The organism is Streptomyces sp. Je 1-79 (assembly GCF_025195125.1).
Lineage (GTDB): Bacteria > Actinomycetota > Actinomycetes > Streptomycetales > Streptomycetaceae > Streptomyces.
In genome coordinates this window covers 113,228-170,699 of record NZ_JAMGSL010000001.1, presented here as the reverse complement: position 1 = coordinate 170,699, position 57,472 = coordinate 113,228, and the positions used below count along the sequence as shown (strand labels likewise).

Genomic DNA, 57,472 nt, shown 5'->3' with positions numbered 1-57,472 from the left:
GTCGATAATGCGGGGCATGACGAACGCGAGACTCGGCGAGGCCCTCCGGCTCCTGGGCATCGACGATGCCGCGGGCCGGGTCTATCTGGCACTCCTCGAACGGGCACCCGCCCCGCTGAGCGAGATCGGGGCCGCGGCGGGCCTGAGCGGTGCGGAGCTCGCCGCGGCGTACGGCGCACTGGCCGACGCGGGTCTGGCCCGTGCGGCGGAGGAGGGTGCGGAGGTGGTGGCTCCGGTGCCGCCCGCCGCGGGGCTGGAGATCCTCGCCCGGCACCGCGCGGCCGAGCTCGACGCGTCGCGTATCGCCGTCGGGGGCGCCTTCGAGTCGTTCCGGCGGCAGCGGCTCGCCGCGTACGACGACCATCTCGTCGAGGTCGTCACCGGGGACGCCGTCGGCCCGAGGATGCGGCACGCGTGGGCGAGCGCCCGCGAACAGATCCGTCAGTTCGAGTCGCCGCCGTACTTCCCGCTCTCCACCGCCACCCAGGACGCGCTGGCCACGCTCGCCCGCGGGGTGACGCAGCGGGTCGTCTACTCGCGGGAGTCGCTGGAGCATCCCGGTCATCTGAGGGACGTCATCGAGCCGTGCGTCGAGGCCGGCGAGCAGGCCAGGGTCCTGCCGTCGGTGCCGGTCAAGCTCCTGATCATCGACGACGCCTACGCGCTGGTGTCGTTGTCGATCAAGGAGGCGGACGTCGTCAACACGCTGCTGGTGGTGCAGCCGAGCGGGCTGCTCTCCGCGCTCGTGGCCCTCTTCGAGCAGTCCTGGCAGAACGCCCTGCCCTTCCACGGCCGTACCACACGCCCGGGCGGCCTGCCTCCGGCCGACCGTCGTCTGCTGTGGCTCCTGGCGGGCGGCGCGACCGACGAGGTCGTCGCCCGGGAGCTGGGGATCAGCCGCCGCACGCTCTTCCGCCGGCTCCAGATCCTGATGGCCCGTCTGGGAGCCGCCAACCGCTTCCAGTTGGCCTTGCAGGCGCAGCGTTCCGGTTGGCTGTGACCGAGGGTCCCTGGAGCGGAATCGCACGAACGGCCGGGCTCCCGGGGGAACCGGGCGGCGGATTGGTGCCAATGGCCCGCAGTCGTCCGCATATTGACGATCGGTCACCTGTTCGCGCCCGGTGATAAGATCACGACGCTTGCGGAGCGGTGGATGGGTGCAAAACGACATCTCCGACCACGGCGACCATCCGGGCAAGTACCCCGGTACGGACGGTCCGCCGGTCCACCCGCATTGACGGAATTCAGCAACTGACCGTCAGTCGCCTGAAGAGAGCCTTATGACGTCTTACGCACAGAACCCAGCACTCTGGGTCCTCCTGGTCGCCGTCCTCGGCGCTGTGGCCGTAATCGTTCGCCAGCGCAAAGCGATACGGACTTTACGGCAGGAGACCGCAGAGCTCAAGGCCCACTACTCCGAGTTGGAGAACAGCTACTCGAAATCCGTCGAGGACGAGAAGGAGCGGGCCCAGGACTCGACCAAATCGGTCCTGAAGTCCGCCATGCGGACCCTCCAGGGCCTCGCCGCCGAGCAGCAGTTGGTCATCTCCGGGCTGCAGAGCAAGTACGGCGATTCCGTCATTCTCCACGACCTTCTGGAGATCGACCACACCAACTCCCAGTTCGGCCGGCGCGCACAGTCCATCGCCGTGCTGTGCGACGGCTGGCTGGGGCGCCAGCGTGAAGTCGCCTCGGTGTACGACGTGGTCCGCAGCGCCCAGGGAAGAATCCGTCACTACCGGCGGGTCGAAATCCTTTCGCAGGTCGACTTCGGCATCACGAGCCGGGCCGTCGAACCGGTGGCGCTGGCTCTCGCGGAGCTGCTCGACAATGCCACGAGCTATTCCAGCCCGGACACCGTGGTCGAAATCAATATCCGTACCGTGCCCAAGGGTATTTGTATCGTCGTCGACGACGCCGGTGTCGGCATGAACGACGAGGAGCGGGCCCGGGCCGCGAAACTCCTGACGACTGAGCGCGTCTCCGGCGTGTCCGGACTCGGCAGCCCGCCGCAGTTCGGTTTCGCCGTCATCGGCGTGCTCTGTGAACGCTTCGGATTCGAGGTGTCCGTGGACTCCAGTTCGCCGTACGGCGGCGTCCGCTCGGTCCTTCTCCTGCCGCACGACATGCTCACCGGCATGCCGGAGAAGAAGGCCCCCGCGCCCGCCGTTCCCGCCGTCGCCGCGCCGGACCCGAGCGGTCCCACGTCCGCGGTGACCACGTCCACGACGGACGACGGTCTGCCGCGACGGCGTCGCAAGCGGCCGATGGCCATCGTGACCGGCTCCACCGCGGCCGCGCCCGCACCGGCCCGCTCCGGTGCGGAGACCGCGGCGATCATGGGGGCCTTCCAGCGAGGCACGCAGTCCGGCCGGGCCACGCGCCCGGACTCGGCGGACCAGACCAGCAGCACACGTGATGCGAGCAGCGAAGGGCATGAGATCTCGTGAACGACGATCTGTCATGGATGCTTGACAGCGCCTTGGAGATACCCGGGGCGCTGCACGCGGTCCTGGTCTCCGCCGACGGTCTGCTGATGGCCCGGACCAGGGATTTCGAGAAGGACAACGCGGACACGGTAGCGGCGGCGATGAGCGGCATGCAGTCGCTCAGCCGCTCGCTCGGGTTCTTCGTCGAGGCCGGGCGCCTGCAGTGGCGCCAGACGCTGGTCGAGTTCGACGGCGGCTGGGTCTTCCTGATCTCCGCCGGCGAAGGCGCGTACCTCGGTGTCTCGGCCTCGCCGGACGTCGACATGCAGGACATCACGTTCCGGATGCAGCAGCTCGTCGGTCAGCTGGGCAAGGCCCTGACGACACCGCCGCGCGAGAACCTCGGCGTCCGCTCATGAACGGTTTCGACGAACTGGGTCCCGAGGCGGCGGAGTTAGTTCGTCCGTACGTCATCACCAAGGGGCGCGGCCTGCCCGACGAGGCGCAGCTGTCCCTGGTCACGCTGGTGACCGCGGCCGACGACCGGCAGCAGCGGCGCCCCACCCGGCTCTCTCCGGAGGAGCAGAGCCTGCTGGAGCTGTGCACCGCCGGCTATCTCTCGGTCGCCGAGGTCGCGGGCCACACCCGGCTGCCGATCGGTGTGGTGAGGATCCTTCTCTCCGCCCTCAGCGAGGGCGGCTATCTCGTCACCCGTCCACCCGTGCAGCGTGCCGCGCTCGCGGACCGAGACATTCTCGAGGAGGTCCTGAATGGGCTCCGCGCCAAGTTTGGATGAGCAGGCGTACGTGCGCGGCGGGGCGACGCAGACCGCCGTGAAGATCCTCGTCGTCGGTCACTTCGCCGTGGGCAAGACCACCTTCATCGGTGCGATCTCGGAGATTCCTCCGCTGACCACCGAGGAGACGATGACCCGCGCCGGCGAGTCCTTCGACGACCTCAAGGGGGTCCGGAGCAAGACCACCACGACGGTGGCCATGGACTTCGGCCGTCTGACCATCAGCGACCGCGTCGTGCTCTACCTGTTCGGGACGCCCGGCCAGCAGCGCTTCGTCCAGATGTGGGAGGACATGGCACGCGGCGCGCTCGGAGCGCTGGTGCTGGTCGACCCCGAGCGGCTGGCGGACTCCTTCGCCGTGATCGACCTGATCGAGCAGTACGGCCTCGACTACGCGATCGCCGTCAACCACTTCGACGGCACCCAGGACCGCGAGGAACGGGCGCTGCGCGAGGCGCTGGACCTGCTCGACGACACGCCGGTCGTCACCTGCGACGCGCGCGACGAGAAGTCGTCCGCCGACGCGCTGATCACCCTCGTCCGCTACTTGCTGGACCGCGCTCACTAGGAAGAGACATGGACGCTCGACCCACCACCCCCGTACCCCCGCCCGGGTGCCCCGCCCACGAGACCGGCGGCCGGGTACCGCTGCACGGACCGGAGTTCGCGGCAGACCCGCAGGCGTACTACGCCTATCTCCGCAACTACGGCCCGACCGCGCCCGTGGAGCTCGCTCCGGGGGTGGAGGCCACGCTCGTCACGGACTACGCGACGGCGCTGCAACTCCTCCAGGACTCCGGTTCCTTCCGCAAGGACGCGCGCCGCTGGCGCGACCTCAACGAGGGCCGGATCAGCCCGGACAGCCCGATCGTGCCCGTGCTGGCGTACCGCCCCAACTGCATGTTCAGCGACGGCGCCGAGCATCTGCGGCTGCGTCAGGCGGTCACGGACAGCATGGCCCGCGTCGACACGCGCAAGCTGAGCCGGACCACGGAGCAGGTCTCCGAGTACCTGATCGCGCAGTTCGGCACGCGCGGCTCGGCCGACCTGCTGGCTGACTACGCCAAGCAGCTGCCGATGTTCGTGTTCAACGAGCTCTTCGGCTGCCCCGCCGACATCGGCGACCGGGTGCTGTTCGGCATCACCGGCATGTTCGACGGTGTCAACGCCGAGCGGGCGATCGAGGTGCTGTTCGGAGCCGTCGGCGAACTGGTGGCGCTCAAGCGGGCCAGGCCCGGGGACGACGTCACCTCGTGGCTGATGCAGCATCAGGCGAAGCTGACGGACGAGGAGATGGTCCATCAGCTCGCCCTGCTGCTGGTCGCGGGCAACGAACCGCTGCGCAACCTCATCGGCAACACCCTGCACCGGCTGCTCACCCACGACGCGTACGCCCACAAGGGCGGGCTGATCGACGAGGCCATCGACGACACGCTGTGGGAGAACCCGCCCATGCAGAACCTGGCGCCGCACTACCCGGCGTCCGACATGGAGTTCGCCGGGCAGAAGTTCCGGGCGGGCGATCTCGTCCTCGTCAGCTTCGCGGCCGCCAACACCGGGCCGACGCTGACGGCTTCGCGACAGTCCGGCAGCAACCGGGCCCACCTGGCGTGGAGCGCGGGCCCGCACGCCTGCCCGTCGAAGGACCCCGCACGGCAGATCACCGTCACCGCCGTCGAGAACCTGCTCAACCGGCTTCCCGACGTCGAACTCGCGGTGCCGGAGGACAGTCTCGTCTGGCGGCCGGGCCCGTTCAACCGTGGTCTGGCCACACTGCCGGCCCGGTTCACCCCGGCCGAGGGCGGACACCGGACTCCCACGCAGTCACGTCCCGGCGCGGCGGCCCACGCCGAGGCGTCCGAGGCGGGCCGCAAGCGCGAACGGAGCGGTATGTGGAGCCAGTTCCTCAACTGGCTGGCGAAGTGATCAACGCAACCCCACCTGCCTGTCCCGTCACTGCATGAACGTTCTGCCTCAGGGGTAGTGAGCACCGCGTTGTTCGGAGCTGCTTACGAGGCAAAGGAGTGTCGTGGACCACATATCCATCGACGCCGGGATTCTGCACCACCCCACCCCGTTCGACCCCCTCGATACCCGCCCGTCCGGGCGGGTATCTTCTTGGGTGCCCACAGACGCGGGGGGAACGCTGGGGGAACACGCCGCGAGACAGGTGCTGCGGCTGTGCGAGGCCGCGGGGTTGGACGGGGCCGACTCCGCGGCGTATGCGCGGACCATGCTCTCCGCGCTGGGCCCCGTCGCCGAGCGGTCACTCGACCTGCCGGCGCCCGACGACTCCTTCCTCTCCGACGACCACACCCCGGTGGAGTTCTCGCTCTCCTTCACGCCGGACCAACGACCCACGCTGCGCGTGCTCCTGGAGCCGGGGTGCGGCGCCGCCGACCTGGCGGAGAACGGCCGTACCGGACTGCGGGTGGTCCGTGGGATGGCGCGGCGCTGGGGCTTCGACACCAGGCGGCTGGACGAGCTGGAGGACCTGTTCTTCCCGCCGGACCCCCAGGGTCCGCTGGCGCTCTGGTGCGCGCTGGAGCTGGTCCCCGGCGGGGTCCCCCGGGTGAAGGTCTATCTGAACCCCGCGGCGTCCGGGAAGGAACGTTCCGCCGACACCGTACGGGAGGCCCTGCGCCGACTCGGCCACCACCAGGCGTTCGCGTCCCTGCCGACGGGCGACCGCCATCTGTTCTTCGCCCTGGACCTCGGCGACTGGGCCGAGCCCCGGGTGAAGATCTATCTCGCGCACCACGACCTGTCGGCGGCCGAGGCGGCCGGCCTGTCCCGCGTGGACGGCGGTCCGGGAGCGGCGGAGATCACCTCGTTCTTCCGCACGGCGGCCGGTCACGACACCGATGCCCCCGGCCGCGACCCGCGGCTCGACCGCCGCCCGGTGCAGTCCTGCCACGCCTTCACCGAGACGGTGACCGGACGGCCCAGCGGCTTCACGCTGTACATCCCCGTCCGCGACTACGCCCGGCACGACGGCGAGGCCCTCGACCGGGCGGTGGCCGTCCTCGGCCGGCACGGCATGGACGCCACCCCGCTCCGCCGGTCGGTCGCCGCCGTCACCTCGCGCCGGCTGCGGGACGGCGTCGGCCTCATCGCATACGTGGGCCTCGCCCACCAGGAGGGACGGCTGCCGCGCGTGACCGCCTACCTCTCCTCCGAGGCGTACGAGGTGAGGCCGCCGGCCACCGCGGCCGTACCGTCGCGTCGGGCGGAAGCCGTCCACTGACGCGCTACGCGTCCTGCAACTCCCGCAGCTCCCGGAGGTAGGGGCCGACGTCCACCTGGATGGAGGCCCCCTCGGTCCGGCCGTAACGCTCCTCGATGCCCTTGAGGTACGTGCCGATCTCCTCGCGCATGACATCGGCGGGCGGCAGCGTGACGTCACCGTCGACGATCCGCGCCACCCACCGCGCCTGGGCCTCCACGAGGCGGGTGATCGAGCCCACGGGACGGATCAGACCGACGAAGTACAGGCCGGGCCGGTCGGGGGCGACGACCCGTCTGTAGAGCTCGACCACCCCTTGCCGCCTGCCCGCCGGGAGTCCGGCGGGCAGGAAGGGGAAGGCCATGCGGAATCCGGTGCAGTAGACGATCGCGTCCGCCTCCGCCTCGGTGCCGTCGGCGAAGGACACCCGGCCGCCGTCCAGAGAGGCGACGGCGGGCTTGGGGATCACCCCTCCGTGCCGTATGCGGCTGAGGATCTCGTCCGAGATCGTCACGGCGGAGGAGAAGACCGGGTGGTCGGGCTCGGGCAGACCGTAGTCCGACAGCCTGCCCCGCGCCACGAGCAGCGCCTGCTCGACGAAGCTGCGCTGCTCGGGGAAGGACATCTCGCTCCACCACGGCGCGTCGGCGATCAGGTCCACGGACATGCCGAAGAGCTGCTTGGGCACGACGTGCAGTCCCCGGCGGACGGAGAGCATCGTCCGCGCCGCGTGCCGGGAGAGGTCCGCCGCGATGTCGACGCCCGACGCCCCCATCCCCACGACGACGACGTGCTGTCCGGCGAAGTCGGCTCCGTCGCGGTAGTCCATCGAGTGCAGAATCCTTCCGGCGAAGGATTCCGAGCCCCGCGGCAGCGGATCGGGCAGCACCGCCTCGGTGTTGTGGCCGGAGGCGACGACCACCCGCTCGAAGCGCCGTTCCGTCACCTCGCCCCGCGCGTCCCGGCTGACGACGGTCCAGGCACCGTCGTCGCCCTGGCGCACGGAGGTCACCTCGGTGCGCAGTTCGAGGTGCGGCAGCAGTCCGGCCCACTCGGCGAAGGACCGCAGATAGGCGGCGACATCGCTGTGGCCGGGATAGAGGGGCAGCTCCTCCGGCATGGGGAAGTCGCTGTAACCGGTGAGCTGTTTGGCGCTGTTCAGATGGAGCGACATATAGGCCGGGCCACGCTCACCTGCCCCCGGCTGGCGCCAGATCCCACCGACGTCCGGCGCCTTCTCCAGGCAGACGAAGCCGATTCCCCTGACCGAGAGCGCGTGTGCGGTGGCCAGCCCGGACAGGCCCGCACCGATGACACACACGGTCGGGGCGGCGGGGACACCGACCGTACGTGACCTGTCCAAGGATCCCTCCACAGAACACCATCCGTCCTCGCACCGGGGGCGGTTGACACCGCTGACCCCCCGTGCGGGAGCCCGGAAGCCTCACGATACCGATCACGGTTCGAACGTGATCTTCCGAGGGGCCGGGAAACGATCCGGGGTCGCGCCGATGCGAGAACGTCACGGAAAAGCCTTCTCCGGGTTACACGGCGGCTCACCCGGCCGTGCCACGCTCCCGCTTGCAGCAGTGCAACCCGCGTAGACCGCGGTGCCGTTGAGCCGGAAGCCGTGTGTCCCGACGCGTCCCGTCCCCCACGAAAGGTCCCCCATGTCCTCTGTGCCCACCGGCAGATGGAAGGCCCTGGCCGCGACCATATCCGCGGTCCTCATCGGGCTCACCCTCCCGACGGTCGCCGCCACCCCGGCCGGCGCCACCACCACCGCGTACGACAGCACGTACTACAAGAACGCGATCGGCAAGACCGGCACGAGCCTGAAGTCCTCGCTGCACACGATCATCGGCAGCCAGAGCAGGATCTCGTACGACGCGGTCTGGAACGCGCTCAAGGTCACGGACCAGGACCCGAACAACAGCGCCAACGTGGTCCTGCTGTACAGCGGCACCTCGCGCAGCAAGAGCCTCAACGGCGGCGACGTGGGCGACTGGAACCGCGAGCACGTGTGGGCCCAGTCCCACGGCAGCTTCGGCACCTCGGCCGGCCCCGGCACCGACCTCCACCACCTGCGGGCCGCCGACGTCCAGGTCAACAGCATCCGCGGCAACAAGGACTTCGACAACGGCGGCAGCGCGGTCAGCGGCGCGCCCGGCAGCTACACGGACTCCAACTCCTTCGAGCCGCGCGACGCGGACAAGGGCGACGTGGCCCGGATGATCCTCTACATGGCCGTCCGCTACGAGGGCGACGACGCCTGGGCGGACCTGGAGCCCAACGAGTCGGTCTCCAACGGCAGCGTCCCCCTGCACGGCCGCCTCTCGGTCCTGAAGCAGTGGAACGAGCAGGACCCGCCGAGCGCCTTCGAGGAGCGGCGCAACGACGTCATCCACAGCACCTACCAGGGCAACCGCAATCCCTTCATCGACCACCCGGAATGGGTCGAGGCGATCTGGTAGTCCGGCCCTCACGGTCCCCCGAGCTCCGCACCCCGGGTGCGGAGCTCGGCCCGCGAGGCCCGGGGTGACGAACCTGCCCCACTTGGACGCGTCTGCCCGCTTCTACGGAGTGTTCTGACGGTTCCTCCCCTCCTTCCCGACATAGTGCGCTCATGACACGCACCCCCTCCCCCACGCGTCCACGCACTCGCGCGGGTGTCCGCAGGGCGGCCCTGCTCTGTGCCGCCCTCCTCGCCGTCACGGTCCAGACCGGCGCTGTCGCACCCGCGCTCGCCGAGGGCCCGGGCGGCCCCGGCCCGCGCGACTGCGTGCGGACCGAGCGCCCCCTGGACGGTCAGGCCCGGAAGGTCCTGGGCATCACCCGCAAGGCCAAGAACGACCTCAAGCTGAACAGCGTGGAGCTGCGGGTCACCATCGACGGGCGCGAGGTCGTCACCGACGCGCTCGGCGAGTCCATGACCGGAGTCCCGGCCCGCCCTGACATGCACTTCCGCGCCGGCTCCGTGGCCTTCGCCCACATCGGCACGGCCCTCCTCCAGCTGGTGGAGGAGCGGAAGGTCCGGCTCGACGACACCGTGGAGCGCTGGCTGCCCTTCGTACCGAAGGCCGACCGGATCACGCTGCGGATGCTGGCCACCAACACCACCGGCCTCCACGACTACGTCACCGACCCGGCCTTCCTCGCCGAGCTGACGGCACACCCGTTCCGCCACTGGACCCCGCAGCAGCTCCTCGCGTACCCCTTCAGCCACTCGTTCTGGTACGAGCCGGGCACCAACTGGAGCTACTCGCACGCCAACTACCTGCTCCTGAGCATCGCGCTGGAGAAGATCACCGGCACCCGGATCGACCAGCTCCTGAACGAGCGGATCTGGCGTCCCCTGGGGCTGCGCAACACGCAGAACAACTTCACCCCGGAGATCCCGGCGCCGGCCCTGCACGCCTTCACCTCCGACCGCGGCATCTACGAGGAGTCCACCTACTGGAACCCGTCGTGGACCACCGCGCCCGGCGCGGTCATCACGACCGACATCTGTGACCTGGCCCGTTCCGCGCGGGGCATGGGCACCGGCGAACTCCTCTCGCCCCGCTCCTACCGCACCTTCGTCAACCCGGGCACGGTGGGCCTCGGCCACCCGACCGCCACGTGCCCCGCCACGATCTGTCTGCCGCAGACCGAGGCCGCCCACTTCGGACTGGGCATCATCGTGGTCAACGGCTGGCTGGTCCAGAACCCGTCGTTCTCCGGCTATGCGGCGATCCAGGCATACCTGCCCTCGGAGCGTCTCGCGATCGCCGTCTCCACGACCAAGACCGCGGACACGCCCGAGGGCAACACGGCCGAGGACGTCGCCGAGCTCATCGCGGCCGAGCTCGCGCCGGGAACGCCGCTGACGATCAGCTGAGCCACAGGACCTTCACGCGCCGGCTCCTTCGATCAGGAGCCGGCGCGTGACCGCCGTCAGGCAGCATGGTGACCATGAACACGGAGCAGCCGCCGCCCCACGAAGCGAAGGACGTCCACCCGGCCGCCCTCCCGAACTCGGCCGACGTCAGGAACGCGAAGACGACCCTGCTCGGGCTCCTCGCCCGCACCGGCGTACCGCAGGACGAGGCCGGGCAGCTGATCGCGCTGGTCGAGGCCGGCGCCCTCGCGGAGGCGCACGGTGAGATCGCCCCGCTCATCGAGGGCGCCCCGGAGGCGAGGGGCCGTCGGTACGACCTCGGGTGGGCCGACGGCGCCCGGACCGTCGACGACGCACTCCTGCGCATCGCCGAGCGCGCCCTGCGGCGGGCCCTCGGCGCCGACGAGCAGGACGACTCCGCGCAGGGCGGTGCGGCGGACACGGCGCACGTCCACCCCCCGGTCGCGGGGGTGGACGTGGAGCGGGCGAAGGTGGCCGTGACCCCGCTCTATCTGGCCTTCACCCATGTCTCCGACCTCGACCCGGAGGTGTCGGAGGACGTCCTCGTCGCCGTCCTCGGCACGATGAGCACCGCGGAGCGGGCGGGATACGCCGGACATCTGGCCGAGTTCGCGGAGGCCTGGGGCGGACAGCTGGCCCGCGTGTACGCGCAGTACGGACCCGGCAGCGACGTCTCCATCCACGGCCGCTACGCCCTCCTCCACTCCCCCAGCAGCATCGCCGTGCTCGAGCGTCTCGTCTCGGCACCCGTCGCGCTGCGGGAGGAGTGGGACCGGGTGGAGCTCCCTCCCGTGTGGCTGGAAGGGCTGGCGAAGGCCTGGGACGCGCCGCCGGGCGAGTGATCCCCGGCGGCAGGGTCTACCGCGCGTAGGTCTCCAGCTCGGCGACCTTGGGGGCACCCGTCGAGCCGGTGATCTCGAAGGTGATCTTCTTCAGCGAGGTCTGGGGGAAGGTGATGGCCCCCGCCCCGCTGCCGGAGGTCAGGACCGCGCCGGTGTCCGCGTTGACGACCCGCCAGGTCCCGATGCCGCCGGCGGAGCCCGCGGCCTCCCGGACGACGATCCTGGACACGGTGGTGGCGGACCCCCACTTGACGGAGACGGAACCGGTGGCGCCGGCCGGTGACCAGTAGGTGTTCAGGTCACCGTCCCGCACGTTGCCGTAGCTCGTGCCGTCGGCCTTGCTCGAACCGTCGGCCCCCGCCCCGATGCTGAGGTTGGTCCCGCCACCGGGCTGGGTCGGCGTGGGCGTCGGAGCCGGTGTGGTGGGCGCCGGCGTGGTCGGCTGCGGGGTCGTGGGCGCCGGTGTCTGCGGGGTGCAGCTGCCGTCCGACACGCGCAGGCCCTTGTTCGCGCCCGCGGTCTGGCTCACGACGGCCGGCACGCAGCCGGCGTTGTCGAGGCTGTAGGCGTACGGGATGGAGACCGTGGTGTTGGACTGCGGGTTCGGACCCGCGGGGTTGTTGTCGGTGCCGGGGCTCGACCAGGTCACGTTGTCGAAGATGTTGCCGCTGACCTGCCAGTACCCGGCCGCGTCGGTGTAGAAGGTGCCCAGGACGTCCTTGGAGTCCTCGAAGTAGTTGTTGTCCACCTTGGCGCGGGCTCCGGCCCGGGAGTTGATGCCGGACTCGTTGAGGCTCACGTAGTGGTTGTTGTAGATGTGGGCCGTACCCCCGCGCAGGAGGGGCGCGCGGGAGTCGATGTTCTCGTACAGGTTGTGGTGGTACGTGATGAAGCCGTTCGAGAGGTCGCTCTCGCTGGACCCGATGAGGCCGCCGCGGCCGGAGTTGCGCAGGGTGCTGTAGGACAGGGTCACGTACTGGGTGTTGTCTTTCATGTCGAAGAGACCGTCGAATCCCTCCGACTCCCCGCCCGACGCCTCCAGGGTGACGTGATCGACCCACACGTTGCGGACGCCGCTCTCCATGCCGATGGCGTCGCCGCCGTTCGACGTGGGCGAGCCCGACTTCTTGACGTTCCGTACGGTCACGTTCTGGATGATGATGTTGCTGGATTCACGTATATGGATACCCAGTTGGTCGAAGACGGCGCCGCCGCCGACCCCGACGATCGTGACATTGCTGATCTGCTTGAGCTCGATCACACCGTCGGCGGTGTTGCAGCCCGTGCCCGAGACCTTGCTGGTGTTGCCGTGGTTGATGGTGCCCTCGACCTCGATGACGAGCGGCGTGCCGGTACTGGCCCGGCCGCACAGGGCCCCGTGGATCGCGGTCCCCGTGGTGGCCCGCACGGTCTGCCCGCCCGCCCCTCCGGTGGTCCCGCCGTTCTGGGACGCGTAACCGGTGGCGCTGCCGGTCGCCGCCGATGCCTCCGGCATCGACAGGACCACGCCACCCGCGGCCACCAGGGCCGCCGCGGCCAGCGCCGCACTGAGTCGCGGTGCTACTGGTCGTCTCATCGTCGTTCCCCATTCGTCTTCGACATGCGTCGTCGGGTGCCGTCTGATCTGGTGCGTACGTCGTCGTGCCGACGGGCCGATCGCGCCCGCCGACCCACCTGCGGTGGGTCTGCCCATGAGCGGAGAAAGCGCTTTCCGACGGCGACAATAGGGCGCCCCGGTGGGGCTGACAAGGTTCCGTCACGCGGCAAAAATTCAGTGATGTGAACGCCGGAGCTCATCCCGGCCCTCGGTCGGGGGGAACGGTGACCCCGCGTCAACTGCCGTACGAGGTCAGGCTCGTATGTCCTCGGCGGCCTTCCCGGGGCCCGCGGCCCGCACCCCGGACCCGGCCTCGGGGCCCGAGCGGCCCGCGTGGTGGGCGAGCGCGGCGAGGCCGGCGGCGAGGGAGGCGAGGCCGCCGACGACGAAGCAGGCCCTGGCGCCCCACTCCGCGCCGACACGGCTCATGAGCAGCGCGCCGAGGGGGGTCGATCCCTGGAGGATGAGGGTGTAGAGGGCGAGGACCCGGCCGCGGTAGCGCGGGTCGCTGCCGAGCTGGACGCGGTGGTTGGCGGCCTGGGCGAAGTAGATCGAGGCGCCGCCGGTGAGGAAGAGCAGGACCACGGCGGCCGGGTAGCCGGGCGCCCAGCCGGCCGCGGTCTCCAGGACGGCGAAGACCAGGGCCGAACCGGTGACCAGACGCCCCGAGGGCCGTGACCTGCGGGCCGTGGTGAGGAACGCGGCGGTCAGCGAGCCGGCGGCGAAGGCGGTGGTGAGCAGGCCGAAGGAGGTGGCGTCGGCGTGGAACACCGTCTTGGCGAGCAGCGGCAGGGTGAGCTGGAAGTTCAGCCCGAAGAGACTCACTCCGGCGACCAGCGCGAGCGGCACCATGAGGTCGGGGCGGCCGCGCACGTGGCGCAGCCCGTCGATGACCCGGGCCCGGCCCGCGGGGGCGGGGGCGCGCCGGATCTCGTCGGGGCGCATCCGGCGCAGGGCGACGACGGTCGCCGCGTAGCTGAGCGCGTTGACGAGCAGGACCCAGCCGGTGCCGAACGCGGTGATGACCAGTCCGGCGACGGCGGGGCCGGCGACCCGGGCGACGTTGAAGTAGGCGGCGCTCAACGCCGACGCGTTGGGAAGCAGTTCGGGGCCGACCAGCTCGCCGACGAAGGACATCCGGGTGGGTACCTCGACTGCGTTGACCAGGCCCAGCGCGAGCGCGAACGCGTAGATGTGCGCGAGGCCCGCGCTGCCGGTGAGGACGAGGACGGCGAGGATCAGGGCGAGGAGTCCGGAGACGACGTTGGCCGCGGTCAGGAGCGCCCGCTTGTCGTAGCGGTCGGCCAGCCTCCCGCCGTACAGGGTGAGGAGCAGCATCGGGGTGAACTGCAGGGCGGTGACGGTGCCGAGGGCGGTCGCGGAGTCGTGGGTCAGCTCCAGGACGAGCCAGTCCTGCGCCACGACGGACATCCAGGTGCCGGCGACGGAGACGACCTGACCGGTGGCGAAGAGCCGGAAGTTGCGGACGCGCAGGGCCCGGAAGGGGTGCGTGGAGGCGGCCGGGTCTGTCATGCGTACGTGTCCTCGCTCTCGCGCCGCCGCGGGGCGCCGGATTCTCATGATCGGTCGCGGGCCGGGAGGGGTACAAGGGGCCTTGCTTCAGAGCTCTTTCAGGTTTCCGTCAGGGCTTGGTCAGAGCTCCGTATGGCTTGGGGTCCAGGGGCTCAGCCCGCCGACCGCGCCTCGTCGTCGGCGCGGGACAGGACGCAGGAGGTGACGACGACGAAGGGCCACACCGACTGCATGCAGGTCACGAGACGTTCGGCGACACCCGGAGCGCCCTGGCGGTTGGCCTCGAAGAAGAACCACAGCGCGCCGACGACCATCAGCACCGTCGCCCCGACGGCGGGCGCGAGCCGTAGCCCCCACGGCACGGCCTCCCCGCGGCCGACGGCCAGGACCGGCCACAGGGCGAGGAGGGTGAAACCGACCGCCGCGACCGAGCCGTGGCGCAGCGACCCTCCGCTGGTCGGCGCCGGGAGCAGGACCACCGCGAAGGCGGCCACTCCGCCGCCCGCCAGCGCCACGCGTCCGGCGAGGGCGGCCGGGCGCAGCCCCCAGGCGGTGAGGAGGTGGCAGACACCCAGCGCGAGCAGCGCTCCGGTCATCACCCAGAAGCCCTCGGCCCCGTAGGCCCCGAGCACGCTGATCGTCTGAGCGACGGGATCGTACGCGGGCCCCTCCAACCGGGCCGCGATCGCCCAGCCGCCGGCCAGGAGGAGAGGGGCGCACCCGGACGACACCAGGGCCCACCGAGGAACAGATCGCATCGGCCCACCGTAAGCGGATCACCTGCTTCCGCCGCGCGTACGCGGGCGGGTGGAATCCGAATGGGCGTGTGGGGAGCGGGGCGCCGGGCGCGCGCTGATCCTTAACCGGGCCCGGCGAAGGTACCGCCAAGGATCAGGCCGGGCCCGGGGACGAGGAAGCGGTCACCTTTCTGGCGAACCAGCCCGTGAACGCCTGCTCCTCGTCCTCGCCCCGGCGCTGCTCGGCCCGGACCAGAACCCTCTCGGCCTCCGCACGCCACGTCGCCGCGTCCGCGCGCGGCGGGGGCAGGAACACGCCTCGTTCGGCCGATTCGGCGGCGGCTCCGAAGAAGTCGCCGCCCTTGCGCTTGACGTCGTCCGTGCCCCAGGCGCGACCGGACTCGGGCCTGGGCACCTTCTGCAGGTGGGGAATGTGCTTGGCGCAGTGGATGTACGCCTCCTCGACGCTGACCTCCACCCACACCTGGGCGCGGCGGCCCGGCACGCTGTCGTACGGGAGGCCCGCGTGGGCCCGGCGCATGGCGTCGTCGGCCACGACCCGCGCCCGGCCGTTGACGTGGAGCCCTATGCGGTCCCGGAGGAAGTCCACCATGAGGATGCCGACGTGGGCGTTCTCCTCGATGTTGCCGAGGCTGGCCTGGACGCCGTTGCCCCGGTACTCGGGGTAGGCGAGCGTCCGGTCGTCCAGGACGTGGAGGAAGCCGGGCGGCCCGGCCCGGAAGGTGTTGTCGCACTCGCCGTGCCGGTCGGCGGTCGCCAGGAAGAACATCTCCTGGCGCGCCACGAACTCGCGCATCCGGGTGTTGAGCCGGTCGAGGACCTGGTCGGCGTAGAACCGGTCGGCCCGCTCGGTGGTGCCCATGCGCTGCTGGACCAGGTGCTCGCCGTCGCTGCCCGGGCGTGTGGTGCGGACCGGCGTCGGCTGCCGGTACCCGGCCTGTTCGAAAGTGCTCAATTCCTTGCCCCGACCAGTTCCTCGATGGAGTCGTGCCGTATGCGGTGGGTCGGGATGCCGATGCCGACCAGGGTGTCGACGCCGCGTCTGATCATGCCGGGCGGGCCGGAGAGGTAGGCGTCGTAGGTGTGCCACGGGCCGTACTGGCACACCGCGTCGGGCAGTTGGCCGCAGAGCTCGCCCGCCGGGCCGTCGTCGACGACGGGGCGGACCGAGAGCCAGGGGTGCGACTGCTGCATCCGGAGCATGGTGTCGATGTCGTACAGGTCGTGGTCGCGTCGCGCCCCGTAGAAGACCTGGACGGAACGGCGTCTGCCGTGCTGGGCCACGTCCTCGACCAGGGCCTTGATGGGCGCGATGCCGGTGCCTCCGCCGAGGCACAGGAGCCCGTTGTCGCTGCTGTGGTCCACGGTCATGGACCCCAGGGGCGCGCCGAGCCGGATCACGTGACCGGGGCGGGCGCGGTGCACGAGGGCGTTGGAGACCCAGCCCGCCGGCACGGCCTTGACGTGGAAGGAGAGCAGCCCGTCGGACCGGGGCGCGGAGGCGAAGGAGTAGTGCCGCCAGACGCGCGGCCACCAGGGGGTCTCCAGGGCGGTGTACTGACCGGCGAGGAAGGGGTAGGGCTGGTCGGGGCGGACCGTCACGACCGCGATGTCCCGGGTGCGCATCTCGTGGCCGACGACCTCCGCCTGCCACCAGGCGGGGGCACGGAGTTCGTCCTGGGCCGCCGCGTCGATCATGATCTGGGAGATCGCGGTGTAGGCGCCCACCCAGGCCGCTTCGGTCCTCGGCCCCCAGCTCTCCGGGGCGTAGCTCGCGAGGGCGCCGAGCAGCGCCTCGCCGACGGCCGGGTAGTGCTCGGGGAGCGTGCCGTACTTGCGGTGGCCACGCCCGAGCCGGGAGAGGTACGCGGTCAGGGTGTCGGCATCGTCCACGTGGGTCGCGGCGGTGAGCAGCGCCGTGAAGAGGCGGTCCCGCTGGGTGTCCATCGCCGCCGGGAACAGGGCGCGCAGGTCCGGGTGCTTGAGGAAGAGCAGCGCGTAGAAGTGCGAAGTGACCTTGTCCGCGATCGGCTCGATCTCGGCGAGGGTGCGGCGCAGCAGTGCGGCGTCGGACGTGTCCTCGGGTGCAGCGGTACGGGGCGCCGGCGCGGGCCGTGCGGGTGGAGCGGCCTGGGCGGGCCGCTGCCCCTGCGGGGGTCGCGCCTGCGGAGCGGTCCGCTGCTCCGGTACGGACGGGCCGGAAGGCGCGTACGGTCCGGAAGGCGCGCGCGGTGTGGAGGGGGAGGGCGGTGCCTGCGGTGCGGGTGCCGTGCCGCCCGGGGTGGTGCCCCCCGGGCTCCGTCCGAACCAGCCTCCGTCCCGGCTCTCGCCGCCGGAGTTCGCGCCGTCGGCCGACATGGTGGTCGGACCATCCATCGGTGTGCCTCGCCTCGAACGTCTTTCTGTCGGTCTTCGCGCGTGGGGTCCGATTGTGCCCCGATGTACCTCTCCCTATCGGAATTCCACGTAAGCGCACCCGTCACTTCGAAAGTGGCGGTATATGCCGCGTTCGACAGGGGGCACGGGCGTGCGAACGGGCTCGACCCTACCCCGCGTCCGGGTTTCCATGAAGGCTCGATTCGGCCCTCCCTATGTGCCCGGGTTTCCCCTGGTCACAGCGGCAAACACGTGGTGAACCAGGGGTTTCGTGGCGAGTTGGCGGCGAAGTGCGAACATCTGGCGCGAAGACGATCACAGAATGTGCGCGGGGTCTTCACTTCGTGCGAGGTGCTGCCACAGGAAGGTGTGCATGAGGGCGTTGTTGTGGGCGGTCTGTTCGTTGTCACTGGCGCCCGCGTGGCCACCGCCGGTGTTCTCGTGGAACAGGACCCGGTGCCCGAGTGCGCGCAGGCGCGCGGCCGTCTTGCGGGCGTGGCCGGGGTGGACGCGGTCGTCACGGGTGGAGGTCATCAGCAGGACCGGCGGGTAGGCGCGGTCCGCGGTGAGCCGGTGGTAGGGGGAGAGCTCCAGGAGGTGGGGACGGTCGGCGTCCTCGTCGGGGTTGCCGTACTCGGCGATCCAGGACGCGCCCGCGAGGAGCCTGTGGAAGCGGGTCATGTCGAGCAGCGGGACCTGGGCGACGATGGCGCCGAAGAGCTCCGGGTGGCGGGTGAGCATCGCGCCCATGAGCAGTCCGCCGTTGCTTCCGCCCGCCGCGCCGAGGGTGGCGGGGGTGGTGATGCCGCGCGCGACGAGGTCCTGGGCGACGGCGGCGAAGTCCTCGAAGGCCCGCGGCCGGTCGGCCCGGAGAGCCGCCCGGTGCCAGTCCGGCCCGTACTCCCCGCCTCCCCGGATGTTCGCGATGACATAGGTGCCGCCGCGCTCCAGCCAGGCCCGTCCGCGCACGGCGCCGTAGGAGGGGGTGAGGGAGACCTCGAAGCCGCCGTAGCCGTAGAGCAGGGTGGGGCCGGGGCCGGTGACGGCACGGTCCGGGCCGATCACGAAGTACGGCACCCGTGTCCCGTCGCGGGAGGTGGCGAAGAACTGTTCCACCGCGAGGCCCGCCGTCTCGAAGCGCGCGGGCGCCTGCTTGAGGATCTCCGTGTCGGCGCCGATCCGCCCCCGGTAGAGGGTGGAGGGCTGCAGGAACCCGGAGACGTCCAGGAAGTACTCGTCGGAGACGTCCGGGTCGGTGTCCACGACGGAGACGGCGGACAGCGGCGGGACGTCGGTGAGCGGCGCGCGCGCCCAACCGGCCTCTCCCGCCGCCGGGGTGAGGATCTCGATGCGGGTACTGACGTCACGCATCGTCTCCAGGAGCAGATGGTGGCGGGTCCAGGAGTGCCCGGCCAGAGCGGTCCGCTCGTCGGGGGTGAAGAGCACCTCCGCGGTGCGGTCGCCCGCCAGGAAGGCGTCGAAGTCGAAGGCCAGCAGGGAGCCGGCCGGCTGTCCGAGCCAGCCGGACTTCAGGGTGACGATCAGATGGTGACGATGGGCATAGACGCGGGCGTCCTCGGGGACGTCGATCTTCACGAGTTCCCCGCCGGGGGGCACGAGGTACGTCTCGCTGCGGTAGAAGTCCATCGCGCGGCCGACGAAGTCCCGCTCGAAGCCCGGTGTGGTGTCGCGCAGCCCCCAGGCCGCCACGTCCGCGGGCTCGGCCTCGAAGACCACGGCCGCCTCCTCCAGCGGCGTGCCCCGCCGCCAGCGGCGTACCGTGCGCGGATAGCCGGACTCGGTCAGCGAGCCCGGCCCGAAGTCCGTGCCGACGAAGACGGTGTCCTCGTCGATCCACCCGATCCGTGTCTTCGCCTCGGGCAACCGGAACCCGCCGTCGACGAAGGCCCGGGTGGCGAGGTCGAACTCGCGGACCTCCACGGCGTCGCCGCCGTCGCGCGACAGGCACACCAGCGCCAGGTCGTCCTCGGGACGGCGCACCCGCGCGCCCGCCCACACCCACTTCTCCTCTTCCGTCGCGGCGAGCGCGTCGACGTCGAGGAGGACCTCCCACTCGGGCTCGTCCTTGCGGTACCGCTCCAGCGTCGTGCGCCGCCACACGCCCCGCACATGCGTGGCGTCCCGCCAGTAGTTGTAGAGGAACGCGCCGCGGCGCGTGGTGTACGGAACGCGGTCCGATGCGTCCAACGCCTCCCGCAGGCGCTCCTTGAGGGAGGCGAAGCCGTCGTCGGCGGTCAGCGCCGCCGCCGTCTCCGCGTTCCGCTCGGCCACCCACGCCAGCGCGGCCTCGCCCTCGACGTCTTCCAGCCACAGATACGGATCGTCATCGGTCACACACCGCATTGTGCCGGTGGCGGCCCCCCTCGCGCCTGCCGAAAACCTGCACAACGTGAGCGTGTTGAGGGCGGCCTCCTTCACCGTTCCTCGACCGGGACGGGACGGAAGGCGTCCGGGTGACGCTGTTCTGTCCCATACATTCCCCCCGCGCGACAGGGGTCCGGAATCTGTTACTCGTTCCTGCGAAGAAGGTGTCGGCATTCCGTGAATATGGGCTCACGGCCGTTGCCCGAGGTACACAACCGATCACGACGAAGCGTCAACGGAATTGGTCCGCCCACCCGTTCGCGTGCTTTGATCGGCCCGCTGCGGCCGCAGAAACGGATTCCCCCCCAACGAATGAAGGGTGCGCATCATGCGTCACGACCTTGAGACGGTTGAGATCTCCGACGCCGACCTGGACGCCGTCTCCGGCGGTCTCGTCGCCCTCTCCGGTGGCCTCGCCGGTGCCGCGACCAGCGACGTCACGGGCCTGCTCGGCACCGTCGGCTCCCTCCAGACGGTCCAGGGCGTCGAGAGCCTCGCCACCGGCATCCCCGGCCTGGCGCAGGGCATCACCGGCGTCTCGGTGAACACCGCCGGCATCACCGGTCTCGCCGGTCTCTGAGCCGAAATACCGCCCGTGAACCCCGGAACCTTCCCGGTTCCGGGGTTCACGGGCTCCCCCGTACCCGAATGATCCGAATGCAGTCGAGGGAATAGTCCGTGCAGTTCCGCCAGAAGGCGCTTTCCAAGCTGCAATCACCCGAAGAACTCGATGTGCCGGTACGTTTCGCACGCCCGCAGGGGCGTCTCGTCCTGGCCGTCACCGTCGTCGTGATCGCCGTCGCGGGCTACTGGGCCCTGACCGGCACGGTGGCGTCCAAACTGAGCGCGCCCGGCGTCCTCACCCACGCCGAGGGCAGCTACCTGCTGCAGAGCCCGGTCGCCGGACAGGTCACCGAGGTCCTCGTCGAGGAGGGCCGGTCCGTCTCCCCCGGGGCTCCCGTGCTGACCGTCCGTACGGACAAGGGGGACCGGCCCGTGCGCGCGGTGGCCGGCGGCCGGGTGACCACACTCTTCGCCCGGATGGGCTCGGTCGTCTCGACCGGGGCGGACGTGGCGACGGTGGAGCGCGTGACCGATCCGAAGGACCCGTTGGTGGCCATGCTGTACCTCCCGGGCGACGAGGCCTCGACGATCCAGGCGGGCGCCCGGGTCGATCTCGGCGTCCAGTCCGCCCCACGGGACCGTTTCGGGGTCCTGCGCGGCCGCGTCGAGGCCGTGGGCCGGACTCCCCAGACGCGGGCGCAGATCGGCGCCTTCCTCGGCGACAGCGGGCTCGCCGCGCAGTTCTCACGGCAGGGCAACCCCGTCGCGGTGCTCGTGCGTCTCGACCGCTCCTCCGCCACCCCCTCCGGTTACGCCTGGTCCTCGGCGGACGGCCCCCCGCACCCGGTCGACTCCGGTACGCCGGTCACCGGCGCCGTCCACCTGTCCGCGCAGCGCCCCGTCGACTGGCTGCTGCCGTGACCGCGCCGCCGGAGTCCACGCGGGAGGGCAGCCGCTCCCGGTCCCGCGCCTCGGCCCGCCGCCTCCCGCCCGCGCGCCGCCGGCGCGGCCCCGCGCCCAAGGGCCGGCGGCCCCGGACCGTGCGCACCCCCACGGTGCTGCAGATGGAGGCCGTCGAGTGCGGCGCCGCCGCGCTGGCCATGGTGCTCGCCCACTACGGCCGCTTCGTCCCGCTGGAAGAGCTCCGCATCGCCTGCGGTGTCTCCCGCGACGGGTCCCGGGCGAGCAACCTGCTGAAGGCCGCGCGGAGTTACGGCCTCCAGGCCAAGGGCATGCAGATGGACCTGACCGCCCTCGCCGACGTCGCCGCGCCGGCCGTCCTGTTCTGGGAGTTCAACCACTACGTCGTCTACGACGGCATGGGGCGCCGCTTCGGCCGCAGGGGCGTGTACGTCAACGACCCCGGCAAGGGCCGCCGGTTCGTCCCCATGGACGAGTTCGACACGAGCTTCACCGGGATCGTGCTCACCTTCGAGCCCGCCCCGGGCTTCCGCCGCGGTGGCCGCCGGCCGGGCGTCATGAGCGCCCTGCCCTCCCGGCTGCGCGGCACGTCCGGCACCATGGCCGCCGCCGTGGTCTCCAGCCTGCTGCTGGTCGTCGTCGGCGCGTGGGTGCCCGCGCTGAGCCGTACGTACATCGACATGTTCCTCATCGGGAACCAGACGTCGCTGCTTGCCGTGCTCTTCGCGGCGATGGCGACCACCCTGGTCCTCACCGCGACGCTGACCGCGCTGCAGCAGGCGAACCTGCTGCGCGGGCGCATCATCTCCTCCACGCTGGGGAGCGCCCGCTTCCTGCGGCATCTGCTCCGGCTGCCCCTCACCTTCTACGCCCAGCGGAACCCGGCCGACCTGGTCCAGCGCCTGCAGTCCAACGACGCGGTCGCCGAGACACTCGCCCGCGACCTGGCCGCCGCGGGCGTGGACGCCGTGGTGGTGCTCCTGTACGCGGTGCTGCTCTGGACGTACGACCCGCAGCTCACCGTCGTCGGCGTACTGATCGCGCTGCTGAACGTGGTGGCCATGCGGATCGTGATCCAGCTGCGGGCCACCGACACGCAGAAGCTGCGCGCCGAGAGCGCCCGGCTGACCAACACCTCGTACAGCGGTCTCCAGCTCATCGAGACGATGAAGGCGACCGGCGGCGAGAACGGCTTCTTCCGCCGCTGGGCCGGTCAGCACGCGACGACGCTCGACGTCCAGCAGCGGCTGGGCGTGCCCAGCGCCTGGCTGGCGGTCGTCGCGCCCACCCTGGCCGCGCTCAACAGCGCCCTGATCCTCATGATCGGCGGTCTGCGGGCGGTGGAGGGGCATCTCTCCGTGGGCCTGCTCGTCGCCTTCCAGGCGCTGGTGACCAGCTTCACCGCGCCGATCACCCGCCTCAACGGCGTGGCCGGACGGATCCAGGACTTCGCGGCCGACGTCGCCCGGCTCAAGGACGTCGAGAACTTCCCCGTCGACCCCGTCTACACACGCCGCGAGCCGCCGGCCAGGACCCGCCGGCTCAAGGGGCATGTGGAGCTGGACGCCGTCACCTTCGGCTACAGCCCGCTGGACGCCCCGCTCCTGAAAGACTTCTCGCTCTCGGTCGGCCCCGGACAGCAGGTCGCTCTCGTCGGCGGCTCGGGCAGCGGCAAGTCGACCGTGTCCCGGCTGATCTCCGGCCTCTACACCCCGTGGGAGGGCGCCATCCGGATCGACGGGATGCGTCTGGAGGACATCCCGCGCAGCGCCCTGGCCGCCTCCGTCTCCTTCGTCGACCAGGACGTCTTCCTCTTCGAGGGCACGGTCCGCGACAACATCGCGCTGTGGGACCCCTCCGTCCCGGACGAGGCCGTCGTCGCCGCACTGGAGGACGCGGCCGTGTACGACGTGGTCGCCCGCCGCCCCGGCTCCATCCACAGCCGCGTCGAGCAGGACGGCCGCAACTTCTCCGGCGGACAGCGTCAGCGTCTGGAGATCGCCCGGGCGCTGGTGCGCCGTCCCAGCGTCATGGTCCTCGACGAGGTGACCAGTGCCCTGGACGCGTCGACCGAGCAGGTCATCATCGACAACCTGCGTCGCCGCGGCTGCGCCTGCGTGGTCATCGCCCACCGGCTCAGCACGGTGCGCGACAGCGACGAGATCGTCGTGCTCGACCGGGGCACGGTCGTGGAGCGCGGCCGGCACACGTATCTGGTCGCCTCGGGCGGCGCGTACGCCGAACTGGTCAAGGAGCACTGAGGTGACGTTCCCTCACCAGCCGACGCACCAAGCGACACACCAGCCGACGGTCGTCGTCGACGCCGTCGTCGCGGCCCTCGGCGGTCTCGGCACGGCGGTCGACTGCACCGGCATGGGCAGCGTCCCGCTCGAAGGCCCGCACGTGCTGTGGCTCGTCGTCGACGGCGCCATGGACCTGTTCGCCGTCGACGCCGCGCAGCTCGGCCCCTGGCACTTCCTCGGCCGGCTGGAGACGGGCACGCTGCTGCTCGGACCGGTGGAGGGGCCCGAGCACACCCTGATCGGCCGCCCTCTGGAGGGGTGCCTGCTGCGTCGCGTGGAACTGCGCGAGCTGTCGTTCACCGGCGGCCAGTGGTACGACGGGCAGTGGTACGCCGACCAGGACCCGTACACGGCGGCCGCCGAGCCCAGCCTCAGCCCCCTGGAGCACGCCTTCGCGCTCGGCATCGGCCGCGGCCTGCGCGTGCTGTACCAGGCGCCGTCGGACGGCCCCGCCGCCCACGACACCGGCGGGGCGGACGACGACGTCCTGTGGATGCAGATCGCCCCCGGCAGCGTGCGCTACGGAGCGGCGTACGAGGGGTACGGGGAGGACACCGCCGGCACACTCCTGGTCGACCCGGCGATGTGGCAGAGCATGGTCGACCAGCAGTTCCGGCTGCTGTACGCGCTGGACAGCTGGATCGAGCGGCTGGAGCGCGCCCACGAGGACCGTACGGCGGCCGGGATCGAGGCGGGCCGCGCCGCCCGTACCCGGGCGGACGAGGCGCTGCTCGCCTCCATCGGCCGCTCCGGCGGTTCGGGCGCCTCCGGCCGGGGCTCCCGGGGGCGCGCGAGCGACGACGCGACGTACGCCGTGTGCCGGCTGGTCGCCGACGAGGCCCGGATCACGCTGGCCGGGCCGGCCGAGGCGACCGGGCTGCCCGGACGCCTCGACCCCGTCGAACGCGTGGCGCTCGCCTCCCGGATCCGTACCCGCGTCGTCCGCCTCGGCGGCCGCTGGTGGAGGGAGTACACCGGACCCCTGGTAGGCCGTCGCGAGGAGGACGGGAGCCCGGTCGCGCTGCTGTGGCGGCGCGGCCGGTACGAGGCCGTGGACCCCGCGACCGGCGCGCGCGAGCGGATCGGCCGAGCCGACGCGGACCGCTTCGAACCGCGCGCCGTGATGTTCTACCGCCCGCTGCCCGACCGGCCGCTTGGCCTGCTGCCGCTGCTGCGCTTCAGCCTGCGCGGCACCCGCGCGGAGCTGCGGACGCTGCTGCTCGCCGGGCTCGTCGCCGTCGGCCTGGGCGCGCTGGTGCCCATCGCGACCGGCAAGGTGCTGGGCGAGTACGTCCCCCGGGCCGAGAACGGGCTCATCGTGCAGACCGCGCTGGCGATCATCGCGACGAGTGTCGTCTCCGCCTCCTTCATGCTGCTGCAGAACATCTCCATCCTGCGCATGGAGGGCCGGATCGAGGCCACCTTGCAGCCCGCCGTGTGGGACCGGCTGCTGCGGCTGCCGACGAGGTTCTTCGCGGGTCGCTCCACCGGCGAACTGGCCAGTGCGGCCATGGGCATCAGCGCCATCCGCAGGGTGCTGTCCGGCACCGGGCCCGTGGTCGTCCAGGCCGGCACCGTCGGCACGATGAACCTGGTCCTGCTGCTCGTCTACAGCGTGCCGCTCGCCCTGGCCGCCGTCGCCATGCTGCTCGTCATCGCGGCGGTGTTCCTGGGCCTGGGGCTGTGGCAGCTGCGGTACCAGCGGCAGCTGATCCGGATCGGCAACAAGCTCAACAACCAGGCGTTCCAGACCCTGCGCGGGCTGTCCAAGCTGCGGGTGGCCGGGGCGGAGAGCTTCGCGTACGCGGCCTGGGCCGGCGAGTTCGCCCGGACCCGCGAGCTGCAGCAGCGCATCGGCCGGATCAAGAACGTGCTCACGGTGCTCGGCGCGGTCTGTCTGCCGCTGTGCACGCTCGTGATGTTCATGCTGCTGGCCGGCCCGGCACGGGGGTCGATGTCCGCCAGCGAGTTCCTCACGTTCAGCACCGCCGTGACGATGCTGCTGTCGTCGGTCACCCAGCTCACCGGCGCGCTCCTGTCGGCCGCGGCGGTGCAGCCGATGTTCGAGCAGGTCAAGCCGGTGTTCCGGGAGACGCCCGAGGTCCGCGGCTCCAGCGCCCAGCCGGGCGAGCTGAGCGGGGCGATCGAGGCCGAGAACCTGTCCTTCCGCTACTCCGACGACGGCCCCCTGGTTCTCGACGGGGTCGACTTCCAGGTGCGGCCGGGCGAGTTCGTGGCGGTCGTCGGCGCCAGCGGCTGCGGCAAGTCGACGCTGCTGCGGCTGCTCATCGGCTTCGACCGGCCGACGTCCGGCGGTGTCCGCTACGACGGCCAGGACCTGGCGGCGCTGGACCAGGCGGCCGTGCGCCGCCAGTGCGGTGTCGTCCTGCAGAACGCCCAGCCGTTCTCCGGCTCGATCCTCGACTGCATCTGCGGCGCCGAGTCGTTCCCCCTGGAGGACGTGTGGGCGGCCGCCGCGATGGCCGGCCTGGCCGAGGACATCAAGGCCATGCCGATGGGACTGCACACGATGCTGTCCGACGGCGGCGGGACCATCTCGGGCGGGCAGCGCCAGCGGCTGATGATCGCCCAGGCCCTCATCCGCAGGCCTCGGATCCTCTTCTTCGACGAGGCGACGAGCGCGCTCGACAACGAGGCGCAGCGGGTGGTCATCGAGTCGACCCGGGCGTTGAACGCGACCCGTGTCGTGATCGCCCACCGGCTGTCCACGATCATGGACGCCGACCGGGTGATCGCCATGGCGGACGGGCGGATCGTCCAGCAGGGCTCGCCGGCCGAACTCCTCGCCGACACCTCGGGGCTCTTCCACGAACTGGTCCGCCGTCAGCTGCGCTGATCCGACGGTCGCGCGTTGTCACATGGGCCGCGCCGGCTCGCGCGGGCCGCGGGCCAGGTGGAGGCCGGTGGCCGTGGCGAGCACCGTGACACAGGCGGTGAAGATCAGCCCGGCGGAGTCGAGCCCCACCCACATCGTGAGCGCGCCGACGCCCACGACGGGCAGGGAGATGCCCGCGTAGGCGACGACGAAGAACGAGGAGACCGTCGCCGCCCGGTGCGCGGGCGGGGCCGCCTCGCCGACGGCGGTCAGTCCGGCGCGGAAGGCGAGCCCCTGGCCGATCCCTCCGCAGACCGCTCCGGCCACCAGGAGCGGCAGCGTCTCCACCCACAGGGACGCGCCGACGAGCAGGAGACCGACCACCAGGACCAGACAGCCCAGCGGCAGGGCGACGCGTACGGCCAGCCGGGATGTCCACGACTGCCCCACGGTCGAGGAGAGGAACACCGAGAAGACCACGAGGCCCGAGACCGCCAGGTTGGTGATGCCGAGGGTCTGGGAGACGAAGCTCGGCGCCACCGCGGTGAACAGACCGAGCAGCGAGAATCCGGCGAAGGCGGCCAGCGCCGAGGGCGTGAAGACGCCGCGGACCTGGGAGGGGACGTACAGGCCCTGCGGCCTCGGCCGGGTCCGGAGCCGCGGCTCCTTCACCGTCTCCGGCAGGAACAGCACGATGACGCAGCCCACGCAGACCAGCGCGAGGTGGGCCAGGAACGGCAGCGACAGCGGCCTCGGGGCGTACTCCGCCAACAGCCCGGACAGCAGGGGCCCGCAGCCGAGACCTCCCATGTTCGCGGCGGTCGCCGCGAACCCGGCGCGGGACCTGCGTTCCGGCCGCGCCAGCTCCAGCACGGTGACCGTCCCCGCCCCGCTCAGCAGCCCGGCGGAGAAGCCGGACAGCAGCCGGCCGGCGAACAGGAACGGCAGTCCGCCCTCGAAGAGGAAGAACAACGCGCTCGCCGCCGCCAGGCCCAGGGCAGTCCACAGGACGGGGCGGCGCCCCACCGCGTCCGAGTGGTTGCCCACGAGCAGGAGCGTGGCGATGACGCCGACGGCGTAGCTGGCGAAGATCACCGTCACCATCAGCTCGGAGAAGCCCAGCTCCTCGCGGTACAGCCCGTACAGCGGTGTGGGAAGCGTCGTGCCCGCCATGCCGATGGCGAAGACGACGGCCGCCGCCACGTAGCCGAGGTGCCGGTCGTGACGCGAGGCGCGGCGGGCCGGAGCGGCCGCGCGGCTCATCCCGACACCCCGGCACGCGCCAGGGCGAACACGCCGAGGACGATCAGACCGACGCCCACCAGCTCCGGCACCAGCCACCATCCCATGCGTACGTCCTCCTCGTAGATCAGGATGCCCAGCATCAGGCTCACCGTGGCGTCGCCGAGGGTCAGCGCGGGCTGGGAGGCGACCAGCGGCCCGCCCTGCATGGCGTGTTCGAGCAGGAGCAGCGCCGCGACCCCGGCCACACAGAAGGCGTACGTCTGCCAGGCCGTCAGAAACGCGGTCAGACCGTAGTCGTCCAGGATGTGCATGGACGTCTTCATCAGGCCCGCGGTGAGCGCGTAACAGATCGCCGTGGCGGCGCCGAGGCATCCCGCGCGGGCACGGCCCGCGGGTCTGCGCAGGCCGACCGTGGCCAGGGCCACCACCGCGGCGGCGCACACCACGAGGGCCGGGATCCAGCGGTCCAGCGCCACGTGCGTACGGTTGCCGGCGGGGGAGGCCGCCAGGAGCGCCACCCCGAGCCCCGCCACCACGGCGGCCACGGCCAGCCACTGCGCCGCCGGCAACCGCTCCCGTGACATCAGCGAGGCCAGCAGCAGCGCGAGCGGCAGCTCCAGCACGAAGAGCGGTTGTACGAGCGCCAGCGGGCCGGTCGCCAGGGCCGCCGCCTGCCCCACCCCGGCGACGATCACCGCGAGGATGCCGGCGAGCCAGAGCGGGCGCTTCAGCAGATCGAGGATCAGGCCGGGCCGGAACGAGTCGGTCTGACGGACGGTGAGCGCGGCACGGCGCTGCAGCACCGTGGCGAGCGCGTTGCTGAACGCGGCACAGAACGCGAAGAGGACCGGCAGGACGACGCCCATCCGCCGATACTCACCGGCACCGGTGGGTGGCCCGGCGACGACACCGGGCCGGGCCCCGGGTTCACCCTGTACGCGCCCCTCCTGAGCCCGGTCGGCCGAATACCGGGCCTCGGGCGTGGCCCGCGCGGCCCGGGGTGGTACGTCGTTGGCCATGCGACAAGGCACACCGCCGCCGGTGATCCCGTTCCTTCGTACCGCCGCCGCGTACGCGTGGCGTCTGCTCGTCGTCGGCGCGCTGGTCTACAGCCTGTTCGCCCTGCTCGGGCGGTTCCACGAGATCGGTGTGGCCGTGTTCCTCGGTCTGGTGGTCACCGCCCTGCTGCGCCCGGTGGCCGATCTGGTCGCCAAGGGGCTGCCCCGGCCGCTGGCGGTGACCGTCACCGTCCTCGGCAGCATCGCGCTGGTCCTGGGCGTCCTCGCGCTGGTCGGCGAGGCGGTGGACCATGACCGGACCACCCTGGTACGCGAGTTCCGGGAGGGCATCGACCGGATCGAGGACTGGCTGGAGCGGCCGCCGTTCCGGCTGAACCCGGAGGCGCTCTCGGACGTCCAGGGCCGGATCGGGCAGTTCCTGTCCAGCCATCGCTCGACGCTGATCAGCGAGGCGATGAGCGGTGCGCACCGGTTGGTGGCGGTGCTCACCACGCTGGCCCTGGCGCTGTTCTGCTCGGTGTTCTTCATCCACTCCGGCGACCGCCAGTGGGTGTGGCTGCGGGAGCAGCTGCCCGGGTCCGTACGTGGGCACATGGACATCGGGGGCCGTGCGGCCTGGCGTACCTTCACCGGCTACACGCACGGCATCGTGCTGGTCGCCGCGGTGAACGCGGTGCTCGTCGGGCTGGCCCTGTGGCTCCTCGGTGTTCCGCTGGCGGTCCCGCTGGCGCTGCTGGAGTTCATGGCCGCGTTCATCCCGCTGATCGGCTCCCCGATCGCGCTCGCGGTCGCCGCCATCGTGGCGCTCGCCTCGCAGGGCCCGTGGGTGGCGGCGATCGTCATCGCCCTGATCGTGGTCATCGGTCAGATCGAGGGGCATCTGCTGCACCCGCTCGTCATGAGCTGGGCCGTACGGCTGCACCCCCTGGTGGTGGCGATCTCGGTGATCGCCGGGGCGATCGCCGCGGGCGTCGTGGGGGCCGTGGTGGCCGTGCCGCTGGTATCGGTGGTCTGGTCGGTCTACACGGCGCTGCGGGACGCGCGCGAGGAGGCCGAGGGCGAGCCCGGGGCGGCGGCCTCCGTGCGAAGGTGAGGTCATGGACGTCGAGCAGGTCATCGATGAGCTGTACGGGGCGGCGCCGGAGGAGTTCGTCGCGGCCCGTGACGCGCGGTCGGCCGAGGCGCGGAGCTCGAAGGACACGTCCGCGGCGAAGCGGATCGCCGCATTGCGCCGCCCGACGCTGGCCGCCTGGGCCTCGAACCGTTTCGTACGGGAACGGCCGGAGGACGTCCGCCGGCTGCTGACGCTCGGCGAGACGCTCCAGGAGGCCACCCGCCTGCTGGACGCGACGAAGCTGCGCGAGGCCGCCGGGGTGCAGAACAAGGTGATCGCCGCCGAGGTCCGGGAGGCCGCGGCGGTCGCCGACGAGGCGGGCCACCCGCTGAGCGCCTCGGTCCGCCAGGAGGTCGAGCAGCTCTTCCGCGCCGTGCTCGCCGACCCGGAGATCGCGGCGGAGTGGTCGACGGGCCGGCTGGTGAAACCCCCGGAGGCCCCGGTGGGCTTCGGCACTATCACACCCGAGAGCCTCCCGCCCCGCGCCGCTCCGCGACGGAAGCCCGAGCCGGACGACGGCGCCCGCGCCGCCGCGAGGAAAGCCGAGAAGGAAGCCGAAGAGGCCGCTGCCGAGGCGGGCGCCAGAGACGAGGAACTGCATGCGGCGGAGGCACGGGCGAGCGAGGCGGACGCCCTCGTGGCCGACCTCGAAGAGCGGCTGAGCCAGGCGAAGGCGGAACGGCGAACCGCCCGAGCGGCGGCGAAGGAGGCGTCGAAGGCGGCCCGCGAAGCCCACCGGAGAGCCGAGGGCCTTCGCACCGAGGCGGGCGGCGACTAGGGGCTCCGGCAGGCCGAGCGACCCGTCGGTCTGGAGGAGGCGGTGGGCCAGGTCTGGGCATGGCTCGCCGCCGACGAGCACCGCCCGCTGCTGCGGCTGTGGGCCGAGGGGTACGCGCGCTCCCTCGTCGAACCCGACGGCGCCTGGGCGGGCTTCGCCCGCGCCACCGTGAACGACTGGCTCTACGTGCTCGCCGCCTGCCAACCCCAGCCGGAGAGAGACGGAGAGGACGGCACCGCCTGCCGCACCCTGGCACTGGCGGTGCTCCGAGGGGCCCGGGGCGAACGTCTGGAGGGATGCGACTCTATTCAAATTTGACTAGAGTGACGGGCATGGCCGAGAAGACGATTCCGATCCTGCCGTGCCCCAGCCTTCAGCCGGTGCTCGACTTCTACACCGCCCTCGGGTTCGAGGTGACCTTCCAGCAGAAGAGCCCCAACCCCTACGCCGTCGTGGAGCGCGGTGGCATAGAGCTCCAGTTCTTCGGACTGAAGCAGTACGACCCGGCCGCGTCCGTCAGCACGTGTTACGTCGTCACCGACGACGTGGACGGGCTGCACACGGCCTTCCGCGCCGGACTCAAGGCGGCGTACGGGCGGATACCGACCCGGGGGCTGCCGCGCATCGGTGCGCTCACGGACATGTCGTACGGCGTGCGGCAGTTCCTCATGACCGACCCGGGCGGCAACTGCGTCCGGGTGGGACAGCCCACGAGCCGGGATCCCCACCACCGGCCCGCGCCGGAGGAGACCTTCGCCCGTGCCCTGCACCACGCGACCCTCTTCGCGGACTCGAAGGACGACCCGGCGGGGGCGGCGAAGATCATCGACCGGGTGCTGGACCTCGCCGACGAACGCCCCGCCCCCGCGCAGCTTCTCCGCCTCCTCGTGCTGCGCGCGGACGTCGCCGGACGTCTCGGCGACGAGGGGACCGCGGCGACGGCGCGGGCCGATGCCGAGGCCGCCGCCGCCCTGCTCACCCCCGAGGAGCGGGAGTCGGTCGGCGACGAACTCGACCGTCTTCAGGAGCTGCGGGGCTGAGCGAGGACGGCCGCGACTTCAGGGGCTGAGCGCGGACGGCCGCGGGCCCCCGAAGGGCGTGCCCGGCAGCCCCTGCCCCGCGTCGCGCAGCACCAGCAGCGAGCCGGAGAGCGGGTGCGGGCGGGTCAGGCCGGTGCGGGCCGTGGTGATGTACAGGTCGTGGAGGCCGGGGCCGCCGAAGGCGCAGGCTGTGGGACGCCGTACGGGAAGGGTGACGACCCGGTCCAGGTCACCGCGCGGGGTGTAGCGGCGGATCTGCCCGCCGCCCCAGAGGGCGACCCACACACAGCCGTCCGCGTCGACCGCGAGTCCGTCGGGAAAGCCCGCACCGGGTTCGACGGTCGTGAAGGGGCGGCGGTGCGTGGCGAGTTCGGCGTCGGCGGGACAGACGTCGATCCGGCGGGTGGGGCTGTCGATGTGGTACATGAGGGAGCCGTCCGGGCTCCAGCCGATGCCGTTGCTGACCGTCACGGCGGGAAGCGCCTCCCGCGCGGTGCCGTCGGGCGCGAGACGGACGAGGTTTCCTCCGCCGGGGGCCTCGTCGTACCGCATGGCGCCCGCCCACAGCGCGCCGTCCGGGGCGACGGCGGCGTCGTTGCCGCGCCGTCCGGGGACGGGGTCGCGCAGGAGCCATCCGAAGGAGCCGTCCCGGTCGTACCGCCCTATGCCGTCCCGGAGGTTGACCACGAGTCCACCGTCCACGCACGGCTTCGCCGCGCCGACGTGCTGCTCGGTGGCCATGACGGTGCGCCGGCCGTCCGCCGGCGTGTAGGTGTGGACCCGCGAGCCGAGGATGTCGACCCAGATCAGCCGCCCGGCGACCGGGTCCCAGGTGGGGCCCTCGCCGAGCGCGGCCTCCGACCGGACGGCGACCGCGAGGTCCGGACTCATCGGGTGCCTCGGTGACCGAGCCGTACGGAGAGGTCGGCGGCGCCCTTGGCGGCCAGCTCGGCGAGTTCCCGCTCCCGGTCCTCGCTCCAGCGGATCACGGGGACGGAGACGGAGAGCGCCGCGACGACCCGTCCGGCGCTGTCGCGTACGGGTGCGGCGACACAGCTCACGTCCGGATTGGACTCCTGGTGTTCGACGGCGACGCCCCGCTCGCGGATCTCGGCGAGGGCCGCGCGCAGCGCGTCGTGGTCCGTGATGCTGTGGGGCGTCATCGCGACCAGTTCGCGGCCGTCGACACGGCTGTCCAGCTCGGCCGGCGGCAGCGAGGCGAGCAGCATCTTGCCGACGGCGGTGCAGTGCGCGGGCAGCCGGCGGCCCGCCGCGGAGACCATGCGGACCGCGTGGGTGGAGTCCACCTTGGCGACGTAGATGACGTCGGTGTCCTCCAGGAGCGCGACATGGACCGTCTCGTCGCAGATCGCGGCGACCTCGCAGGCCACCTGGCGCCCCTCGGCGGCGAGGTCCAGCTGCTCCGCGTACCGGCTGCCGAGCTGGTACGTGCGGACGCCCAGCCGGTAGCGGCCGGGCTGTTCGGTGACGTGCACGAGGTAGTTGCGGGCGGCCAGCGTGGTGAGCAGTTCGTGCACGGTCGTGCGTGGCAGCCCGAGCCTGCGGACGACCTCCGGTGCGGAGAGTGTCTCGTCGCCCGTCAGGAACAGCTCCAGTATGTCCAGCGCTCTGGCCACCGCGGGAACCTGTCGCCCCATCGCCGCTCACCCACCCCTCATGTTCGGCCTCGTTCGGTATTCCGACCGACAGTCGATATCGCGAACACAGGCTAACCGCACGCCACTTCACCGGGCAATGGTCGCGCGATCCGTTGACACGCCCCGGACCAGCCCCTACGGTCACGCCTACATTTCGAACGTGTGACGAAATTTCGAACGAGACCGAGGGGCAACTGCCGTGCGCATCACGGGAATCAGCACTCATGTCGTCGGAACTCCCTGGCGGAACCTCACGTATGTGCTCGTCCACACCGACGAGGGGCTGACGGGTGTGGGCGAGACACGCATGCTCGGCCACACCGACGCGCTGCTCGGCTACCTCCGCGAGGCGGAGGCCAACCACATCGCGGGCTCCGACCCGTTCGCCATCGAGGATCTCGTCCGCCGGATGAAGTACGGGGACTTCGGACGGGCCGGCGAGATCGTGATGTCCGGCATCGCGGTGGTCGAAATGGCGTGCTGGGACATCAAGGGCAAGGCGCTCGGGGTGCCGGTCTGGCAGCTGCTCGGCGGCAAGGTGACCGATCGGGTCAAGGCGTACGCCAACGGCTGGTACACCACCGAACGGACCCCGGAGGCCTATCACAAGGCCGCCCGCGCGGTGATCGACCGGGGCTACCAGGCGCTGAAGATCGACCCGTTCGGCACCGGGCACCTCGAACTGTCCCACCAGGACACGCTGTACGCGGTCTCACTGATCGAGGCCGTACGGGATGCCATCGGGCCGGACGCCGAGCTGATGCTGGAGATGCACGGCCGGTTCTCGCCGGCCACGGCGATCCGGCTGGCCCGGGAGATGGCGCCGTACCGTCCGGCCTGGCTGGAGGAGCCTGTGCCCCCGGAGAACCTGAAGGCGCTCGAGAAGGTCGCGGCGAAGGTGGACCTCCCGATCGCGACGGGTGAACGGATCCACGACCGCGTCGAGTTCCGCGAGCTCTTCGAGAGCCAGGCCGTCGACATCCTCCAGCCGGACGTCGGCCACCTCGGCGGCATCTGGGAGACCCGGAAGCTGGCCGCGACCGCCGAGACGCACTACATGATGGTCGCCCCCCACAACGTGGGCGGCCCGGTGCTCACCGCCGCCTCCCTTCAGGTCGGCTTCTCCGCACCGAACTTCAAGATCCTGGAGCACTTCAACGACTTCGCGGACGCGGAGATCAAGAAGGTGGTGAAGGGCGCCCCCCAGGTGGTGGACGGCCACTTCCACCTCTCGGACGCGCCCGGTCTCGGCGTCGAGCTCGACATCGACGCGGCGGCCGAGTTCCCGCAGCAGCAGGCCCGCTTCGACCTGTGGGCGGACGGCTGGGAGCGGCGCTCCCCCGCGACGCGGGGCGGCGGGGCGTGAGCCGCGCGGTCGGCGGACCGGGGCACGCGGTGGTCGTCGACGCGCCCGGGCGCCACCGCCTCGTCCCCCACGAGGAGGTCCCGCCGGGCCCCGGAGAGGCCCTGGTGCGGGTGTACGCGAGCGGTGTCTGCGGCAGCGATCGCGAGGTGTACGGGGGCACCCGGCCGAAGGGGTACGTGCGGTATCCGCTCACCCCCGGCCACGAGTGGTCGGGCACGGTCGCCGAGGTCGGCGAGGGTGTCCCGAAGGGGCTCGTCGGCCGGAAGGTGGTCGGCGAGGGGTTCCGCTCGTGCCAGGTCTGCGAACGTTGTCATACGGGCGACACCACGCTCTGCACGGCCGGATACGACGAGACCGGCTTCACCCGGCCGGGCGCGATGGCGCCCACGCTGACGCTGCCGGCCCGGCTGCTGCACGTCCTCCCGGACGACGCCGACCTGACGGCGGCGGCTCTCCTCGAGCCGGCGGCCTGTGTCGCGGCCGCGGCCCTCGCGGCGGCGCCCCGGCCCGGCGAACGGGTCGCCGTGGTCGGCGCCGGGACCCTCGGGCTGATCGCCGTACAGCTGCTGGCCGCCTCGTCGCCCGCCGAACTGTACGTGGTGGAGCCGCGGCGCGAACGGGCCGAACTGGCGCGGGAGTTCGGTGCGACCGCCGTGCTCGACGGGCCGGAGGAGGCGGCGGGCCGGTGCGATCTGGTCCTGGAGGCCGCCGGAGCGCCCGGCTCCGCCCGCGCCGCGGTGGGCCTGGCCCGCAGGGGCGGCCGGGTCGTCCTCACCGGTATCCCCGCGCCCGGAGCGGCCGGCCTCGACCCCGCGGAGCTCGTCATCGGGCGGCTGACCCTGCACACGGTCTTCGGAGCGCCGCCCGCCGCCTGGTCGCACGCCGTACGCGCCTTCGGGGCGGGGCTGCTCGACCTCGGCGCGCTGGTGACGCACGAGCTGCCGCTCGGGGCGTTCCCCCAGGCGATCGAGCTGGTGGGATCCGGGGACCCCAAAGTCGGGAAGGTGCTGCTGCGGCCCTGAGGCTCCCCGACCGGCGCCCGTACCACCGCGCGCGTACCACCGCCCGGAAGACGCGTACCCCTCGATCCGTACATACCGATCTGTACACACCGATCCGGACCCCTCGATCCCGACACACCGATCGTCCCCCTCGATCCGAACCACGTCCGACATACCGAACACGGAGGACCGCTCGTGACCGACGCTCCGCCTTCACCGCCCCGCCGCCCCGGAGAACGCGCGCTCGCCGCCCTCGGGCTCGGCGCCCCCGCCCTCTCCCCCGCGGACACCTCCCCGCACGCCTTCCCCGACGGCGGCAGCTGGCGTACCGAGGTGCCTTCCGTGGAAGGCCCCGAGGCGCTGGCGGCGGTCCTGGAGGAGTCCGCGCGGCTCGACGTGCCGGTCCACCGGGTCAGCCAGGGCAGCGGCGTCTGGATGCTCACGGACGGCGAGATCGCCGAGATGGTCCGGGCGGCCGCCGAACGCTCCGTCGAACTCTGCCTGTTCACCGGCCCCCGCGGCACCTGGGACATCGGCGGCTCCGTCCGCAGCGACTCCCGGGGCGGAGGCCTGCGCGCCCGGGGCCACGACGCCGTCGCAGGCTGTGTGGAGGACGCCGTCCGCGCCACCGAACTGGGCGTCCGGTGCCTGCTGGTGGCGGACGAGGGCGTGCTGTGGACGCTGCACCAGGCCCGGCGCCACGGCGTGCTCCCCGCCGACACCACGCTGAAGGTCTCGGCGCTGATCGGCCCGGTGAACCCCGCCGCGTACGCCGTCCACGAACGTCTGGGCGCCGACTCGGTGAACGTGCCGAGCGATCTGCCGCTCGCCCATCTCACCGAGATCCGGCGGGTCAGCGCAGCGCCGATGGACATGTACATCGAGGCGCCCGACGACCTGGGCGGCTACGTCCGGATGTACGAGGTCGCCGAACTGATCCGCCGAGGCGCCCCGTTGTACCTCAAGTTCGGTCTGTCGAAGGCGCCTTCGCTCTACCCCTCCGGTCTGCATCTGCGCGAGACCGTCCTCGCCACCGCCCGCGAGCGGGTACGCCGCGGCCGGCTCGCGCTCGATCTGCTGGCCCGCCATGGCGCCGACGGCGGGATGTCACCGCTCGGCTCCCGGCTGCCCGGCCCCCTGAACCGCTTCCCGGACCCGATCCACCACACCGACAAGGACTGATGACATGCGTATGCGCAGTTCCGCCACCGCCACCGTCCTCGCGACGTCCCTCGCCCTCGCCCTCACCGCCTGCGGGCAGAGCGGCGCGGGCGGCGCCAAGGAGGAGAAGGGCGCCGAGGAGCTGACGGTGGGCATCGCGATGCCCACCAAGTCCTCCGAACGCTGGATCGCCGACGGCAGGAACATGGTGAGCAGTCTGGAGAAGTACGGGTACCGGACGACCCTCCAGTACGGCGAGGACGACCCGGACCAGCAGGTGTCGCAGATCGAGAACATGATCACCCAGGGGGTCGACGCTCTGGTGGTGGCGGCCATCGACGGCCGCGCGCTCGCCAACGTGCTCCAGCAGGCCGCCGACGCGAAGATCCCGGTGATCTCCTACGACCGTCTCATCCTGGGTTCGCCGAACGTCGACTACTACGCCTCCTTCGACAACGAGAAGGTCGGCGAGCTCCAGGGCGGCTATCTCGTCGACAAGCTGGGACTCAAGGACGGCGGCAAGAAGGGGCCGTTCAACATCGAGCTGTTCGCCGGCTCGAACGACGACAACAACACCCGCTACTTCTTCCAGGGCGCCATGAACGTCCTCCAGCCGTACATCGACAAGAAGCAGCTGGTCGTCAGGTCCGGCCAGACCAGGCTCAACCAGGTGACGACGCTGCGCTGGGACGGCGGCCAGGCCCAGAAGCGCATGGACGACCTGCTCACCTCCTCGTACGCCAAGGAGCGGGTGGACGCGGTCCTCTCGCCGTACGACGGCATCTCCATCGGCATCCTGTCCGCGCTGAAGTCCGACGACTACGGCAGCGCGAGCAAGCCGCTGCCCGTCGTCACGGGTCAGGACGCCGAGGTCGCCTCGGTGAAGTCGATCATCGCGGGCGAGCAGACCCAGACCGTGTACAAGGACACCCGCGAACTGGCGAAGGTCGCGGCACAGATGGTCAACGCGCTTCTCGACGGCAAGAAGCCCGAGGTCAACGACACCACCACGTACGACAACGAGAAGAAGGTCGTCCCGGCCTTCCTGCTCGACCCGGTGAGCGTCGACAGGAGCAACTACCAGGCCGTGCTGGTCGATTCCGGCTACATCAAGGCCGGCGACCTCAACTAGACCCCGACCGGAGAGGAGTGGGTGTGCCATGGCGGGACCCGTCCTGGACATGCGCTCGATCATCAAGACCTTTCCCGGCGTGACGGCGCTGTCGGACGTCTCCCTGACCGTCCGCGCGGGCGAGGTCCACGCCATCTGCGGGGAGAACGGAGCGGGCAAGTCGACGCTGATGAAGATCCTCAGCGGTGTGCATCCCCACGGCAGTTACGAGGGGGAGATCCTCTTCCGGGGTGAGCCCTGCCGGTTCAGGGACATCGGGGCGAGCGAGAAACGCGGCATCGTCATCATCCACCAGGAGCTCGCCCTGGTGCCGTACCTCTCCCTCGCGGAGAACATCTTCCTCGGCAACGAGCACGCCACCCGTGGCGTGATCAGCTGGGACCGGACCCTGCGCCACGCGGCCGCCCTGCTGCGCCGCGTGGGTCTGGACGACCATCCGCAGACCCGGGTCGCGGACATCGGCGTCGGCAAGCAGCAGTTGGTGGAGATCGCGAAGGCGCTCGCCAAGGAGGTGAAGCTGCTGATCCTCGACGAGCCGACGGCCGCGCTCAACGACGAGGACAGCGGCAAACTCCTCGGTCTCATCGAGGAGTTGAAGGAGCAGGGGATCACCTCGATCATCATCTCGCACAAGCTCAACGAGATCGCCCGGGTGGCGGACTCGGTGACCGTCCTGCGGGACGGCCGGTCGATCGAGACCCTCGACGTGAAGGCGCCGGAGACCACCGAGGAGCGGATCATCCGGGGCATGGTGGGCCGCGACCTGGACCACCGCTTCCCCGAACGGACCCCGCACGAGCCGGAGCGGGGCGCGGCACCGGCGCTGGAGATCCGGGACTGGACCGTGCACCACCCGATCGACCAGCACCGCAAGGTCGTCGATGGCGTCTCGCTGAGCGTCCGGCGCGGGGAGATCGTCGGGATCGCGGGGCTGATGGGCGCGGGCCGCACCGAGCTGGCGATGAGTGTCTTCGGGCGCAGTTACGGACGGTACGGCGGCGGTACGGTCCTCAAGGACGGTGTGGAGATCCGTACGCGCACGGTGCCGGAGGCGGTCGGGCACGGCATCGCGTACGTCACCGAGGACCGGAAGCACTACGGCCTCAATCTGATCGACACGATCAACCGCAACGTCTCCCTGAGCGCGCTGCCCAGGGTGGCCCGGCGCGGCATCGTCGACGAGCACGAGGAGACCAGGGTCTCCGAGGGCTTCCGCCGGTCGATGAACATCAAGGCGCCGACGGTCTTCGAGCCGGTCGGCCGGCTCTCGGGCGGCAACCAGCAGAAGGTCGTGCTCAGCAAATGGATCTTCGCCGGTCCGGACGTCCTGATCCTGGACGAGCCGACCCGCGGGATCGACGTGGGCGCCAAGTACGAGATCTACACCGTCATCGACCGGTTGGCCGCCGAGGGCAAGGCGGTCCTCTTCATCTCCTCGGAACTCCCCGAGCTGCTCGGCATGTGCGACCGCGTCTACACCATGGCGGCGGGCCGGGTCACGGGTGAGGTGTCCCGCGCCGAGGCGACCCAGGAGCTGCTGATGCGGCACATGACCAAGGACAAGAGGGAGCACGCATGAGCACCGATCTGACGGCGGGGACCCAGGCCGACGACACGGGCCGGAGCCCGTCCGGCCCTCCCGAGAGGTCCGGCCCCGGGGTCGGCCGGCTGATCCTCGACGGGCTGCGCGGCAACATGCGGCAGTACGGCATGCTGATCGCGCTCGGTCTGATCGTGGCGCTGTTCGCCGTCTGGACGGGCGGTGACCTGCTGTTGCCGCGCAACGTCTCCAACCTGGTCCTCCAGAACAGCTACATCCTGATCCTGGCGATCGGCATGATGGTCGTCATCATCTCGGGCCATATCGACCTGTCGGTGGGCTCGCTCACCGCCTTCGTCGGCGCGGTGGCCGCCGTGCTGATGGTCGAACACCGGATGGCCTGGCCGCTGGCGGTGGTGCTCGTGCTGCTGCTCGGCGCGGCGGCGGGCGCGATGCAGGGGTTCTTCATCGCGTATCTCGGCATTCCGTCGTTCATCGTGACCCTCGCCGGCATGCTGCTGTTCCGCGGCCTCACGGAGATCTTCCTCAAGGGACAGACGATCGGGCCCTTCCCCGACGGGCTGCAGACGGTCTCCAACGGCTTCCTGCCCGAGGTCGGGCCGAGCACCGACTACCACAATCTGACGCTGCTGCTCGGCCTGGCCCTGATGGTCTTCGTCGTGTGGCAGGAGGTGCGGGACCGCCGCCGTCAGCGGGAGTACGCCCTGGAGGTCGCGCCCGCCGGGCTGTTCGCCGTGAAGCTGGGAGCGCTCGTCGCCACGGTGCTGGTGTTCACCCTGCTGCTCGCCAGCTACAAGGGCGCCCCCGTCGTCCTCCTGATCCTGGCCGCGCTCCTGGTGGGCTTCGGCTACGTCATGCGGAACGCGATCGTGGGACGCCATGTGTACGCGATCGGCGGCAACCTTCCGGCCGCCAAGCTCTCCGGCGTGCGGGACAAGAAGGTCACGTTCCTGGTCTTCCTCAACATGGGGGTGCTCGCGGCCCTCGCCGGTCTGGTCTTCGCCGCCCGGTTCAACGCCGCCTCGCCCAAGGCGGGCATCAACTTCGAGCTGGAGGCGATCGCCGCGTCGTTCATCGGCGGAGCCTCGATGAGCGGCGGTGTCGGCACGGTCCTGGGCGCCATCATCGGCGGCCTGGTCCTCGGCGTGCTGAACAACGGCATGAACCTCGTCGGGATCGGCACGGACTGGCAGCAGGTGATCAAGGGGCTCGTCCTGCTCGCCGCGGTCGGTTTCGACGTGTGGAACAAGCGCAAGGTCGGCTCCTGACCGGCCTGTTCCCGGCCGTCCGGGCGACGTCGCGTGGGCGGGCCGGAAACGGCCGAGGCCCCTGCCGGGAGCGGCAGGGGCCTCGGTTCTGGTGCGGGTGCGCCGGGGATCAGACCGCCGGGGCCGGGTAGGTCGGGTACTCGACGCCGGAGACGTGCTGGACGACCCGGATGACCTGGCACGAGTAGCCGAACTCGTTGTCGTACCACAGGTAGAGGATCGCGTTGTCGCCGTCGACCTTGGTGGCGCCCGCGTCGACGATCGAGGCGTGGCGCGAGCCCACGAAGTCCATGGAGACGGCGTCGGGGGCGGTGGTGAAGTCGATCTGGCGCTTCAGCGGCGAGTGCAGCGAGACGTCGCGGAGGTGGTCGAGGACCTCCTCGCGGGTGGTCTCGCGGCCCAGGCGCAGGCTGAGGATGGCGATCGAGACGTCCGGGACGGGGACGCGGATCGAGCTGCCGGTGATCGGCGCCTTGAGGTCCGGCAGCGCCTTGGCGACGGCGGAGGCGGCACCGGTCTCGGTGATGACCATGTTCAGCGGCGCGGAGCGGCCACGACGGTCGGCCTTGTGGTAGTTGTCCAGCAGGTTCTGGTCGTTCGTGAACGAGTGGACGGTCTCCACGTGGCCGCGCAGCACGCCGTACTCGTCGTCCATGGCCTTCAGCGGCGGCACGATCGCGTTGGTGGTGCAGGAGGCGCAGGAGAGGATCTGCTCGTCCGGCTTGATCGTGTCGTGGTTGACGCCGTGGACGATGTTCGGGACGTCGCCCTTGCCCGGGGCCGTCAGGACGACCTTGTCGATACCGGGGCGCAGGTGCTTGGAGAGGCCCTCGCGGTCCCGCCACTTGCCCGTGTTGTCAATGAGGATGGCGTCCTTGATGCCGTGCGCCGTGTAGTCGACCTCGGACGGGTCGTTGGCGTAGATCACCTTGATCGTGTTGCCGTTGGCGACGATCGTGCTGGTCGCCTCGTCCACGGTGATGGTGCCCTGGAACTGGCCGTGGATCGAGTCGCGCCGCAGCAGCGAGGCGCGCTTGACGATGTCCTGGTCACCGCCCTGGCGGACGACGATGGCGCGCAGCCGCAGACCGTTGCCGGAGCCGGCCTTCTCGATGAGCAGACGGGCGACGAGGCGGCCGATGCGGCCGAAGCCGTAGAGGACGACGTCGCGGCCGTCGCGGCGCTCGATCTTGTCGGCGCCCGTGGCACCGGCGACCGCGGAGGCGGTGAACTCCTCCACCGAGAGGCCCTGGTCATCGCTCTTGTACGCCTCGGCGAGGAGCGCGATGTCGATCTGCGACGGGCCGAGGTCGAGCGTGGTGAGCGCCTTCAGGAAGGGCAGGGTCTCGGTGACCGAGAGCTCCTCGCCGGCGATCTGGCGGGCGAACCGGTGGGTCTTGAGGATGCTGACAACCGACTTGTTCACCAAGGATCGGCTGTGGACCAGGACCGTGACGTCCCGCTCCCGGTGCAACTTACCGATGATCGGAATCATCGACTCCGCGATCTCCTCGCGGTTCTTCCAGCTGGTGAACGAGTCGTCATTGACAGTCACGAGTTCATCTTTCGAGCTAGGCGGTGCTCATATGCTAACCCGTCGAACATTTGATCTTTCCCCGGGGCCTTTCCGACCGCCTTCCCCGGAGCCTTTACGACCCCTCTTCCCGGCCCCCGCTCGCCTCAGGACCCCCCGACGGTCACGACGACCGAGTGCCAGCCGGCCGCCCCGTCCGGCATGGTGTCGGTGCGCCGCTCGGGCTGGGTCACGCCGGCGCCGTCGGTGGCCCGGACCGTGAGGGTGTGGCGGCCGGGCCCTGCCTGCCAGGGGTGGACCCACTGGCGCCAGGTGTCCCGGCTGTCCTCGGTGCCGAGCCGCGCCTGGCGCCAGGGGCCGTCGTCGACTCTGACCTCCACCCTCGCGATGCCGCGGTGCTGGGCCCAGGCCACCCCGGCGATCATGACCGTGCCCGCGTCGAGGCGGGCGAGCGCCCGGGGGGTGTCGATCCGCGACTGGGTCTTGACCGGCGCCCGCGCCGCCCAGCCGCGCGGGACCCAGTAGGCGTCGTACGCGTCGAAGGTGGTCAGCTCGATCGACTCGATCCACTTGCAGGCGGAGACGTAGCCGTACAGCCCAGGGACGATCATGCGGACCGGGAAGCCGTGGTCCAGGGGCAGGGGTTCCCCGTTCATCCCGAAGGCGAGCAGGGAGTCGCGGCCGTCCATGACGTCCTCGACGGGGGTGCCGATGGTCATGCCGTCGACGGAACGGGCCACGAGCTGGTCGGCCGGGCCGCCCTCGGAGGGCGGGCGCACCCCCGCCTCGCGGAGCAGGTCGGCGAGGCGCACGCCGAGCCAGCGGGCGTTGCCGACGAGGTCTCCGCCGACCTCGTTGGAGACACAGGCGAGAGTGATGTCCCGCTCCACCACCGGGCGGGACATCAGCTCCGGCAGGGTCAGGGAGAGCTCCCGGCGCACGCCCTCTCCGTGGACGCGCAGGCGCCAGTCGTCGGCGTCGACCCCGGGGACGACGAGCGCGGTGTCGACCCGGTAGAAGTCCTTGTTGGGGGTGATGAACGGGCCGATGCCGGGGACGTCGAGCTGCGCCCCCGGGGGCACGGCCGGCGCGGGCGAGACCGGCCGGGGCAGCCGCAGGGCCCTGCGGGACGCCGTGACCCCTTCGCCCGCGGGGGTGCCGGCCGCCCGGCCGAGCGCGGCGGCGGCGGTCGCCGCCAGGCCCGTCGCCGCGGCGACGACGAGGAAGCTCCTGCGGTCCCCCCGGGCGGCCGCCTCCGGGAGCTCTCCGGCGCCCGGGGCGAGCAGCCTGCCGATGAGGACGTACAGCAGGACGGCTCCGGCCACCGCCCCGACCAGCGAGGGCACCGCGTCGAGCGCGGAGTCGGAGTCGGGCCGGCTCACGGCCGCGAGGGCGCCGATCACACCGAACCCGAGGATCCCGGCGGCGGCGGCCGCGCGGTGGCGCAGGGCGAGCACTCCGAGCGCCGCGGCGATCAGTCCGAGGACGAGCAGGATGCCCAGCATGAGGACGGCCTTGTCGCTCTCGCCGAAGGTGCGGATCGCCCACTGTTCGACCGCGGACGGGGTGCGGTCGACGAGGACGTCGCCCACGGCCGTGACCGGGCCCGCCTCGCGGCGGATCCGGCCGGCGAGGAGGTCGGCCACGGCGAGGGCGACGTAACCGGAGAGGACACCGCCGAGCGCGGCGAGCAGCCGGTCCGTGCGGGTCGGCGGCCGGGGGGAACGGGTGGCGTTCATGGTTCCCAGCATCGGCGTCGGGGGGCCGCCGGGTGCGGGATTTCAGCCGCGTGCCGCCCCCGCGTCGTCGATCAGCTCCGCCAGGGCGGCGCCGAGGGCGTCGAGCCCGGGTCCGGCGGGGCCGCCGGGCTCCCGCATGTAGACGTCGCGGCGGATCTCGATCATCAGGGCGGTGACGCGCGCGTCGCGGCCGTAGTGGTCGAGCGGTACGTACGTCCCCGCGAAGGGGCTGTCCGTCCCGATCCCGCCGAACGGCGCGAACGCCTTCCTCGCCGCTTCCACCAGCGCGGGCGGGGTGTGGAAGGGGTCCGTCCCGAGACAGATCGGCGGGCGGGGGCCTTCGCCGTGGAGCTCGTAGGGCAGCGCCTCGGTCGGGTACGAGTGCACGTCGATGATCACGACACGTCCGGCCGCCGCGAGCCGCTCGTCGACGGCGGCCGTCGTGGCCCGGGCGTACGGCGTGAAGAACCGCTCCAGGAGCGGCTGCGCGTCGAAGCCGGCCGGGCGCAGCTCGGCGCGGTGCGTGGTCCGGGTGTAGACCGCGCCCATCCCGACCGCGCGCATCTCCTCGCGCTCGTCGGGGAAGCGCTCGGGGTCGACGACCAGCCGGGAGAGCCGGTTGACGAACCGCCACGGGGTGACGGCGGCGGTGCGCGCGGCCGCGGCGGCGATCTCGGCGGTGTGGGAGTCGGTGATGTGGTCCAGTTCGAGCGCGAGCTCCTCGTCCCCGAGCACGATGCCCTCGCGCACGTCCGGGGGCAGCTCACGGGAGGAGTGCGGGACGTGGAGGAGCACCGGGGAGTCCGGCGCTCCGGGGAGGAGCTGGAAGGGGTGCGGTGCGTCGGTCATCGGCGGTCCTCGCTGTACGGCTTCGGTGGCTTCCGGTACCAGCATGATCAACGGAGCGGGGGCCGGGGCGCCGTGGCCGAAAAGCAAGGGGCGTGTGACCGGAAGGGCGGCCCGATCAGCTCACGCCGAGCGTGGCCGGCAGGGCCCCGTCCGCGGGCCTACGGACCGGGCGGTGGTGGCGACACGCGCCGCGACCACCCCCGGTCCGTACGGTCAGTTCCGCGTCGGCGCGGCGTCCCGGACCGTGCCCGTGAACTCCGGGCCCTCGTGCGGTTCCCCGATCCCGTCGTACGTGGTCAGCCGCGCCCGCAGGGTCTCCGTCGGCTCGCGCACCGCGTCGGCGACGGTCGGCACCGTCACGTCGGCGCTCGTCCGTCCGGCGGGCACGTACGCCGAGAAGGACGGATCCTCCCAGATCCGGGAGAGCGGCCGGGGCGGAGCGGGGACCTCGCCGAAGTTCTCCTCCAGCCAGCCCCGTGCGACGTCCGCGGTGGACAGCTCGGCGCCGCCGGCGACCGGCAGGAGGACGATCGAGCCGCCGACCTCCACGTCGGCGACCGCGGACAGGGTCAACCGCCAGGTCAGGGGCTTGCCCTCGGTGACGTCGGCCGCGACCGGGGTCAGCGTCACGGTGGGCATCGCGTCGTCGTTCCGCACGGTGACCCCACCGCGGTGGGAGCCGACGGCCACGCCGCGTACCGCCTTCACGGACACGTCCTGGGTGAGGTCGTAGCCGTAGCGGGTGTTGCCCCGCACCTCCACCGGTACGTCGATGCTCTGGCTGCCGGGGGCCACCGTCACGATCCGGGAGGTGGTCTCGTCCGTGCCCGGGCGGGGGACGAACACACGGACCTGGCCGCTGCCTTCGCCCGAGACGTGGACCGGGACCCGGTAGGTGCGGACCCCTGCGTCCCCCTCGTCCACGGTCGTCCGGCCGATGTCGACGCGGGGCATGGCGGCCGGGCGGGCCTCCGGGGTGCCGGGGCGCCAGCCCCAGGCGTCCATCAGCCACGCGCTTCCGGAACCGCCCCGCGGGGTCAGTTCGAGGGTCGTGACCCGGCTCAGGTCCAGGCCGGACCGGGCGGCGGCGGCCAGCGGGACGCGGAGCTCGCGGGCCCACAGGGACGTGGTCCGGTCACTGCCGGGGAGTCCGTCGATCTTGGCGGCCACGCCGAGGCGCGCCCGGCGGCCGGAGGCGTCGACGAGTGTGACGTCCATCCGTGTGCCGGTGCTGTTGGGCGGCACGATGACCCTCAGCGCCAGCGCCTCGGAGCCCTTCAGCGAGACGGGGACGGCGGTACGGACCGTCACCGGCGGACCCACGGGGCCCTTCTTCCACCGGAACGCGACGGCGTCGCGGCCCGGTTCGGGCGATGCCTCCCAGTGCGCGAAGTGCGGCGACCGGCCGCTCGCGTCGGGCGCCAGGCAGGCGCGGTCGGGGTCGGGATCGATCTGGGCGCACACCCGGCCGCCGGTGACGGCGACCGAGGGACCGGGCAGGAAGGCGGGGGTACGGTGCGCGCCGACGGCGTGGCTGAGGACGCGCGCGGGACCGGCCGAGGGAGCGCGCCGGCCGGTGCCGTCGAGCAGCGGACGGACCCGGTCGTCGCCGCCGACGAACAGCTGGGCCGCCGCGGCGATGTAGGTGGCGCCCGCGGCCTGCTGCTGGGTGGCGGTCAGCCGGGTCGCGGTGCCCGGCGAGCAGACCGGGTCGGTCGTCTCGTCCGCGAAGAAGTCGTCGTCGGCGGGCGCCTCGGCCTGCCCCGGAGTCCACTCGCTGTTGAAGAAGTTGTGGTTGGCACCGGGCATGTACACCGAGCTCTGGAGCGCGGCGCCGCGGCTCACGCCACGCGTGCCGTCGACGTAGATCTGGCCCTGGAGGTCGGAGACGTCGCCGTCACAGCCGGGCAGCACGGTCATCGAGGGCACGTCGGGGGCCGGGTTCTGCCCGAAGATCGTGGGGCCGATCAGCACGTTGCCGCGGATGGTCCACCGCACCGGGCCCTGATGCCCGTCCTGGTCGGCGGGCGGGCGGTGGAGGCTGTCGAGTGCGGCTCGGTTGACGCCCTCGCCGCCTCGGGAGTGGCCGACGAGCAGCACGCGGGAGAGGTCGGCGGGCGACGCGGCGCGTACGGCGGACGGCGCGCCGGCCGGGTTCTCGGACCACTCCGCCCAGCGGGCCAGGTGCTGCCGCACCAGGGAGGAGCGGGCCTGTGCTCCGGCGTCCTCGGCGAGATGGTCCTGGGCGTTGATGCCGTTGGCGGAGATCGAGACCGTCACGTAGCCCTGGGAGGCCAGCAGTTGCTGGGCGCGCAGATAGCCCTTGTGGCTGGGGATCGGCCGGGTGCCCGGGCCGCAGGGCCAGTCGCCGGTCACCTCCTCGCCGGCGCCGTAGCAGGTGGCGTGACGGCCGTGCAGGAACAGCGCGAGCGGCCGCTTCCCCGGCGCGCTGGCCGGTCCGACGACCACGGCCCGCATCTCGACGGGCTCGGCGTAGCCGGGCAGCCGCACGGACTTCAGGTCGTACTCGCCGCTGACGGTGCGGTAGCCGCCGGGTACTCCGGGGTCGACCGGGTTGGCCGGGAAGGGCGCCTCGGTCAGCGCGGAGCGCGCGGGGGGCCGGGCCCGGGAGGGCTGGGCGGGGGCGTCGGCGTCCAGACGGCGCCCGCCGGCGACCACCTTCAGGTCCTTCCCGGAGCCGAGCCGCAGGCCGTCCGCCCTGAGCCGGTACGCCTTGCCGTCGGCGGCGGGCACCGGGATGCCGAGCAGGCGGTTCCCGGCATGGAACTCGACGCGGGCATCGCCCATGGGCACGGGGTCGGGTGACGTCCAGACGAGTTCCCGGTCGGCGCCCTTGCCGGTGAGGCGCCAGCCCTCGGGGAGCTCTCCCTCGTTCCCCTGCACGCCCGGGCTCCCCGCCCGCGCCAGGGACCCGGGCGACGGCTCGGCGTACGCCGTTCCGGGCGACGCGGCGGCCAGCGCGAGTAACGCCAGCGTCGCGGTCACCGCACGTGTGACACGTATCAAAGCGGTCTTCCTCACGATCGGTCCTGTCGCGACGCCTCGGATCGTCCCGGGGTGCCGCTCTCGTGACCGGAGGACGGCAACCGACCGCCGTGGGTTGCCTCATGGGCCGGAACCGGACCGGAGGTGTGTGGAGAGCCGGCGGGGATTTCCGCACGGGGGTAGGCCCGCACGGCCCTCTTGTTATACGTTCCGTCTAACAGCTTGCTAGATGTCGCATCTAATAAGCGTGCGACGTCTCGACCCTAGGAGCCGCACATGGCAAGCAGCACCGTCCCCCCGGAGAGCGAGCGCCGCCACGCCGAGCAGGAGGTCGCCCGGCGGCTGCTCGAATCGGCCGCGAAACTCTCGTACGACCCGGCCACGGAAGTGGACTGGGAGACCCCGCTGGACAAGGACTTCCACGGCGCGAGCCCCGAGTGGAGCACCCTCTACGGCACCGCGTACTGGAACGAGTTGACCGAGGCTCAGCGCAGGGAGCTGACCCGCCAGGAGGCGGCTTCGGTGGCCAGCACGGGCATCTGGTTCGAGATGATCCTCCAGCAGATGGTGCTGCGCGACATGTACGCCAAGGACCCGACCGACCCCCGCTTCCAGTGGGCGCTCACCGAGGTCGCCGACGAGTGCCGGCACTCGATCATGTTCGCCCGCGGCGCGGAGAAGCTCGGCGCGCCTGCCTACCGTCCGCGCCGGATCGCGGTCGAACTCGGCAGGGCGTTCAAGACGATCGCCTTCGGCGAGGCGGCGTACGCGGCGATCCTGGTCGCCGAAGAGGTCCTCGACGTGATGCAGCGCGACTGGATGCGCGACGAACGGGTCGTGCCGTTCGTCCGCACGATCAACAACATCCATGTCGTGGAGGAGTCGCGGCACATGAAGTTCGCCCGCGAGGAGACGCGCAGGCGGCTGCGCGGGGCGAGCCGGGCGCGCCGTCAGTTCCACGCGCTGGTGATCGCGATCGCCTCGTACGTCATCGTCACCAGCATGGTGGGCCGGAAGGTCTACGAGAGCGCCGGACTCGACGTCGAGCGCGCCGTCGCCGAGGCGAAGGCGAACGAGCACCACAAGTCCCTGATGCGGTCCAGCTGCGCGGGCCTCATGGAGTTCCTGGCCTCCGCCGGGCTGCTGACCAGGCCGGCCCTCGCGTTCTACAAGCGCGCCCACCTGATCTGACCGAAGCCGACCGAGCCGACCCGAGCTGAGCCGACGACATGACCTACGCCATCACCCAGACGTGCTGCAACGACGCCACCTGCGTCGCCGTCTGCCCCGTCAACTGCATCCACCCGACGCCGCAGGAAAGGGAGTTCGGCAGCACGGAGATGCTCCACATCGACCCGGCGACGTGCATCGACTGCGGCGCCTGCGCCGACGCCTGCCCGGTCGACGCCATCTTCCCGGTGGACAGCCTCTCCCCCGCGCAGGCCGGGTACGCGGCCGTCAACGCCGCGTACTTCGCCGGCAAGGAGGCCCCCGCCGAGCCCCCGGGACCCAACTTCCACGCCTGGGGCGCGCCGGCCTTCGAACGCAGCCTGCCCGCCGACTTCGCGCCCATCCGCGTCGCGGTCGTCGGCACCGGCCCCGCCGGGATGTACGCGGCCGAGGACCTCCTGCTCCACACCAACGCCGAGGTCACCCTGGTCGACCGGCTGCCCGTGGCGGGCGGTCTCGTCCGGTACGGCGTGGCGCCGGACCATCCGGCGACCAAGAAGGTGGGGGACACCTTCGCCCGCTTCCACGCCCATCCCCGGGTACGGATGCGGCTGGGCGTCGAGGTCGGCAAGGACGTCACGGCGGAGGAACTCGCCGCGCACCACGACGCGGTCGTGTACGCCGTCGGCGCCTCCGCCGACCGACGGATCGGCGTCCCGGGCGAGGAGCTGCCCGGAAGCGTCTCGGCGACCGCGTTCGTGGCCTGGTACAACGCCCACCCGGAGTGCGCGCCGGACGCGATCGACCTGACCGGCGCCGAGCGGGTCGTCGTGGTCGGCAACGGCAACGTCGCGCTCGACGTCGCCCGGATCCTCGTATCGGACCCCGAGGCGCTGGCCGGCACCGACATCGCCGACCACGCGCTCGCGGCCCTGCGCGCGTCGCGGGTCCGCGAGGTCGTCCTGCTCGGGCGCCGGGGCCCCGAGAACGCCGCGTACACGGCCTCCGAACTCGTCGCCCTCACCCACCTGCCCGGCGTGCGGCTGGTCGTCGACGACCACGATCCGCGGACCGGCGCCGCGATCGACGGCGCGGAGCCGGGCGAGAAGGCCGCGCTGCTGCGGGACGTGGCGCGGGAGGCCGTCGACTGGTCGCGTCCGCCGGCGGCGGGTGCACGGCGCATCGTGCTCCGCTTCCACTCCGCGCCGTCGGCCCTGACGGGCGAGGACGCCGTACGGGGCGCGCGGGTGACGGAGGGCCCGGGCGAGCGGGAGATCCCTGCCACGCTGGTGCTGCGGGCGGTCGGCTACCGCGGGATGCCGGTGCCGGGCCTGCCGTTCGACGAGGCGACCGGCACGGTGCCGCACGAGCGCGGCCGGGTGACCGGGATGCCCGGGACGTACGTCGTCGGCTGGATCAAGCGTGGCCCCTCCGGCGGAATCGGCGCCAACAGGACCTGCGCCGCCGAGACGGTCGGCACGCTCCTGGCCGACGCCGTGGCGGGCGCTTTGCCGGTTCCGTCCCGTACCGCTCAGGCGTTCCGGCGGCTCGCCCGCAGGCGCGCCGCCGAGGTGGTCGACGCCCGGGGCCTGGCCGCGATCGACAAGGCCGAGCGGGCACGCGGGCGGGCCTCAGGACGCCCACGGGTCAAGCTCGGCACGGTGGCCGAGCTGGTCGCCGCGGCGAAGGGCGGCCGCCTGCGCCGCCCGAACTGAGCACAGGTCACGACCGGCCGTACCGAGCTCACTACCGGCCGCACCGAGCCGGGCCCGGCGGGCGCGACTGCCCGTACGGGCCCGGCGGGCGGCCGGTCAGCCGGTGACCTTCTGCCAGGCCGTCGTACCGAGCAGGCCCGTCTCGCCGATGTCCAGGCCGCCTTCCGGCTCCACCGTCTGGCGCTGCGCCCCGGCGGCCGGGCCGATCTCGACGTACACCCCGCTCCCCCGCCGGGTCGCCGCGTCGACGGCCGAGTACCGCCAGACGAAAACGCTGCGCGCGGACTCCCCGGGCTTCAGCGTCACGGGGTGCGCACCCGGATCGTCGAGCTGGGTGATGGGTCCGGGCCCCTTGAGCACGGTGACGTCCATGGGCTCGCGGTCGACGTCCCGTACCCGTACGTCGGGATAGCCGTTGACGCGCTGCTCGCCGGCACCGCAGTTGGTGAGGGTCACCGGCATGGCGCGCAGCCCCATGGCCGCGTTGACCATTCCGGTGGTCACCCGGACACCCGTGGCCGGGCAGCCCCGCGAGGTTCCGGCGGAGGGCGGTTCGGCCTCAGGAGTCGCGCCCGGGCCGCCGGGCGGTTCGGCCGAGGCCTGCGCGCCGGTCCGTCCGGGGTCGATCTCGCGGTCGAGTTCGGCCCCGAGACCGCACCCGGCGGCCAGGACGGCGGCCGCCGCGAGGATCAGGCCGTGCCGCGGAGATATGACGGTCATGGAGCGATCATCACACGCGCGGCGCCCGGCTACTCGAACCGCGTGGTGTCGCCCGCCCCCCGGCGTACGATCTCCGGCTCGCCGCTCGAGAAGTCGATGACGGTCGTCGGTTCCGTACCGCAGTCGCCGGAGTCGAGGACGGCGTCCACCGCGTGGTCGAGCCGCTCCTTGATCTCCCAGCCCTGGGTCATCGGTTCGTCCTCGCCGGGCAGGAGCAGCGTGCTGGAGAGCAGCGGTTCGCCGAGCTCCTCCAGGAGCGCCTGGGTGACGACGTGGTCCGGGATCCGGACGCCGACGGTCTTCTTCTTGGGGTGCAGCAGCTGGCGCGGGACTTCCTTCGTCGCCGGCAGGATGAAGGTGTAACTGCCGGGCGTCGCCGCCTTCACGGCGCGGAACACGTCGTTGTCGACGTGCACGAACTGGCCGAGCTGCGCGAAGTTCTGGCACACCAGCGTGAAGTGGTGGCGGTCGTCGAGTTCGCGGATGGAGCGGATCCGGCCGATGCCGTCGCGGCTGCCGATCCGGCATCCCAGCGCGTAGCAGGAATCCGTCGGGTACGCGATGAGCGCGCCGGAGCGGATGCTGTCCGCCATGGTGCTGATGGTGCGTCGCTGGGGGTTCTCGGGGTGCACGTCGAAGTACTTCGCCATGCGGGCAGTCTAGGTTCCCTGCGGGTCCGGCCCGGGACGGCGGGCCGGTGCGGGTCACCGCACCTCGGGGCGGGCGTCAGGCCGCGAGGCGCAACTCCTGGCGCAGGACGATCGCGTTGAGCCGGATCGTGTACGGCGCGACGTCCATGATCTCCAGGGCGGCGGCCTTCTCCTTCTCCAGTCCGACGGTCACGTCGATGCAGAAGGCGATCGCGTACATGTGGTCCCCGGTCTCCTCGTCCTGGAGGGCGAAGAACAGGTCCCGGTAGTAACTGGTGCGGTCCGGGCCCTCGTCGTAGTACGCGAGGCCCGGCCCGCCCTCCTGCGCGGCGAGGCCGGTGAAGGCGTCGGCGAGCTCCTTCTCGACCGTGTCCCAGAACGAGGCCTCGGCGAACTCACCGGGCAGCGCCTGGCGGACGGCCTCCTTGAGGGAGAGCACCATCACCATGACGGGGGCGTGCTCCTGGAGTCCCCAGCCGCGGACCATCTTGACGACGGCGCTGTCCGGGACGGCGGCGGCTGCCTGGTGGATGTTCTCGAAGTCGAAGTTGACGGTGGCCGGCGCGATCGCCTCCTGGAACAGCCGGTCGATGGCCCTGGCCTGGTCGAGGTGGTCCGGACCCACCTCGATGACGGTCTTGAAACTGGCGGTCATGACTCTCCTGATGCGTCGTGGTGATCAAGGGGGGTCAGTATGCCGTCTGGCGTCGGGCCGCCACACTCTTGTCGTCTTGTCGACTTCGCCGGACAGTACGGGGATGGCGATCGTAGTGCTGGTGGGCACGCTGGACACCAAGGGTCTCGAGTACGGATGGCTGCGCGAGCGGCTGGTGCGCCGCGGGGTCGAGGTCATCGTGGTGGACACGGGGGTGATCGGGTCCCCGCGGATATCCGCCGACGTCCCGCGCGCCGAGGTGGCGCGGGCGGCCGGGACACGGCTCGAACGGTTACGGAGCGAGGGGGACCGGGGCGCGGCGGTGACCGCGATGGCTCGCGGGGCGGCGGAGGTCGTCCGGCGGCTGCACGCGGAGGGGAGGCTGCACGGGGTGCTCGCCCTCGGCGGCAGCGGGGGTACGTCGATAGCGACCCGTGCGATGCGCGCGCTGCCGCTGGGGGTGCCGAAGGTGATGGTCTCCTCGATGGCCTCGGGCGATGTCGCGTCCTATGTCGGCTCGTCGGACATCACGCTGATGTACAGCGTGGTCGACATCGCCGGGGTCAACCGGGTGTCGGCTCCGATACTGGCGAACGCCGTCGATGCCGTGACGGGCATGGCGCGGGGTTTCGCCGCCGCGGCGCCGGCGCCCGCCCCGGACGGCGACCGGCCGCTGATCGCCGCGAGCATGGCCGGGGTGACGACCCCCGGCGTCGACGCGGCGCGCGCGAGGCTGACCGAACTCGGCTACGAGGTACTGGTCTTCCACGCCAGCGGGGCGGGCGGCCGCACGCTGGAGTCGCTGGCGGAGCAGCGGCTCTTCGCGGGTGTCCTGGACCTGACGCTCTGCGAACTCGCGGACGACCTCTGCGGGGGCATCCTGACGGCGGGGCCCGACCGGCTGCTCGCCGCCGGGCGGGCGGGGCTGCCGCAGGTGGTGAGCCCGGGAGCGCTGGACCTGGTGAAGTTCGGCCCCCTCGACACCGTCCCCGAGCGCGTGCTCGACCGCGACGTGCGGGTGCACAACCCGTCGATCTCGGTCGTCCGGACGACGGCCGAGGAGTGCGCGGAGCTCGGCGCGCGCGTCGCGGCGAAGCTGCGGTCCGCCACCGGCCCCACGACCCTCTGTCTGCCGCTGCGCGGGCTGTCCACGCTGGGGGCGCCGGGCGGGCCGTACCACGACCCGCAGGTGGACGAGGCGCTGTTCTCGGCCGTACGGGACGGGCTGCGCGGCAGCGCGGTCGATGTGGTGGAGGTCGACACCCACCTCAACGACCCGTCGTTCGGCCGCGCCGCCGCGGAGCTGCTGCACCGGCTGATCGAGGGGGCCTGAGGGGCTCACCCGGGCAGGTCGGCCAGGCGTCGCCGGTCGAGCGGGGAGGCGCGGCGGTCGAGGCGTTCCTCCAGCACGTGGCGGGCCGCGTCGCTCTGGCCCGCCTCCAGGAGCGCGTAGAGCAGGGTCTCCTCGACGACCTCGCGCTGCGCGGCGCTGCCGCCGACGCGGCGGAGGGCGGGCAGCAGTCCGCGCAGTCCCTCCACCGCGGGCGTCCACTGCTCCTCCAGGACGGCTTCGAGGGCGCGGCAGAGCGGGGCGATGACCTCGCGCTGGACTGCGTCGGCTCCGGCGGCGTGACTGCGCAGCCGCCGGAGCGCGGGCAGATCGCCGGCGGCGGTGAGGGCGACGGCGCTGTGCAGGGCGGTGAACGCGGTCGCGGGCCGTTCGAGGAGGTCGCGGGCGACGGCGTCGAGCACTCCGTCGACGGGTACGGCGCCGGTCCAGTTCCGGGACATCCGGGCCCGCCACAGGAGCGAGCCGGAGTCGACGAGCGCCCGTACGCCGTTCACCTGGCGCGGCGCGAGCTGGGCGAACCAGCGGCGGCGTACGGCCTCGGAGTCGTCCAGGGCGAGTTCGTGCAGCGCCACGTGCCAGGAGAAGTGGGCCCGGTGCACGGCGCCCCGGCCCTGTCCGCCGATCCAGCCGTCGAGCCAGTCGCGTCCCGCGCGGTGGTCGCCCGACTCGTAGTGGACGTGGGCCAGGGCGTGGACGGCGTGTCCTGATGCGGGTTCGGCGGCGAGGGCCGCCTTGGCGAGGGCGCCCGCCTCGTCGATCCGCCCCTGCTCCTGGCGGACGAAGGCGAGCAGCGAGGTGGGGAACCAGTGACCGTCGTAGGCGGGTGCGGTGCGCTCCACGATCCGCCCGGCGAGCGAGCCGTCGAGGTCGCCGACTCCGGAGAAGGCGATGGTGGGCACGGCGATGCTCAGCGCGAAAGCGTCGCCGGGGTAGCGGTCGAGGTGGGCGACGAGCGCCCGGTCGCCGTCCTCTCCCCCGGCGCCGTCCGCCCCGTCGGCCTCGTGGGCCCGGATCCGTCGGGTGACGACGTCGACGAAGGAGCGCTCCCGGTCGTCGCCGCGCTCGGCCACGCTGCGCTGGGCGTCGGCGAGTTCCCGGTTCACGTCGAGGTCGGCACCGCACTCGTGGCCGAGCAGCGCCAGTGCGGCGTGGCCGAGGGCGAAGCCGGGGTCGAGCGCGGTGGCCCGGGTGAACGCCTCGGCGGCCTTCGCCCGCACGGTGACGACCCGGCCGAGGCCGCTGCGGAAGGCCGCGGCCGCGGCGGCGTGGGTCGACAGCGGCAGCCCGAACTGGTCGGTGGGGCGGCGGCGGGTGGCCTGCGGGGCGCGGCTGAGCGGGGCGAGCACGGATTCGGCGACCTCCCTGGCCTGTGCCCGGATCTCGGGGATCGCGGTCGTCTCCCACAGCTCGCCGCGCCGGGGCGCGCCGAGGGTGAACAGCGGCCTGCCGGTGCCGCCTCGGGCGTCGCGCAGCCGGCCGGCGTCGGTGGCGACGCCGATGCCGAGCGGTCCGGGGGCGGCGAGCCCGTCGGCGAGCAGTCCGCCCCAGAGCGGGTCGTCGGAGGCGTCGGTCCGCAGCCCGGGACCGGTGCAGTCCACGACCCACGCGACCGTCAGTTCCCGTCCGTCGGCCAGCCCGACGGCGATCCGGCCGTCGTCGAGCGGCCGGGCGGCGGTGATCCGGCCCGCGTGGACGCGCAGGCGCCGGGCGGCGCGGGCCCGGGCGATCGTCTCGGCGGTGGCCGGGGCCATCCGGTGGCGGTGGACGTTCCACCGGGTCGCGTCGCGTTCGAGGAACTCGGCCCGCTCCTCGTCGGTGAGCCCCTGCCAGAGCGCCGCGATCGCGGGCCGCAGCCCGTCGAGGGCGGGGCGCCAGTCGCCGTGGTCGCGCAGCGATGCGGCGAAGTGCCGTCGGAGCGCGGTGCGCAGGCGTCGCAGCGGCAGGGCCGTGAGGTCCGGCGGAGCGGGTACGGGAGGCAGCGGCGCGACGGCGTGCGGGCGGGGCAGCAGTCCGCTGCGGGAGAGGGCGTGCACGGTGCGGCCGGGCCGGTCGAGGACCAGCGCGAGGTCGACGGCCGTCAGGCCGGCGCCGACGAGCAGCACGTCGTCGCTCGGCCCCACAGGGTCGAGCGCGCCGGGTGCCCACGGGCTGCCGATGAAGCGGTCGGAGCCGCGCAGTGCGGCCGGGGCCCAGCGGGCGGTGCCCGCGGCGGGCCCGGTGGCCAGGACGACGCTGTCGGCCGTCACCGTCCCCCCGTCGGCGAGCCGCAGCTCCAACCGGCCGTCGGGGGTGTCCGTGCACCGGGTCGCCCGCGTCCGCAGGCGGCGTACGGCGACGGTGCCGTGGGCGGTGATGATGGCGCGCCCGAGGGTGTCGGCGAGGTAGGAGCCGAAGCGGTGGCGGGAGGCGAAGTCCCCCGCGGTGACCGTCGATTCGCCGTGGCGGCAGAGCCAGCGCCGGAAGTGGCCGGGGTCGTCCGGGTAGCAGCTCATCCCGCCGACCGGCACGTTGAGCCGGTGCTCGGGGACCTCGGTGGCGTACGCCGTCCCGCGTCCGGCCTCGGCGGCCGGGTCGATGAGGACGAGGTCGAGCGGGGTGCGCCGGCGGGCGGCCGTCTCGCAGAGCTGGACGGCGACGAGCGCCCCGGCGGCGCCCGCGCCGACGACGGCCACGGTGGGCCGTGCGGGGGTGGTCACCGACGACGGGGGGACGGGCACGGGCTTGGGCACGAGGGACCTCCGGCCGGGGCGGCACTGCACGACGTTGTTCACTATGTCGATGAACAATGTGCAATGACAAGGCCGCCGCGTCCTCGTCCGGTGGGCCGGATCGGTTTCGCGCCAGGCGTGAGACATTGAGCCGGATCGGTTTCGCGCCAAGCGTGAGACATTGAGGCGGTGAGGATCTCAGCGCGAACGGACTACGCGGTCAGGGCCATGGCGGAGCTGGCCTGTTCCCCCGACCGGCCGCTCAAGGCGGAGGACATCGCCGGCCGGCAGGACATCCCGGTCCGCTTCCTCTTCGTCGTCCTCAGCGAGTTGCGGCAGGCCCGGCTGGTGCGGAGCGTGCGCGGTCCGGACGGGGGGTACACCCTCGCCAGACCGTCCGCCGAGATCACGCTCGCCGATGTGATCCGGGCGATGGACGGGCCGCTGGTGAGCGTGCGCGACCTGAAGCTGACGGGTCTCGAGTACCAGGGTGCCGCGGCGCCCATGCCGGACGTGTGGCGCGCGGTGCGCGCGAGTCTCCGTCAGGTCCTGGAGGGGACGACCC

46 protein-coding genes and 1 pseudogene (1 of these 47 only partly in view) are annotated in these 57,472 nt (G+C 72.1%); 28 read left to right on the top strand and 19 right to left on the bottom strand.

Annotated elements, in window-relative coordinates:
* The first annotated feature begins 16 nt into the window (after positions 1-16).
* The 7 genes from M5362_RS00740 (at position 17) to M5362_RS00710 (ending at position 6,472) form a co-directional block, all read left to right on the top strand.
* Positions 17-1,000 carry a LuxR family transcriptional regulator gene (locus tag M5362_RS00740; RefSeq protein WP_260225230.1) on the top strand — a complete coding sequence of 328 codons (984 nt, stop codon included), beginning with the start codon at positions 17-19 and terminating at the stop codon, positions 998-1,000.
* A 280-nt stretch (positions 1,001-1,280) separates the two neighbouring features.
* On the top strand, positions 1,281-2,450 hold the full coding sequence (locus tag M5362_RS00735) for an ATP-binding protein (RefSeq protein ID WP_260225229.1): 1,170 nt from the start codon (positions 1,281-1,283) through the stop codon (positions 2,448-2,450).
* On the top strand, positions 2,447-2,848 hold the full coding sequence (locus M5362_RS00730; protein ID WP_260225228.1) for a roadblock/LC7 domain-containing protein: 402 nt from the start codon (positions 2,447-2,449) through the stop codon (positions 2,846-2,848). Before M5362_RS00735 ends, M5362_RS00730 begins: the two co-directional genes overlap by 4 nt.
* On the top strand, positions 2,845-3,225 hold the full coding sequence (locus M5362_RS00725; RefSeq protein WP_260225227.1) for a DUF742 domain-containing protein: 381 nt from the start codon (positions 2,845-2,847) through the stop codon (positions 3,223-3,225). The genes M5362_RS00730 and M5362_RS00725 overlap by 4 nt, the downstream gene beginning before the upstream one ends.
* Positions 3,200-3,793 (top strand): ATP/GTP-binding protein, encoded by a 594-nt coding sequence (locus tag M5362_RS00720; protein WP_260225226.1) that lies wholly within the window; start codon positions 3,200-3,202, stop codon positions 3,791-3,793. The genes M5362_RS00725 and M5362_RS00720 overlap by 26 nt, the downstream gene beginning before the upstream one ends.
* A gap of 8 nt (positions 3,794-3,801) precedes the next feature.
* Positions 3,802-5,151 (top strand): cytochrome P450, encoded by a 1,350-nt coding sequence (locus M5362_RS00715; RefSeq protein WP_260225224.1) that lies wholly within the window; start codon positions 3,802-3,804, stop codon positions 5,149-5,151.
* Positions 5,152-5,347: 196 nt separating this feature from the next.
* On the top strand, positions 5,348-6,472 hold the full coding sequence (locus M5362_RS00710) for a DMATS family aromatic prenyltransferase (RefSeq protein WP_260225223.1): 1,125 nt from the start codon (positions 5,348-5,350) through the stop codon (positions 6,470-6,472).
* 4 nt (positions 6,473-6,476) lie between these two features.
* On the opposite strand, the gene M5362_RS00705 is transcribed toward M5362_RS00710, so the two are convergent.
* Positions 6,477-7,814, bottom strand: a complete 1,338-nt coding sequence (locus tag M5362_RS00705; protein ID WP_260225222.1) for an NAD(P)/FAD-dependent oxidoreductase — start codon at positions 7,812-7,814, stop codon at positions 6,477-6,479.
* Positions 7,815-8,121: 307 nt separating this feature from the next.
* On the opposite strand from M5362_RS00705, the gene M5362_RS00700 reads away from it, so the two are divergent.
* The 3 genes from M5362_RS00700 to M5362_RS00690 all read left to right on the top strand — a co-directional run bounded on the left by M5362_RS00700 (position 8,122) and on the right by M5362_RS00690 (position 11,194).
* The gene (locus M5362_RS00700) at positions 8,122-8,925 is read left to right on the top strand and encodes an endonuclease I family protein (RefSeq protein WP_260225221.1); all 804 of its coding nucleotides are present in this window, start codon (positions 8,122-8,124) and stop codon (positions 8,923-8,925) included.
* Between the two features lie 152 nt (positions 8,926-9,077).
* The gene (locus M5362_RS00695; RefSeq protein WP_260225220.1) at positions 9,078-10,331 is read left to right on the top strand and encodes a serine hydrolase; all 1,254 of its coding nucleotides are present in this window, start codon (positions 9,078-9,080) and stop codon (positions 10,329-10,331) included.
* Positions 10,332-10,405: 74 nt separating this feature from the next.
* Complete coding sequence (locus tag M5362_RS00690; RefSeq protein ID WP_260225219.1) at positions 10,406-11,194, top strand: hypothetical protein; 789 nt, start codon at positions 10,406-10,408, stop codon at positions 11,192-11,194.
* A 16-nt stretch (positions 11,195-11,210) separates the two neighbouring features.
* Here M5362_RS00690 and M5362_RS00685 read toward each other — a convergent pair whose 3' ends face one another.
* From M5362_RS00685 to M5362_RS00660, 6 genes are all read right to left on the bottom strand, one after another.
* Positions 11,211-12,770, bottom strand: a complete 1,560-nt coding sequence (locus M5362_RS00685) for a polysaccharide lyase family 1 protein (protein ID WP_260225218.1) — start codon at positions 12,768-12,770, stop codon at positions 11,211-11,213.
* 273 nt (positions 12,771-13,043) lie between these two features.
* Positions 13,044-14,324, bottom strand: a complete 1,281-nt coding sequence (locus tag M5362_RS00680) for an MFS transporter (protein WP_260225217.1) — start codon at positions 14,322-14,324, stop codon at positions 13,044-13,046.
* Between the two features lie 152 nt (positions 14,325-14,476).
* Positions 14,477-15,082 (bottom strand): DUF998 domain-containing protein, encoded by a 606-nt coding sequence (locus tag M5362_RS00675; RefSeq protein ID WP_260225216.1) that lies wholly within the window; start codon positions 15,080-15,082, stop codon positions 14,477-14,479.
* Positions 15,083-15,215: 133 nt separating this feature from the next.
* The gene (locus tag M5362_RS00670; protein ID WP_260225673.1) at positions 15,216-15,944 is read right to left on the bottom strand and encodes a pyridoxamine 5'-phosphate oxidase family protein; all 729 of its coding nucleotides are present in this window, start codon (positions 15,942-15,944) and stop codon (positions 15,216-15,218) included.
* 89 nt (positions 15,945-16,033) lie between these two features.
* Entirely contained in the window at positions 16,034-17,458 is a 1,425-nt protein-coding gene (locus M5362_RS00665) for a globin domain-containing protein (RefSeq protein ID WP_260225215.1), read from the bottom strand.
* Between the two features lie 315 nt (positions 17,459-17,773).
* The gene (locus M5362_RS00660; RefSeq protein WP_260225214.1) at positions 17,774-19,822 is read right to left on the bottom strand and encodes a prolyl oligopeptidase family protein; all 2,049 of its coding nucleotides are present in this window, start codon (positions 19,820-19,822) and stop codon (positions 17,774-17,776) included.
* Positions 19,823-20,171: 349 nt separating this feature from the next.
* On the opposite strand from M5362_RS00660, the gene M5362_RS00655 reads away from it, so the two are divergent.
* The 4 genes from M5362_RS00655 to M5362_RS00640 all read left to right on the top strand — a co-directional run bounded on the left by M5362_RS00655 (position 20,172) and on the right by M5362_RS00640 (position 26,488).
* Positions 20,172-20,423, top strand: a complete 252-nt coding sequence (locus M5362_RS00655) for a hypothetical protein (RefSeq protein WP_260225213.1) — start codon at positions 20,172-20,174, stop codon at positions 20,421-20,423.
* A 98-nt stretch (positions 20,424-20,521) separates the two neighbouring features.
* Positions 20,522-21,328 carry an HlyD family efflux transporter periplasmic adaptor subunit gene (locus M5362_RS00650; protein WP_260225212.1) on the top strand — a complete coding sequence of 269 codons (807 nt, stop codon included), beginning with the start codon at positions 20,522-20,524 and terminating at the stop codon, positions 21,326-21,328.
* The gene (locus M5362_RS00645) at positions 21,325-23,589 is read left to right on the top strand and encodes an NHLP family bacteriocin export ABC transporter peptidase/permease/ATPase subunit (protein WP_374214382.1); all 2,265 of its coding nucleotides are present in this window, start codon (positions 21,325-21,327) and stop codon (positions 23,587-23,589) included. The genes M5362_RS00650 and M5362_RS00645 overlap by 4 nt, the downstream gene beginning before the upstream one ends.
* A gap of 1 nt (position 23,590) precedes the next feature.
* Complete coding sequence (locus M5362_RS00640; RefSeq protein WP_260225211.1) at positions 23,591-26,488, top strand: NHLP bacteriocin export ABC transporter permease/ATPase subunit; 2,898 nt, start codon at positions 23,591-23,593, stop codon at positions 26,486-26,488.
* 18 nt (positions 26,489-26,506) lie between these two features.
* On the opposite strand, the gene M5362_RS00635 is transcribed toward M5362_RS00640, so the two are convergent.
* Together M5362_RS00635 and M5362_RS00630 are read right to left on the bottom strand one after the other, a co-directional pair.
* A complete protein-coding gene (locus tag M5362_RS00635; protein WP_260225210.1) occupies positions 26,507-27,730 on the bottom strand; it encodes an MFS transporter in 1,224 nt (407 codons plus the stop codon).
* Positions 27,727-28,578, bottom strand: coding sequence for a DMT family transporter (locus M5362_RS00630; RefSeq protein WP_260225209.1), 852 nt, complete (start codon positions 28,576-28,578; stop codon positions 27,727-27,729). The genes M5362_RS00635 and M5362_RS00630 overlap by 4 nt, the downstream gene beginning before the upstream one ends.
* A 151-nt stretch (positions 28,579-28,729) precedes the next feature.
* Here M5362_RS00630 and M5362_RS00625 point away from each other — a divergent pair, with 151 nt between their 5' ends.
* The 4 genes and pseudogenes from M5362_RS00625 to M5362_RS00610 all read left to right on the top strand — a co-directional run bounded on the left by M5362_RS00625 (position 28,730) and on the right by M5362_RS00610 (position 31,663).
* Positions 28,730-29,824, top strand: coding sequence for an AI-2E family transporter (locus tag M5362_RS00625; protein WP_260225208.1), 1,095 nt, complete (start codon positions 28,730-28,732; stop codon positions 29,822-29,824).
* 4 nt (positions 29,825-29,828) lie between these two features.
* Positions 29,829-30,623 (top strand): hypothetical protein, encoded by a 795-nt coding sequence (locus M5362_RS00620; protein ID WP_260225207.1) that lies wholly within the window; start codon positions 29,829-29,831, stop codon positions 30,621-30,623.
* Between the two features lie 6 nt (positions 30,624-30,629).
* Positions 30,630-30,899: pseudogene (locus M5362_RS00615) on the top strand (TetR family transcriptional regulator); the annotation flags it as partial.
* A gap of 56 nt (positions 30,900-30,955) precedes the next feature.
* Entirely contained in the window at positions 30,956-31,663 is a 708-nt protein-coding gene (locus tag M5362_RS00610; protein WP_260225206.1) for a VOC family protein, read from the top strand.
* Positions 31,664-31,681: 18 nt separating this feature from the next.
* Here the strand turns inward: M5362_RS00610 and M5362_RS00605 are convergent, their stop codons facing one another.
* Together M5362_RS00605 and M5362_RS00600 are read right to left on the bottom strand one after the other, a co-directional pair.
* On the bottom strand, positions 31,682-32,554 hold the full coding sequence (locus M5362_RS00605; RefSeq protein WP_260225205.1) for an SMP-30/gluconolactonase/LRE family protein: 873 nt from the start codon (positions 32,552-32,554) through the stop codon (positions 31,682-31,684).
* The gene (locus M5362_RS00600; RefSeq protein ID WP_260225204.1) at positions 32,551-33,321 is read right to left on the bottom strand and encodes an IclR family transcriptional regulator; all 771 of its coding nucleotides are present in this window, start codon (positions 33,319-33,321) and stop codon (positions 32,551-32,553) included. Before M5362_RS00600 ends, M5362_RS00605 begins: the two co-directional genes overlap by 4 nt.
* A gap of 199 nt (positions 33,322-33,520) precedes the next feature.
* Here M5362_RS00600 and M5362_RS00595 point away from each other — a divergent pair, with 199 nt between their 5' ends.
* The 6 genes from M5362_RS00595 (at position 33,521) to mmsB (ending at position 40,810) form a co-directional block, all read left to right on the top strand.
* A complete protein-coding gene (locus M5362_RS00595) occupies positions 33,521-34,687 on the top strand; it encodes a mandelate racemase/muconate lactonizing enzyme family protein (RefSeq protein ID WP_260225203.1) in 1,167 nt (388 codons plus the stop codon).
* Positions 34,684-35,709, top strand: coding sequence for an alcohol dehydrogenase catalytic domain-containing protein (locus M5362_RS00590; RefSeq protein ID WP_260225202.1), 1,026 nt, complete (start codon positions 34,684-34,686; stop codon positions 35,707-35,709). Before M5362_RS00595 ends, M5362_RS00590 begins: the two co-directional genes overlap by 4 nt.
* A 174-nt stretch (positions 35,710-35,883) precedes the next feature.
* Positions 35,884-36,870, top strand: a complete 987-nt coding sequence (locus M5362_RS00585; protein WP_260225201.1) for a hypothetical protein — start codon at positions 35,884-35,886, stop codon at positions 36,868-36,870.
* A gap of 4 nt (positions 36,871-36,874) precedes the next feature.
* Positions 36,875-37,981 carry a multiple monosaccharide ABC transporter substrate-binding protein gene (gene chvE, locus M5362_RS00580; RefSeq protein WP_260225200.1) on the top strand — a complete coding sequence of 369 codons (1,107 nt, stop codon included), beginning with the start codon at positions 36,875-36,877 and terminating at the stop codon, positions 37,979-37,981.
* A gap of 28 nt (positions 37,982-38,009) precedes the next feature.
* On the top strand, positions 38,010-39,560 hold the full coding sequence (mmsA, locus tag M5362_RS00575) for a multiple monosaccharide ABC transporter ATP-binding protein (RefSeq protein WP_260225199.1): 1,551 nt from the start codon (positions 38,010-38,012) through the stop codon (positions 39,558-39,560).
* Positions 39,557-40,810 (top strand): multiple monosaccharide ABC transporter permease, encoded by a 1,254-nt coding sequence (gene mmsB / locus M5362_RS00570; protein ID WP_260225198.1) that lies wholly within the window; start codon positions 39,557-39,559, stop codon positions 40,808-40,810. The genes mmsA and mmsB overlap by 4 nt, the downstream gene beginning before the upstream one ends.
* 109 nt (positions 40,811-40,919) lie before the next feature.
* Here mmsB and M5362_RS00565 read toward each other — a convergent pair whose 3' ends face one another.
* The 4 genes from M5362_RS00565 to M5362_RS00550 form a co-directional block, all read right to left on the bottom strand.
* On the bottom strand, positions 40,920-42,365 hold the full coding sequence (locus M5362_RS00565) for a glyceraldehyde-3-phosphate dehydrogenase (RefSeq protein WP_260225197.1): 1,446 nt from the start codon (positions 42,363-42,365) through the stop codon (positions 40,920-40,922).
* Positions 42,366-42,490: 125 nt separating this feature from the next.
* On the bottom strand, positions 42,491-44,083 hold the full coding sequence (locus M5362_RS00560; protein WP_260225196.1) for a molybdopterin-dependent oxidoreductase: 1,593 nt from the start codon (positions 44,081-44,083) through the stop codon (positions 42,491-42,493).
* A gap of 42 nt (positions 44,084-44,125) precedes the next feature.
* Entirely contained in the window at positions 44,126-44,932 is an 807-nt protein-coding gene (locus tag M5362_RS00555; protein WP_260225195.1) for an N-formylglutamate amidohydrolase, read from the bottom strand.
* A 213-nt stretch (positions 44,933-45,145) separates the two neighbouring features.
* Entirely contained in the window at positions 45,146-47,959 is a 2,814-nt protein-coding gene (locus M5362_RS00550) for a hypothetical protein (protein WP_260225194.1), read from the bottom strand.
* A gap of 255 nt (positions 47,960-48,214) precedes the next feature.
* Between M5362_RS00550 and M5362_RS00545 the strand changes: the two genes are divergently transcribed.
* Both M5362_RS00545 and M5362_RS00540 read left to right on the top strand, forming a co-directional pair.
* Positions 48,215-49,129 (top strand): diiron oxygenase, encoded by a 915-nt coding sequence (locus tag M5362_RS00545; RefSeq protein WP_260225193.1) that lies wholly within the window; start codon positions 48,215-48,217, stop codon positions 49,127-49,129.
* A gap of 38 nt (positions 49,130-49,167) precedes the next feature.
* Positions 49,168-50,823 carry an FAD-dependent oxidoreductase gene (locus M5362_RS00540; RefSeq protein WP_260225192.1) on the top strand — a complete coding sequence of 552 codons (1,656 nt, stop codon included), beginning with the start codon at positions 49,168-49,170 and terminating at the stop codon, positions 50,821-50,823.
* Positions 50,824-50,919: 96 nt separating this feature from the next.
* On the opposite strand, the gene M5362_RS00535 is transcribed toward M5362_RS00540, so the two are convergent.
* From M5362_RS00535 to M5362_RS00525, 3 genes are all read right to left on the bottom strand, one after another.
* A complete protein-coding gene (locus M5362_RS00535) occupies positions 50,920-51,543 on the bottom strand; it encodes a DUF4232 domain-containing protein (RefSeq protein WP_260225191.1) in 624 nt (207 codons plus the stop codon).
* Positions 51,544-51,572: 29 nt separating this feature from the next.
* The gene (locus tag M5362_RS00530) at positions 51,573-52,193 is read right to left on the bottom strand and encodes an L-threonylcarbamoyladenylate synthase (protein ID WP_260225190.1); all 621 of its coding nucleotides are present in this window, start codon (positions 52,191-52,193) and stop codon (positions 51,573-51,575) included.
* 76 nt (positions 52,194-52,269) lie between these two features.
* Positions 52,270-52,848 carry a Type-2Aa cytolytic delta-endotoxin gene (locus M5362_RS00525; protein ID WP_260225189.1) on the bottom strand — a complete coding sequence of 193 codons (579 nt, stop codon included), beginning with the start codon at positions 52,846-52,848 and terminating at the stop codon, positions 52,270-52,272.
* 103 nt (positions 52,849-52,951) lie between these two features.
* On the opposite strand from M5362_RS00525, the gene M5362_RS00520 reads away from it, so the two are divergent.
* The gene (locus tag M5362_RS00520; RefSeq protein WP_260225188.1) at positions 52,952-54,181 is read left to right on the top strand and encodes a Tm-1-like ATP-binding domain-containing protein; all 1,230 of its coding nucleotides are present in this window, start codon (positions 52,952-52,954) and stop codon (positions 54,179-54,181) included.
* Between the two features lie 5 nt (positions 54,182-54,186).
* Here M5362_RS00520 and M5362_RS00515 read toward each other — a convergent pair whose 3' ends face one another.
* Complete coding sequence (locus tag M5362_RS00515; RefSeq protein WP_260225671.1) at positions 54,187-56,871, bottom strand: FAD/NAD(P)-binding protein; 2,685 nt, start codon at positions 56,869-56,871, stop codon at positions 54,187-54,189.
* Positions 56,872-57,096: 225 nt separating this feature from the next.
* On the opposite strand from M5362_RS00515, the gene M5362_RS00510 reads away from it, so the two are divergent.
* Positions 57,097-57,472: the 5' portion of an Rrf2 family transcriptional regulator gene (locus tag M5362_RS00510; protein WP_260225187.1), read on the top strand. It continues 86 nt past the right edge of the window; only the first 376 of its 462 coding nucleotides appear in the window; the start codon lies at positions 57,097-57,099; its stop codon lies off the right edge, out of view.

What these genes read in the sequence shown, in the direction of transcription:
- M5362_RS00635 (WP_260225210.1), bottom strand. Translation starts at nt 27,730, where the DNA reads ATGAGCCGCGCGGCCGCTCCGGCCCGCCGCGCCTCGCGTCACGACCGG.
- M5362_RS00740 (WP_260225230.1), top strand. Translation starts at nt 17, where the DNA reads ATGACGAACGCGAGACTCGGCGAGGCCCTCCGGCTCCTGGGCATCGAC.
- M5362_RS00620 (WP_260225207.1), top strand. Translation starts at nt 29,829, where the DNA reads ATGGACGTCGAGCAGGTCATCGATGAGCTGTACGGGGCGGCGCCGGAG.
- M5362_RS00655 (WP_260225213.1), top strand. Translation starts at nt 20,172, where the DNA reads ATGCGTCACGACCTTGAGACGGTTGAGATCTCCGACGCCGACCTGGAC.
- M5362_RS00610 (WP_260225206.1), top strand. Translation starts at nt 30,956, where the DNA reads ATGGCCGAGAAGACGATTCCGATCCTGCCGTGCCCCAGCCTTCAGCCG.
- M5362_RS00605 (WP_260225205.1), bottom strand. Translation starts at nt 32,554, where the DNA reads ATGAGTCCGGACCTCGCGGTCGCCGTCCGGTCGGAGGCCGCGCTCGGC.
- M5362_RS00685 (WP_260225218.1), bottom strand. Translation starts at nt 12,770, where the DNA reads ATGAGACGACCAGTAGCACCGCGACTCAGTGCGGCGCTGGCCGCGGCG.
- M5362_RS00670 (WP_260225673.1), bottom strand. Translation starts at nt 15,944, where the DNA reads ATGGGCACCACCGAGCGGGCCGACCGGTTCTACGCCGACCAGGTCCTC.
- M5362_RS00525 (WP_260225189.1), bottom strand. Translation starts at nt 52,848, where the DNA reads ATGACCGCCAGTTTCAAGACCGTCATCGAGGTGGGTCCGGACCACCTC.
- M5362_RS00555 (WP_260225195.1), bottom strand. Translation starts at nt 44,932, where the DNA reads ATGACCGACGCACCGCACCCCTTCCAGCTCCTCCCCGGAGCGCCGGAC.
- mmsB (WP_260225198.1), top strand. Translation starts at nt 39,557, where the DNA reads ATGAGCACCGATCTGACGGCGGGGACCCAGGCCGACGACACGGGCCGG.
- M5362_RS00630 (WP_260225209.1), bottom strand. Translation starts at nt 28,578, where the DNA reads ATGGGCGTCGTCCTGCCGGTCCTCTTCGCGTTCTGTGCCGCGTTCAGC.
- M5362_RS00680 (WP_260225217.1), bottom strand. Translation starts at nt 14,324, where the DNA reads ATGACAGACCCGGCCGCCTCCACGCACCCCTTCCGGGCCCTGCGCGTC.
- M5362_RS00675 (WP_260225216.1), bottom strand. Translation starts at nt 15,082, where the DNA reads ATGCGATCTGTTCCTCGGTGGGCCCTGGTGTCGTCCGGGTGCGCCCCT.
- M5362_RS00540 (WP_260225192.1), top strand. Translation starts at nt 49,168, where the DNA reads ATGACCTACGCCATCACCCAGACGTGCTGCAACGACGCCACCTGCGTC.
- M5362_RS00530 (WP_260225190.1), bottom strand. Translation starts at nt 52,193, where the DNA reads ATGGCGAAGTACTTCGACGTGCACCCCGAGAACCCCCAGCGACGCACC.
- M5362_RS00735 (WP_260225229.1), top strand. Translation starts at nt 1,281, where the DNA reads ATGACGTCTTACGCACAGAACCCAGCACTCTGGGTCCTCCTGGTCGCC.
- M5362_RS00600 (WP_260225204.1), bottom strand. Translation starts at nt 33,321, where the DNA reads ATGGGGCGACAGGTTCCCGCGGTGGCCAGAGCGCTGGACATACTGGAG.
- M5362_RS00690 (WP_260225219.1), top strand. Translation starts at nt 10,406, where the DNA reads ATGAACACGGAGCAGCCGCCGCCCCACGAAGCGAAGGACGTCCACCCG.
- M5362_RS00625 (WP_260225208.1), top strand. Translation starts at nt 28,730, where the DNA reads ATGCGACAAGGCACACCGCCGCCGGTGATCCCGTTCCTTCGTACCGCC.
- M5362_RS00715 (WP_260225224.1), top strand. Translation starts at nt 3,802, where the DNA reads ATGGACGCTCGACCCACCACCCCCGTACCCCCGCCCGGGTGCCCCGCC.
- M5362_RS00725 (WP_260225227.1), top strand. Translation starts at nt 2,845, where the DNA reads ATGAACGGTTTCGACGAACTGGGTCCCGAGGCGGCGGAGTTAGTTCGT.
- M5362_RS00660 (WP_260225214.1), bottom strand. Translation starts at nt 19,822, where the DNA reads ATGCGGTGTGTGACCGATGACGATCCGTATCTGTGGCTGGAAGACGTC.
- mmsA (WP_260225199.1), top strand. Translation starts at nt 38,010, where the DNA reads ATGGCGGGACCCGTCCTGGACATGCGCTCGATCATCAAGACCTTTCCC.
- M5362_RS00700 (WP_260225221.1), top strand. Translation starts at nt 8,122, where the DNA reads ATGTCCTCTGTGCCCACCGGCAGATGGAAGGCCCTGGCCGCGACCATA.
- M5362_RS00665 (WP_260225215.1), bottom strand. Translation starts at nt 17,458, where the DNA reads ATGGATGGTCCGACCACCATGTCGGCCGACGGCGCGAACTCCGGCGGC.
- M5362_RS00535 (WP_260225191.1), bottom strand. Translation starts at nt 51,543, where the DNA reads ATGACCGTCATATCTCCGCGGCACGGCCTGATCCTCGCGGCGGCCGCC.
- chvE (WP_260225200.1), top strand. Translation starts at nt 36,875, where the DNA reads ATGCGTATGCGCAGTTCCGCCACCGCCACCGTCCTCGCGACGTCCCTC.
- M5362_RS00545 (WP_260225193.1), top strand. Translation starts at nt 48,215, where the DNA reads ATGGCAAGCAGCACCGTCCCCCCGGAGAGCGAGCGCCGCCACGCCGAG.
- M5362_RS00520 (WP_260225188.1), top strand. Translation starts at nt 52,952, where the DNA reads ATGGCGATCGTAGTGCTGGTGGGCACGCTGGACACCAAGGGTCTCGAG.
- M5362_RS00560 (WP_260225196.1), bottom strand. Translation starts at nt 44,083, where the DNA reads ATGAACGCCACCCGTTCCCCCCGGCCGCCGACCCGCACGGACCGGCTG.
- M5362_RS00695 (WP_260225220.1), top strand. Translation starts at nt 9,078, where the DNA reads ATGACACGCACCCCCTCCCCCACGCGTCCACGCACTCGCGCGGGTGTC.
- M5362_RS00720 (WP_260225226.1), top strand. Translation starts at nt 3,200, where the DNA reads ATGGGCTCCGCGCCAAGTTTGGATGAGCAGGCGTACGTGCGCGGCGGG.